At 44.8% G+C, this 47,515-nt stretch carries 42 protein-coding genes, 1 pseudogene and 1 riboswitch; of the genes and pseudogenes, 33 read left to right on the top strand and 10 right to left on the bottom strand.

Annotated elements, in window-relative coordinates; genetic code table 11:
• A pseudogene (locus E4T80_RS10285) lies at positions 1 to 190 on the top strand (IS481 family transposase); the annotation flags it as partial.
• Here E4T80_RS10285 and E4T80_RS10280 read toward each other — a convergent pair.
• Complete coding sequence (locus E4T80_RS10280; protein WP_135058107.1) at positions 182 to 1,792, bottom strand: factor H binding protein domain-containing protein; 1,611 nt, start codon at positions 1,790 to 1,792, stop codon at positions 182 to 184. The pseudogene E4T80_RS10285 and the gene E4T80_RS10280 sit on opposite strands and share 9 nt — an antisense overlap.
• A 137-nt stretch (positions 1,793 to 1,929) precedes the next feature.
• Here E4T80_RS10280 and E4T80_RS10275 point away from each other — a divergent pair, with 137 nt between their 5' ends.
• The 3 genes from E4T80_RS10275 (at position 1,930) to purT (ending at position 5,117) form a co-directional block, all read left to right on the top strand.
• Positions 1,930 to 2,343 carry a helix-turn-helix domain-containing protein gene (locus E4T80_RS10275; RefSeq protein WP_135058109.1) on the top strand — a complete coding sequence of 138 codons (414 nt, stop codon included), beginning with the start codon at positions 1,930 to 1,932 and terminating at the stop codon, positions 2,341 to 2,343.
• A 113-nt stretch (positions 2,344 to 2,456) separates the two neighbouring features.
• Positions 2,457 to 3,764, top strand: coding sequence for a glutamyl-tRNA reductase (gene hemA / locus E4T80_RS10270; RefSeq protein WP_135058105.1), 1,308 nt, complete (start codon positions 2,457 to 2,459; stop codon positions 3,762 to 3,764).
• A 171-nt stretch (positions 3,765 to 3,935) separates the two neighbouring features.
• The gene (gene purT, locus E4T80_RS10265; RefSeq protein ID WP_135058103.1) at positions 3,936 to 5,117 is read left to right on the top strand and encodes a formate-dependent phosphoribosylglycinamide formyltransferase; all 1,182 of its coding nucleotides are present in this window, start codon (positions 3,936 to 3,938) and stop codon (positions 5,115 to 5,117) included.
• A gap of 36 nt (positions 5,118 to 5,153) precedes the next feature.
• Here purT and hrpA read toward each other — a convergent pair whose 3' ends face one another.
• Both hrpA and trmJ read right to left on the bottom strand, forming a co-directional pair.
• On the bottom strand, positions 5,154 to 9,092 hold the full coding sequence (hrpA, locus tag E4T80_RS10260; RefSeq protein WP_135058101.1) for an ATP-dependent RNA helicase HrpA: 3,939 nt from the start codon (positions 9,090 to 9,092) through the stop codon (positions 5,154 to 5,156).
• 52 nt (positions 9,093 to 9,144) lie between these two features.
• Positions 9,145 to 9,876 (bottom strand): tRNA (cytosine(32)/uridine(32)-2'-O)-methyltransferase TrmJ, encoded by a 732-nt coding sequence (trmJ, locus tag E4T80_RS10255; RefSeq protein WP_135058099.1) that lies wholly within the window; start codon positions 9,874 to 9,876, stop codon positions 9,145 to 9,147.
• Positions 9,877 to 9,997: 121 nt separating this feature from the next.
• Here trmJ and E4T80_RS10250 point away from each other — a divergent pair, with 121 nt between their 5' ends.
• From E4T80_RS10250 to E4T80_RS12825, 12 genes are all read left to right on the top strand, one after another.
• The gene (locus E4T80_RS10250) at positions 9,998 to 11,035 is read left to right on the top strand and encodes an ABC transporter substrate-binding protein (protein ID WP_135058097.1); all 1,038 of its coding nucleotides are present in this window, start codon (positions 9,998 to 10,000) and stop codon (positions 11,033 to 11,035) included.
• Between the two features lie 177 nt (positions 11,036 to 11,212).
• A complete protein-coding gene (gene agaR / locus E4T80_RS10245) occupies positions 11,213 to 11,974 on the top strand; it encodes a transcriptional repressor AgaR (protein ID WP_047976631.1) in 762 nt (253 codons plus the stop codon).
• Positions 11,975 to 12,022: 48 nt separating this feature from the next.
• Entirely contained in the window at positions 12,023 to 13,159 is a 1,137-nt protein-coding gene (locus tag E4T80_RS10240; protein WP_135058095.1) for an SIS domain-containing protein, read from the top strand.
• Between the two features lie 11 nt (positions 13,160 to 13,170).
• Positions 13,171 to 13,644, top strand: a complete 474-nt coding sequence (locus E4T80_RS10235) for a PTS system mannose/fructose/N-acetylgalactosamine-transporter subunit IIB (RefSeq protein ID WP_135058093.1) — start codon at positions 13,171 to 13,173, stop codon at positions 13,642 to 13,644.
• 13 nt (positions 13,645 to 13,657) lie between these two features.
• On the top strand, positions 13,658 to 14,548 hold the full coding sequence (locus E4T80_RS10230; RefSeq protein ID WP_135058091.1) for a PTS mannose/fructose/sorbose/N-acetylgalactosamine transporter subunit IIC: 891 nt from the start codon (positions 13,658 to 13,660) through the stop codon (positions 14,546 to 14,548).
• Positions 14,535 to 15,371, top strand: a complete 837-nt coding sequence (locus tag E4T80_RS10225; RefSeq protein ID WP_047976627.1) for a PTS system mannose/fructose/sorbose family transporter subunit IID — start codon at positions 14,535 to 14,537, stop codon at positions 15,369 to 15,371. The genes E4T80_RS10230 and E4T80_RS10225 overlap by 14 nt, the downstream gene beginning before the upstream one ends.
• Before the next feature lie 68 nt (positions 15,372 to 15,439).
• Entirely contained in the window at positions 15,440 to 16,033 is a 594-nt protein-coding gene (locus E4T80_RS10220) for an HAD family hydrolase (RefSeq protein WP_167740721.1), read from the top strand.
• Between the two features lie 13 nt (positions 16,034 to 16,046).
• Positions 16,047 to 17,843 carry a glycoside hydrolase family 35 protein gene (locus E4T80_RS10215; protein ID WP_135058087.1) on the top strand — a complete coding sequence of 599 codons (1,797 nt, stop codon included), beginning with the start codon at positions 16,047 to 16,049 and terminating at the stop codon, positions 17,841 to 17,843.
• A gap of 10 nt (positions 17,844 to 17,853) precedes the next feature.
• Complete coding sequence (locus tag E4T80_RS10210; protein WP_135058085.1) at positions 17,854 to 18,234, top strand: PTS sugar transporter subunit IIA; 381 nt, start codon at positions 17,854 to 17,856, stop codon at positions 18,232 to 18,234.
• A 10-nt stretch (positions 18,235 to 18,244) separates the two neighbouring features.
• Positions 18,245 to 19,183: a tagatose 1,6-diphosphate aldolase gene (locus E4T80_RS10205; RefSeq protein WP_135058083.1), complete on the top strand. Its 939-nt coding sequence runs from the start codon at positions 18,245 to 18,247 to the stop codon at positions 19,181 to 19,183.
• Positions 19,184 to 19,264: 81 nt separating this feature from the next.
• Positions 19,265 to 19,552 carry a hypothetical protein gene (locus E4T80_RS10200; RefSeq protein ID WP_135058081.1) on the top strand — a complete coding sequence of 96 codons (288 nt, stop codon included), beginning with the start codon at positions 19,265 to 19,267 and terminating at the stop codon, positions 19,550 to 19,552.
• 14 nt (positions 19,553 to 19,566) lie between these two features.
• The gene (locus tag E4T80_RS12825) at positions 19,567 to 19,713 is read left to right on the top strand and encodes a hypothetical protein (RefSeq protein WP_167740720.1); all 147 of its coding nucleotides are present in this window, start codon (positions 19,567 to 19,569) and stop codon (positions 19,711 to 19,713) included.
• Here E4T80_RS12825 and E4T80_RS10195 read toward each other — a convergent pair.
• Positions 19,710 to 20,093 (bottom strand): hypothetical protein, encoded by a 384-nt coding sequence (locus E4T80_RS10195; protein ID WP_135058079.1) that lies wholly within the window; start codon positions 20,091 to 20,093, stop codon positions 19,710 to 19,712. The two genes, E4T80_RS12825 and E4T80_RS10195, sit on opposite strands and share 4 nt — an antisense overlap.
• 336 nt (positions 20,094 to 20,429) lie before the next feature.
• Positions 20,430 to 21,302: a glyoxalase III HchA gene (hchA, locus tag E4T80_RS10190; protein WP_135058077.1), complete on the bottom strand. Its 873-nt coding sequence runs from the start codon at positions 21,300 to 21,302 to the stop codon at positions 20,430 to 20,432.
• 117 nt (positions 21,303 to 21,419) lie between these two features.
• Here hchA and E4T80_RS10185 point away from each other — a divergent pair, with 117 nt between their 5' ends.
• Positions 21,420 to 22,325, top strand: a complete 906-nt coding sequence (locus tag E4T80_RS10185; protein WP_135058075.1) for a LysR family transcriptional regulator — start codon at positions 21,420 to 21,422, stop codon at positions 22,323 to 22,325.
• Between the two features lie 218 nt (positions 22,326 to 22,543).
• Here the strand turns inward: E4T80_RS10185 and E4T80_RS10180 are convergent, their stop codons facing one another.
• Complete coding sequence (locus E4T80_RS10180; RefSeq protein ID WP_135058073.1) at positions 22,544 to 24,070, bottom strand: Na+/H+ antiporter NhaC family protein; 1,527 nt, start codon at positions 24,068 to 24,070, stop codon at positions 22,544 to 22,546.
• 129 nt (positions 24,071 to 24,199) lie between these two features.
• Positions 24,200 to 24,369: riboswitch (Lysine riboswitch) on the bottom strand.
• A gap of 211 nt (positions 24,370 to 24,580) precedes the next feature.
• Here E4T80_RS10180 and E4T80_RS10175 point away from each other — a divergent pair.
• From E4T80_RS10175 to E4T80_RS10135, 9 genes are all read left to right on the top strand, one after another.
• Positions 24,581 to 24,985, top strand: a complete 405-nt coding sequence (locus tag E4T80_RS10175; RefSeq protein WP_135058071.1) for an H-NS family histone-like protein — start codon at positions 24,581 to 24,583, stop codon at positions 24,983 to 24,985.
• 217 nt (positions 24,986 to 25,202) lie between these two features.
• On the top strand, positions 25,203 to 26,039 hold the full coding sequence (purU, locus tag E4T80_RS10170; RefSeq protein ID WP_135058070.1) for a formyltetrahydrofolate deformylase: 837 nt from the start codon (positions 25,203 to 25,205) through the stop codon (positions 26,037 to 26,039).
• Positions 26,040 to 26,046: 7 nt separating this feature from the next.
• Positions 26,047 to 26,511, top strand: coding sequence for a ribonuclease HI (gene rnhA, locus E4T80_RS10165; protein WP_135058068.1), 465 nt, complete (start codon positions 26,047 to 26,049; stop codon positions 26,509 to 26,511).
• 214 nt (positions 26,512 to 26,725) lie between these two features.
• A complete protein-coding gene (locus E4T80_RS10160) occupies positions 26,726 to 28,312 on the top strand; it encodes an ABC transporter substrate-binding protein (protein WP_135058066.1) in 1,587 nt (528 codons plus the stop codon).
• Between the two features lie 164 nt (positions 28,313 to 28,476).
• The gene (locus E4T80_RS10155; protein ID WP_135058064.1) at positions 28,477 to 29,430 is read left to right on the top strand and encodes an ABC transporter permease; all 954 of its coding nucleotides are present in this window, start codon (positions 28,477 to 28,479) and stop codon (positions 29,428 to 29,430) included.
• On the top strand, positions 29,430 to 31,385 hold the full coding sequence (locus E4T80_RS10150; protein ID WP_135058062.1) for a dipeptide/oligopeptide/nickel ABC transporter permease/ATP-binding protein: 1,956 nt from the start codon (positions 29,430 to 29,432) through the stop codon (positions 31,383 to 31,385). Before E4T80_RS10155 ends, E4T80_RS10150 begins: the two co-directional genes overlap by 1 nt.
• A 3-nt stretch (positions 31,386 to 31,388) precedes the next feature.
• The gene (locus E4T80_RS10145) at positions 31,389 to 32,195 is read left to right on the top strand and encodes an ABC transporter ATP-binding protein (RefSeq protein WP_047977137.1); all 807 of its coding nucleotides are present in this window, start codon (positions 31,389 to 31,391) and stop codon (positions 32,193 to 32,195) included.
• Between the two features lie 321 nt (positions 32,196 to 32,516).
• Entirely contained in the window at positions 32,517 to 33,155 is a 639-nt protein-coding gene (locus E4T80_RS10140) for a hypothetical protein (protein ID WP_135058060.1), read from the top strand.
• Positions 33,156 to 33,555: 400 nt separating this feature from the next.
• Positions 33,556 to 33,993 carry a hypothetical protein gene (locus E4T80_RS10135; RefSeq protein WP_135058058.1) on the top strand — a complete coding sequence of 146 codons (438 nt, stop codon included), beginning with the start codon at positions 33,556 to 33,558 and terminating at the stop codon, positions 33,991 to 33,993.
• A 224-nt stretch (positions 33,994 to 34,217) separates the two neighbouring features.
• Here E4T80_RS10135 and E4T80_RS10130 read toward each other — a convergent pair whose 3' ends face one another.
• Positions 34,218 to 34,784 carry a UbiX family flavin prenyltransferase gene (locus E4T80_RS10130; RefSeq protein WP_135058056.1) on the bottom strand — a complete coding sequence of 189 codons (567 nt, stop codon included), beginning with the start codon at positions 34,782 to 34,784 and terminating at the stop codon, positions 34,218 to 34,220.
• A gap of 91 nt (positions 34,785 to 34,875) precedes the next feature.
• On the opposite strand from E4T80_RS10130, the gene ttcA reads away from it, so the two are divergent.
• From ttcA to E4T80_RS10110, 5 genes are all read left to right on the top strand, one after another.
• On the top strand, positions 34,876 to 35,823 hold the full coding sequence (ttcA, locus tag E4T80_RS10125) for a tRNA 2-thiocytidine(32) synthetase TtcA (RefSeq protein ID WP_135058054.1): 948 nt from the start codon (positions 34,876 to 34,878) through the stop codon (positions 35,821 to 35,823).
• A gap of 29 nt (positions 35,824 to 35,852) precedes the next feature.
• Positions 35,853 to 37,235 (top strand): Na+/H+ antiporter family protein, encoded by a 1,383-nt coding sequence (locus E4T80_RS10120; RefSeq protein ID WP_135058052.1) that lies wholly within the window; start codon positions 35,853 to 35,855, stop codon positions 37,233 to 37,235.
• Between the two features lie 67 nt (positions 37,236 to 37,302).
• A complete protein-coding gene (gene xthA, locus E4T80_RS10115) occupies positions 37,303 to 38,106 on the top strand; it encodes an exodeoxyribonuclease III (protein WP_135058050.1) in 804 nt (267 codons plus the stop codon).
• Between the two features lie 307 nt (positions 38,107 to 38,413).
• Entirely contained in the window at positions 38,414 to 38,584 is a 171-nt protein-coding gene (locus E4T80_RS12820) for a hypothetical protein (protein ID WP_167740719.1), read from the top strand.
• Positions 38,584 to 38,868, top strand: coding sequence for a type II toxin-antitoxin system RelE/ParE family toxin (locus tag E4T80_RS10110; protein ID WP_135058048.1), 285 nt, complete (start codon positions 38,584 to 38,586; stop codon positions 38,866 to 38,868). Before E4T80_RS12820 ends, E4T80_RS10110 begins: the two co-directional genes overlap by 1 nt.
• Before the next feature lie 278 nt (positions 38,869 to 39,146).
• On the opposite strand, the gene E4T80_RS10105 is transcribed toward E4T80_RS10110, so the two are convergent.
• A complete protein-coding gene (locus tag E4T80_RS10105) occupies positions 39,147 to 40,805 on the bottom strand; it encodes a putative transporter (protein ID WP_135058046.1) in 1,659 nt (552 codons plus the stop codon).
• A gap of 190 nt (positions 40,806 to 40,995) precedes the next feature.
• Here E4T80_RS10105 and gltS point away from each other — a divergent pair, with 190 nt between their 5' ends.
• Positions 40,996 to 42,210, top strand: coding sequence for a sodium/glutamate symporter (gene gltS / locus E4T80_RS10100; protein WP_135058044.1), 1,215 nt, complete (start codon positions 40,996 to 40,998; stop codon positions 42,208 to 42,210).
• A 31-nt stretch (positions 42,211 to 42,241) separates the two neighbouring features.
• Here the strand turns inward: gltS and E4T80_RS10095 are convergent, their stop codons facing one another.
• Positions 42,242 to 42,622, bottom strand: a complete 381-nt coding sequence (locus E4T80_RS10095) for a YacL family protein (protein ID WP_135058042.1) — start codon at positions 42,620 to 42,622, stop codon at positions 42,242 to 42,244.
• Between the two features lie 190 nt (positions 42,623 to 42,812).
• Between E4T80_RS10095 and xseA the strand changes: the two genes are divergently transcribed.
• Positions 42,813 to 44,147 carry an exodeoxyribonuclease VII large subunit gene (gene xseA / locus E4T80_RS10090; RefSeq protein WP_135058040.1) on the top strand — a complete coding sequence of 445 codons (1,335 nt, stop codon included), beginning with the start codon at positions 42,813 to 42,815 and terminating at the stop codon, positions 44,145 to 44,147.
• Positions 44,148 to 44,292: 145 nt separating this feature from the next.
• Here xseA and gyrA read toward each other — a convergent pair whose 3' ends face one another.
• Entirely contained in the window at positions 44,293 to 46,953 is a 2,661-nt protein-coding gene (gyrA, locus tag E4T80_RS10085) for a DNA topoisomerase (ATP-hydrolyzing) subunit A (RefSeq protein ID WP_135058038.1), read from the bottom strand.
• Positions 46,954 to 47,515: the final 562 nt, after the last annotated feature.

Raw genomic sequence — 47,515 nt, 5'->3', positions numbered from 1 at the left:
TTACCAAGTGGCATTTAGGAAGAAAATTTATATGGATTTGAGTACATTACAAGCTGATTTGGATGAATGGTTGCTGTATTATAACCATCACCGAACCCATCGAGGAAAAATGTGCTGTGGAAGAACGGCAATGGAAACATTAGTTGATGGAAAACGAATTTGGGCAGAAAAAAATTTAAGCTCAAATTAATCTGACAGACACACATCGTTTTAAACGGGGACTGTCAGATTGAGTTTGATCTTCTACAAATAATTGGTATTGTCCCGTCACATTTTGATCTTTCCATTCTTCAGCAGTCATACTTGAATTAATACCTAATCCCCACTCATCATAATTGAATGGTCTTACAATATTTCCTTTATCGAGATGTAGAGTTCCTAAGTCTTTTAAACCCGTGATTTCACCTTCACCTTCTTTTTTAGCAAAATCAACGGTATAAGTTAAATCACCTTGACGTTCAGCAGTAAATCCGAGCCCTTTATATGTTGCATTGCCCTCAGTTGGTAGTACTTTTGTTTCGAAACCACCAAATTGTCCACTTGGTTGTATGGATAATAAATAATCTTTTCTTGCAGATTCAGGATCTTGGAATATCTCATTAGCCTCGTATTTTGCGGCGATGATTGAGTATTTCTGATTATAAATGTCTTTATAAGTTCTCTCTTTACCAATTTCTTGTGCTTTGTGATTGTATATTGATTTAGTTTTATCATCGTATTTGGATGTGAATCCTTGGGGTATATTTTCCCCAATTCTCCCTTTTATTTCATCTGCTTTTGCAACCGCTCTGTCTATGATAAATTGTTCTAGATTGTTTAATACCGTGACTTGATCATTTTCAGCATTGCTATTAGCAAAATTTTGGGCCTCCCAATCTTCTAGTCCCTTTTCTTTAGCAAGGTCGATTAATTCATTGATTTTAGTTTCACGTTCAGCTTTTTCGGTAACATAATTATTGAGATCTTCTACCGCACTTTCTTTATCCGTATGATTTCTAGCGTAGGCAAAATTACGGGCTTCCCACTCTGGTAAACCTTTCTCTTTTGCTAATGCAAAAATTTCATTCATCAGTAGTTGTCTTTTTTGTTGAATTTCATCACGACGGCTTTCTAACAAGGTCTCAGCTTCATAAAGTGTGCTATTTTTATTTTCTCGGGCAAATTGACGTGCGTCTTGATTATTCAAACCATAATTACGCGCAAGTTGGCGTAATGTGATGGTTTTATGTGCATTTAATACTTCATCAGCTACTTCTGCTTTGGATTTGTTTTGTAAATCATCGGCGAGTTCGTTTGCCCAACCTTGTGGTAAACCGCTTTGCAGGGCAAATTTCAGCACTTTATCACGGTTTAAAATTTTGTCATTTACTAATTTGGTCTCTAGTTCTTTCACAGCTTTTTCTCTTGCTGCCATTTCTTTGGCTAAATCCGCTTTTGCTTTTTTAGCAGCTTGCTGTGTTTTGGCTTGTTCATCTTGTAAGGCTTTTTGTGATTCATTTAAGCGTTGTTCTGCGGAAGCTAAGGCTTGTTTTGCTTTATTCAAATCCTGCACAGAAAGTTGTTCTGCTTGTTTTAGTTTATTTTCTGCCGCTTGTTTATCATTTTGCGCTTGAGAAAGCCGATCTTTTAACGCTTGAAGTTCCACTTTTTGTTTTTTTAGTTGGGCTTGTGTCGTTTGATCGTTATTGATTGCTGTGTTGGAATTGGGGTTACTATTACCGCCACCACTACTTCCACATCCAGTTAATGCTAATAAAAGTGCGGTTGCAACGGAGAGATTTTTTAGTTTCATTTTGGTATCCTCAAATAATTGTGTGATTAAAAAATCAAAAGAATTATAATGTTGCGTCAATTTGTGTACAATCAACCGACAGTTACGCTGAGTTACCGTATTAAGGTACATTTGCCCTGACCTTGTGAGACTAAATGATGAAAATTAATGAAAAAATCCGCCAATTACGAGAACAACGCCAATTATCTCAAGAAAATATGGCGGATAAATTGGGAATGTCAGTAACGGGGTATGCCAAAATTGAGCGAGGAGAAGTGCGTTCGACCCTACCGCGCTTAGAACAAATTTCAGATGTATTTGAGATGGATATTTGTGAATTGCTTGCCTTTGGCGAAACTGAGAAAGTTTATTTTAATAATTCCTCAAGCGGTTCGACAAATTCAAATAATTCTAATCATTTCCTGTTTGCAGTGGGTAATGAAAATTTAGAGCAAGCCCTTCAGCAATTGCAATTAATGCTTACGCTTAAAGATGAATTGCTGTTGCAAAAAGACAAAATTATTCACGGTTTAGAACGTGAGCTTGAGCTACTTAGGAAACTACAAAACTAAGAATTTGAAATAAATGGTTATCAATGAGGCCTATCAAGACAATTATTTGCACCCATTTCGTAGATTGATTAAAATGTTGCCCTTTTATCAGACCTGTTCATCTGTGGGGAAGAATGACCATTTTAGCACTTGGCATCAATCATAAAACGGCATCGGTCGGTTTGCGTGAAAAAGTCGCATTTGTCGAGGCGAAACGTCGGCAAGCCTTTGAGCAAATCACGCAACGTCAATTAGCCGAGAGTGTGGTCATTTTATCCACCTGTAACCGTACCGAGCTTTATTTTCACCAGCCCGATGTGCCGCCGCAGGAAGATCACCCCGATAATTTAGCCTGGCGGGAACAGTGCTTTCAATGGTTTGCCGAGATCCATCAGCTCGATCAAACCGAACTGCGTCAATGCCTCTATTTCAAACAAAATATGGCTGCGGCGCAGCATTTAATGCGGGTGGCTTGCGGGCTGGATTCTTTGATTTTGGGCGAGCCGCAAATTTTGGGGCAGGTAAAGCAAGCCTATCAAGACAGCGAGCAGTTTTATCACGCCCACGGCAAAAGCATTTCGACTAACCTTTCCCGTCTATTTCAAAAAACTTTCTCAACAGCAAAACGGGTACGCTCGGAAACGGAAATCGGCAGCAGTGCGGTATCCGTTGCTTATGCTGCCTGCGGTTTGGCTCGCCAAATTTTCGACAATTTCCATAATTTACGCTTTTTGTTGGTCGGGGCGGGTGAAACGATTGAATTGGTGGCACGCTATTTAATTCAACACGGTGCAAAAAATATAATGGTTGCCAACCGCACGCACATTCGGGCGGAAATGTTGGCGGAGCAGCTCGGCGTGCCTATGCAGATTTTGTCTCTTAGTGCTTTGCAGTTAGGCTTAAACCAAGCGGACGTAGTAATCAGCTCAACGGGCAGCCCCGATCTGTTAATCAGCAAAGAGATGGTTGAAATCGCTCAAAAGCAACGCCGATTCGACCCAATGTTGCTGATTGATATTGCCGTTCCCCGTGATATCGACGAAAAAGCCGGTGAGTTAGACAGTGTATATGCTTACAGTGTGGACGATCTGCAAAATATCATTCAGCAAAATCTTGCCCAACGCCAGCAAGCCGCCGAGAATGCGGAAAAAATCGTGTTGGAAGAGTGTCAGGACTTCTTTACTTGGCTGAAGCAGCAGCAATCAAGCAATCTGATTAAACATTATCGCCATACCGCCGAAAGCATTCGGCTTGAGCTGCTTGAAAAAGCGTTACACGCGCTACAACAAGGGCAAGAGGGCGAAAAAGTGCTGAACGAGCTGAGTTATAAATTAACCAACCAGCTATTGCACGCCCCAACCCAAGCGTTACAAGCAATGGCAAAAGCAGGTAATGTAAAAGGGCTGCAAAGTTTCTCCCACGCATTAAAATTAGAAGAGTAGCACTGCAAGCGGTCGGTTTAATCCAAAAATTTGCAATAAGGTAAACGGCACTATTACGATAACATTGCACATTTCAAGCCTGTTATCGACAATATGAACCAAATTTCCTTTGGTGCAATGCTATAATGCGAAAGTTCTCAATATTTTATTCACTGTGAAAAAGGATACCAAATGACGACATTAGGCACAGCCCTCACCCCGAAAGCGACTAAAGTGATGATGCTCGGTTCGGGCGAATTAGGTAAAGAAGTGGTGATTGAATTACAACGCTTAGGCGTAGAAGTAATCGCCGTGGATCGTTATGAAAATGCGCCGGCACAGCAAGTGGCACACCGAGCCTATACGATTTCAATGCTGGACGGCAACGCCTTGCGAGCGTTGGTCGAGCAGGAAAAGCCAGATTTTATCGTGCCGGAAGTTGAAGCAATCGCCACCGATACATTGGTTGAGCTTGAGCAAGAAGGCTATCAGGTTATTCCGACCGCTAAAGCGACTAAATTGACGATGAACCGTGAAGGGATTCGCCGCCTTGCTGCTGAAGAATTAGGCTTAAAAACCTCGCCGTATCGTTTTGTTGATAATGTTGCCGAGTTTGAACAGGCGGTAGCGGAAATCGGTATGCCTTGCGTGGTGAAGCCGATAATGTCCTCCTCCGGACACGGTCAGAGCGTGATCAAATCCGCTGCCGATATTCAAAAAGCGTGGGAATATGCCCAAGAGGGCGGTCGGGCTGGCGGTGGTCGGGTGATTGTCGAAGGGTTTGTCAAATTTGATTATGAAATTTCACTGCTCACAGTACGCCATATCCACGGCACATCATTTCTTGCACCGATCGGGCATACCCAAATTGACGGCGATTATCGGGAGTCGTGGCAGCCGCAGGCAATGTCGGAAACAGCCTTGAAAAACGCACAAGCGGTGGCGGAAAAGATCACTTCTGCATTGGGCGGACGGGGCATTTTCGGGGTAGAACTGTTTATTTGCGGTGATGAGGTGATTTTTAATGAGGTCTCGCCACGCCCGCACGATACCGGAATGGTAACGCTAATTTCGCAGGAATTATCCGAATTTGCCTTGCACGCACGGGCGATTTTGGGCTTGCCGATTCCGTCTGTCAATCTGATTAGCCCATCTGCTTCCAAAGCTATTGTCGTTGAGGGAAAATCGACCCAAGTCAGCTTTGGTAATCTTACCGAAGTCTTGGCAGAACCGCACACTAATATCCGTTTATTTGGTAAAGGTGAAGTGAACGGGCACCGCCGTTTAGGCGTGATATTAGCTCGGGACGAAAATGTGGAAAATGCCCTTGAAAAAGCCAGACGGGCTTATGCAAAACTTGAGGTGGATTTATAATGTTTAAGGGACGCTTAGTGCGTCCCTTTTTCTTTTCTAATTAATCTCCCCAATCGCATTCATAATCCGTTTATCGGAAATCGGGTATTTTGTGCCGAGTTGTTGGGCGAAGAGGCTGACCCGCAATTCTTCGATCATATAACGGATTTCAAGGGCTTCGTTTGGGATCGGCTTGGCTTTCGGTAATTTTGCTAACAAGGTCTGATAGGCATTTTGTACCTGTTCCACCCGCAACATTTTGGCACGATCACTGTTGCTATCGATCACTAATTTATCCAGTCGCTTGTCGATAGCGGTCAGATAGCGGTGTAAATCTGCAAGGCGGGCGTAGCCGGTTTTGGTGACGAAATCGGGGTAAATTAAGCCGTTGAGCTGGGCTTTAATATCCGATAATGCAAATGCCATTGTGAAGTCTAATTTGCCTTTCAGCCGTTTGTTGAGTTCGTAAGCTAAGGTCAGATTTTTTTCAACTTGTTTGGCGATTTCAACCGTTGTGTCGTTCAGATTTGCCCGTACGAACGCTTGCAATTGTTGAAATGCCTCTTCCGTCCAGACAAAACCGCCAAATTCCTGGATTAACTTATCCACTGCACAGGCGATGCAGTCGTCAATCAATTCCAGCACCTTGCCGAAGGGGGCGAAGTACAGCCCTAATTTCGCTTTATTCGGCAGTTTTTCGTGCAGATATTTGATAGGCGACGGTATGTTCAGCAGTAAGAGGCGGCGTAGCCCCGCTTGCATTGCGTTGGCTTGTTCAAATTCGGTTTCAAACAGGCGGATACCGACCGATTGTTGTTCATCCACAATCGCCGGATAGGCTTTGACACTAAAATGACGTTTTTTCTGTTCGTAACATTGCGGCAGGTCGGCGAAATTCCATAGATGCACACCGCTTTGTTCAATACCATCATCGGCGATATTGGATAGGCTGTTTTGTACCTCATCTTTCAGATTGAATTTCAGTTCATCTAAGTTTTCGCTTTCGGCGAGGGGTTTATTATTGTCATCAAGTACCCGAAAGCGTAGGCGTAAGTGGGGTGGCAGTTGGTTGAGATCCCATTGTTCAGGCTCAACCAATACGCCGGTCATTCTACGCAGTTCGTGGCTTAAACTGGTGAGCAACGGTTGTTTGAACGGTTCGACACGCGCCAAAAATGCCTCGGCATAATTGGGTGCCGGCACAAAATTGCGTCTAAGCGATTTCGGCAATGATTTAATCAGGGCAATCACTAATTCTTGGCGTAGCCCCGGTATTTGCCAATCAAACCCGTCCGGTTCAACTTGGTTGAGCAGCGGCAGCGGAATATTCACAGTAACGCCGTCAGCTTGCGAACCGATATCAAATTGATAACTGAGTTTGAATTTAAGTGTGCCTTTATGCCAGAAATTCGGGAAATCCAGCTCGCTGACTTTACCGGCGTTATCCTTGATTAAGAAGGATTTTTCAAAATTGAGCAGATCGGGATCGTGTTTCGCTGCTTTTTTCCACCAGCTGTCAAAATGCTTAGCAGACACCACATCAGTGCCGATGCGTTGATCGTAAAACTCGAACAGCACCTGCTCATCAACCAAAATATCACGGCGGCGGGATTTATGTTCAAGGTTCTCCACTTCCTTGATCAAGCGGTGGTTTTCCTTGAAAAATTTGTAATGATTATGCCATTCGCCCTCGACTAATGCCGAGCGGATAAAAATCTCGCGGCTCACCACCGGATCGATTGCACCGTAGTTTTTCGGACGGTTTTGCACAATCGGAATGCCATAGAGGGAGACTTTTTCGTATGCCATTACTGCGCCTTTGGATTTCGCCCAATGGGGTTCGCTGTAACTGCTTTTGGTGAGATGCGTTGCCAGCGGCTCAACCCATTCCGGCTCAATGCGTGCGACCATTCGTCCCCACAGTTTTGTGGTTTCGACCAGCTCGGCGGCTATCACCCATTTCGGCTGCTTTTTGAACAGAATAGAGTTAGGGAACAGATAAAAATGGGCGTTTCTTGCGCCTAAATAGTGGGCTTTTTCGTTATCTTTCAAGCCGATATGGGAGAGCAGCCCGCTTAATAATGCGGTATGAATTTGCAGATAGGTTGCCGGTTCGCTGTTGATCGGCAAGCCCATTTCCCGTACCGCAAGGCGAAGTTGGTGATAAATATCCTGCCACTCCCGTACCCGTAGATAGTTGAGATAATCTTTTTGGCACAAGCGGCGGAACTGGTTTTTGCTCAACGCTTTTTGCTGGGTTTGAATAAACTGCCACAAGTTCACAAACGCAAGGAAATCCGATTCTTTATCGGCAAAACGGCGGTGTTTATCGTCCGCCGATTGCTGTTTTTCCTGTGGGCGCTCTCGCGGATCTTGAATGGAGAGCGCCGAGACAATCATCATTATTTCGTGCAAACTGCCGTTTTGGCTGGCTGCCACCACCATTCGGGCAAGGCGGGGATCAATCGGCAGCCGTGAAAGCTGGCGACCAATCTCGGTGAGTTTATAGCGACCCCGCTCGCCTGCGGTGCTGTGTGCGGATTTAGCCGTGGCATAGGTGATCGCTTGCAGCTCTTCAAGTAATTTGATCCCGTCTTGAATATGGCGGTGATCGGGCGCATCGACAAACGGGAAAGAGGCTATGTCGGTTAAACCGAGAGCGGTCATCTGCAAAATCACGGAGGCTAAATTGGTGCGTAAAATCTCCGGATCGGTAAATTCAGGGCGACCGTTAAAATCTTCCTCGCTGTAAAGGCGGATACAGATCCCCGCCGATGTCCGCCCGCACCGCCCCTTACGCTGGTTGGCGGAGGCTTGCGAAATCGGTTCAATCGGCAAGCGTTGCACTTTGGTGCGGTAACTATAACGGGAGATACGAGCCGTGCCGGTGTCGATCACATATTTGATATTTGGAATGGTGAGGGAGGTTTCCGCCACGTTGGTGGCTAAAATAATCCGATTTAGCCCACCGCTTGGCTGAAAAATTCGTTGTTGCTCGGCAGCAGATAAACGGGCGTACAGCGGCAGAATATCCGTGGCATGCAGATCGTGTTTTTGCAGTGCGTCAGCGGTATCTCGGATTTCCCGCTCACCGCTCATAAAAATCAGAATATCGCCACGTCCTTCCGCTTGCAATTCGTCCACCGCATTTAAAATGCCTTGTAGCTGATCTTGATCCGCTTCTTCGATAATCGGGCGGTAACGCACCTCGACCGGAAAGGTTCTGCCGGACACTTCAATGATCGGCGCATTGCCGAAATGACGGGAAAAGCGTTCCACGTCAATGGTGGCGGAGGTAATGATAACCTTTAAATCAGGGCGTTTCGGCAAAATTTGTTTGAGGTAGCCGAGAATGAAATCGTTGTTCAAACTGCGCTCGTGGGCTTCGTCAATAATGAGCGTATCATATTGATTTAAAAAGCGATCGTGCTGAATTTCGGCGAGTAAAATCCCGTCTGTCATCAATTTCACCAAGCTGTGTTCACCCACTTGATCGTTAAAGCGCACTTTATAGCCGACGGTTTCCCCCAGTTCCGACCCCAATTCTTCGGCAAGGCGGGTGGCGACCGAGCGAGCGGCAAGCCGGCGTGGTTGGGTATGCCCGATCAAGCCTTTTACGCCACGCCCCAATTCCAAGCACATTTTGGGTAGCTGGGTGGTTTTGCCCGAACCGGTTTCGCCGGCGATAACCACTACCTGATGGGCTTCAATCAGTTTGAGGATCTCGTCTCGGCGTTCGGATACCGGTAAATCGGGGTAGTCGATGTCAAGTTGGGCGAGGTGTTGGCGGCGGCGTTCGTAACGGGCTTGGCAAGTACTGAGATCCGTTTCAATTTCTGCAAACACCGCTTGGCGTGAGGACGGATTTTTGATTTGGCTTAAGCCTTTAATCCGCCCGAATAAACGGCGGGCGTCAGCAATAGTGGTCTGTTTCAGTTGCTCAATCAAGGCTTTTTGATCCGCTGCAAGCGGTGAGTTAGACGGTTTTCTTTGCATAGTTAATATAAATCTGATCGCTTAATTTTAGGTTGACATCGATGAATGTCGGTTAATGACGGGATTTTTCAAGCTGTTTTTCGACGGCGGTGAGCATTCCCCGTAATAAATTGAGTTCGTTGGTTTCTAGCTTCGCCCGTTGATAGAGGCGGCGAAGTTTTGGCATTACCGCATCGTTACGGATAAAGCCGAGTGCGGTATAGAGCCGTTCGGTATGGTTGAAAAAATGCGCCAATGCCTCTTGGTTAGGGTAGTCTGCAAGCGGTGGGTTTTGCGGCATTTCTTGCAGTGCCAGCCACGCCATTCTCACTTCATAGCAGACGATTTGTACAGCCATTGCCAAATTGAGCGAGCCATAATCGGCATTGGTCGGAATGTGAAGGTGGTACTGACATTTCAGTAATTCGGCATTGGTTAGCCCGACCCGCTCCCGCCCAAACACAAGGGCGACTTTGCCCTGTGAAGCGTGCTGCACTGCCGTTTCGCCGCATTGACGGGGTTCTAGCAGGCTATTTTGCAGATGACGCAGCCGTGCGCTCGTGCCGATAACGAGCTGACAATCGGCAATAGCTTGCTCAAAGCCGGAGAAGCGTTCGGCACTCTCCAGCACCGATGTTGCGCCGGCAGCAAGGGCAACGGCTTGCTCATTGAGTAAATCCGTGCGTTCGCTGACGAGGCGTAAATTCGTTAATCCCATTGTTTTCATTGCACGGGCAGCCGATCCGACATTGCCGCTGTGGGAGGGTTCGACCAAAATAATTTGAATTTGATGAAGAGGAGACATACCGATTAAATCAATTAACACATTTTGCGTTATTTTAGCACGAAATGACCGCTTGTCTGCTTTGCAAACGTTTGCTTGAATGCTAGACTTTGACCTCATTTTATTTTCAGGAAGTTAAACAATGAAGCAGATCACTTTTAAATCCTTATGGGCAAGTTTATGCCTCGCCTCGCCGCTTTTTTTCGCCCAATCCGCCCAAGCGGCAGGCAAATTAACCGTGTATTGCACCGTACAAAATAATGTCTGTGAGGCGATGACGAAAAAATTTGCCCAACAATACAACGTGGAGACCCAATTTATCCACGGCGGCACAGGCACGATTTTAGGCAGAATTAAAGCGGAAAAAGACAATCCGCAGGCGGATATTTGGTATGGCGGTACGATCGAACCCCATTTCCAAGCAGGGCAGTTAGGGTTGTTGGAAGCTTACCGCTCGCCGAAACAGGCGGAAATCTTACCGCAGTTTAAGGCATTGATGGAGAGTGAAAAAGGGCAGTTTACCTCGATTGTCTATATGTTGGTGCTGGGATTTGGTGTGAACAGTGAAAAATTGCAAAAACTCGGTATTGATGCGCCGAAAAAATGGGCGGATTTGCTCGATCCCCGTTTGAAAGGCGAAGTGCAGTTGCCCGATCCCCGCAGCTCCGGTACAACCTATACGATTATGGCGACCTTAATTCAACTTTGGGGTGAAGATAAAGCCTTTGAATACCTAAAACAGCTAGATAAAAATGTGTCGCAATATGTGAAAAGTACGCTGGTAACCGCCAATCTCTCTCGTGGCGAAAGCACGGCAACGGTCGGGTTTGTGCACGGTTATGCGACCGAAAAAGAAAAAGGCGCACCGGTTGAAGCCGTTTTACCGCAAGATGGCGTAGGCTACGCGTTGGGCGGTGTGAGCTTAATTAAAGGCGGACGCAATTTAGATAACGCCAAGTTGTTTATGGATTGGGTGTTGTCGAAAGAGGCGCAGGAAATTCCGTGGCGTGAGTATGGCGTTTACCAAATTCCGACGAATGTGAATGCCGAAGTTGCGCCGCAATCGGTGAAATTGGATGGGGTAAAATTGGTCGAATTAGATTATGACCGTTTTAGCTCAAGCCAAGAAGGGAAACGGCTAGTGGATAAATGGCTATCGGAAGTGAAATTAGCCAAATAATATCCACAATATAACTCAGAGAGAAATCGGCTTAACCGCCGATTTTTCTTTTTTTAGTAAAATTATGTGATGTAGTTCTCATTTTTGAATGCTTTCGATTGTGTTTATTTTTAATCTATTTAAACTTGTTTCGAAAGCAATCGTAGTTTGTAGTGATTGTTTGAATGAGGAGAGAAAATGAGAAGCAGTGTCGAAAGACGTTCGGACATTTTAGCATTATTACAGCAAAAAGGGAGTTGTCGGGTTGAGGCGTTAGCCCAGCATTTTAACGTATCAAGCGTTACTATTAGAAACGATCTCAATAGCCTTGAACAACAAGGCTATATCACCCGCTCACACGGTTTTGCCGTATTAAATAACCGCTTAATTGCTGAACTTTCGATAGCAGATAAACGGACTCATTACCCGGAAGTAAAACAGCGGATCGGGAAGCGTGCCGCCGCACTGCTCAACGCAAATGAAAGCGTGATTTTCGATTCCGGCACAACAACGAAAGCAATCGTAAGCTATTTAGGTGATCTGCCCTTAACGGTGCTGACTAACGGCTTAGATATTGCAATGGCGTTGGTGGCTTGCCCGAATGTGGAAATCCGAATGACCGGTGGCGTGTTACGCAAAAATGCGATGTCGTTTTCGGGGATAATGGCAGACAACAATTTGCGTCATTACCGTTTTGATAAAGTGTTTCTTGGGGTGGACGGCTTTGATCTTCACAAAGGCATTACCACCTTTAATGAGCAAGAGGCACATCTTAATCGGTTAATGTGCGAGGCGGCGGAACAGGTGATTGTGGTGGCGGACGCCAGCAAGTTTGGGCAATATAGCCGATTTATCATCTGCCAAGCCGACCAAATTGATGTCCTTATCAGTGATGATAGATTGCCAATGCACTACCGCACCCAGTTGGAAAATGCCGGCGTAACGGTGCTACTCGCTTAGATTGATTTTCTTTCCTTATCATCTGAAACGATTTATAAGGAAAGTACGATGATTTTAACCCTTCCTGAACAGACTTTAACCAAACAAAATGCCTATTGGACGGCAAAGGAAATTGCACAGCAGCCAGCAACGTGGCGGGAAACGGCAGCACAAGTTGCCCAATCCGATTTAGTTGAACGTCTTGCACCGCTGGTAGCGCGAGCAAAACGTGGCGAGTTGCGGATTATTCTCACCGGCGCAGGCACTTCGGCATTTATTGGCGAGGTGGTTGCCCCGATTTTAAGCCAAACCCTCGGCTGCGTGGTGGAAGCTATTGCCAGTACCGATTTAGTCTCCAATCCTTACCAATATTTATTTGCCGATAAACCGACATTGCTCGTCTCTTTTGCCCGTTCCGGCAACAGCCCGGAAAGCATTGGCGCGGTTGAACGAGTTGATGAGATCGTCAAAGAGGCTTATCACCTTGCGATCACCAATAACCAACAGGGCGCATTATTTGCAAAATGTCGGCAGAATCCGACCGCTTACGCCTTCGCATTAGCCGAATCCACCCACGATAAAGGATTTGCGATGACCTCCAGTGCCAGCAATATGATGTTGGCGGCGTTATTGCTACTCGCACCGCAACGTTTTGATCAGGCGTGGGCGGAACAATGTTGTCAAGTTACCGAAACCTTGCTCACACAGGATTTGGAAACCGTTCGTCAATGGGCGCATCAGCCGGCACAACGGGTGGTGTATTTGGGAAGCGGGCATTTTCAAGGTTTAGCACGGGAGTGTGCTTTGAAATTGTTGGAGCTGACCGCCGGCGAGCGTTTAGGCTTTTTTGAATCGACAATGGGCTTTCGCCACGGGCCGAAATCCTTGGTGCAACAGGATACCGTGATTTTTATCTTCTCGTCCCAACACCCTTATACCCGCCAATACGACCGTGATCTTTACCACGAATTGGTGCGGGATAACAAAGCCAAACAGATCGTACTATTAGGCGAGACAAGCGGTGCGTTACAGACTGAATTTTGCAAACTGGACGATACCGGCTGCCTGTTCCCTTATCTTGTGATCGGGCAGCTATATGCCTTTTACACTTCATTACACCTTGGCTATACCACCGATAACCCTTGCTCGAGCGGTGAGGTAAACCGTGTGGTACAAGGGGTAACCCTCTATTCTTACCAACCATAAAGGAGGTCTCTATGGCAATTTTAAATGTGCGGATTGATGCTCGCTTAATCCACGGGCAAGTGGCAAATCTGTGGACATCCTATCTCGACATCACCCGCATTATGGTGGTGGACGAGATCGCCGCCAATAATGATATTGATAAGGCGGGACTGCGTTTAGCCTGCCCTGCCGGCGTGAAATTGAGCGTGCTGACGCCCGAAAAAGCTGCCACCAATATCAACGAGGGACGGTATGACTCCCAGCGGGTACTGCTGGTTACCCGTAACACGCAAACGATTTGGCAACTGCTGACACTCGGCGTGGATCTGCCCGAAGTAAATGCGGGCAATATGCCGAAAACCGAGCAAACCCGCCAGTTGCGCAAAACCGTACACGCAACGGACGAGGATATTACCGTCTTCAAACAAATTGCGGCAAAAGGGGTACGCCTGACCGCTCAACTTGTGCCGAATGAAGAAAAAATTGACCTAACCACACTGTTATAGAGGAGAACATAAGATGATTGAATGGTGGCAAATTCTGTTGATCACGCTTTATGCGTTCTATCAGATCTTAGATGAAATAACCATTGTATCCAGTGCCGGTTCGCCCGTGTTCGCCGGCTTTATCACCGGATTGATTATGGGCGATCTGACCACCGGCTTACTGATCGGCGGTTCGATGCAATTAACCGTACTCGGTGTAGGTACGTTCGGCGGAGCGTCCCGTATTGATGCCAACTCCGGTACGGTCATTGCCACGGCATTTTCGGTGGCGGTCGGAATGGATCCGCAACTGGCTTTAACCTCGCTTGCCGTGCCGATTGCGGCGCTAATGGTTTATACGGATATTTTAGCCAGAATGTCGAACGTCTTTTTCGCACACCGCATTGACAAGAATATCCAAAATCACGCTTATCGTGCGATCACAGTGAATTATTTATTGGGAGCGGTGGCGTGGGGGCTTTCCCGTGCCTTGCCGATTTTCCTTGCCCTTGTGTTTGGCGGGCCTTTCGTACAGAGCCTTGCCGATGCAATGCAAACGGGCTTCCTAAAAGTGATTGCAGACGGTTTAACCTTGGCAGGCGGCGTGCTACCGGCACTCGGTTTTGCGATCTTGTTACGTTATTTACCGACCAAACGCCACATCGCCTATTTGATCTTGAGTTTCTCGCTCACGGCGATTTTCATCACACTCTTCGGTAATGTTGCGGCAATCGGTAATGCGTTAGATGGATTGTTACCAAACTCCCTCGGTCGTGCCTATAACGGCGTACCGATGCTGGCAATGGCGGCGATTGGCGTGGCTTTTGCCTATATGGTTTATCAACGCAGTGTCGAAGGCGGCAATGCCCCTGTAACCTCAACAACCCAGTCTGCGAAAGGAGAAATTGAAGATGACGAACTCTAATCAACGTGTCGGCAACCCGAAAAATTACCAATTAACCGAAGCTGACTTCCGCCAAATCAATATCCGTAACTTATTTTTCAACCAACTCGGCTGGAACTACGAACGTATGCAAGGCTCAGGCTATCTTTGGATTATTTTACCGCAGCTACGCAAAATGTACGGCGACAATAGCCCGGAATTGCAAAAAATGATGGTAATGCACAGCCAGTTTTTCAATACTAGCCCGTTTTTCAACACCATTGTCAAAGGGATTGACCTCGCTCTTGAAGAAAAGCAAGGGGAAAAATCCATTGAAGCGGTGGCGGGGATCAAATCAGGGCTGATGGGGCCGTTTGCAGCTATTGGTGATGCGATCTTCGGCTCGCTTGTGCCTGCCATTATGGGAGCAATCGCCGCCACAATGGCAATGAACGGCAATCCGCTTGGAGTAGGGCTATGGGTGATGGTTGCAATTGCTACAATGATATTTCGTTGGGTGCAACTCAAAATAGCCTATCGTGAAGGGGTAAATTTGGTTACGCACTTAGGGCATAAACTCAATGCGCTCACCAATGCGGCAACCGTGCTGGGCGTGTTTGTGGTCGGGGTAATGTGCGCAATGATGGTGAATGTTACCGTGCCGTTTACGGCGACCATCGGCGAAAAAGTGGTCTCGGCACAGGCAAATCTTGACTTGATTTTGCCGAGATTAGTGCCTGCGTTGGTGGTGGCTTTCATTTATTGGCTGATTGGCAGACCGAAAATGAACTCCAATAAAGCCATAATGATCATCATCGCCTTGTGTATCTTGCTCTCGTGGGCAGGCTTATTGGCGAAAGGCTAATTATCTCAAGCGGTCGGATTTGTTTGTTTTCTTGCAAAACCGACCGCTTGCATAGTGGGAGTATGTTGATGAAAACACTTTATATTTTTGATTTTGACGGCACTTTAGCAGAAACGCTGCCCCTTGCGTTTATGTGCTTTCGAGAAACATTTCTGAAGTTTAATAATGAATTGCTATCCAATGCACAGATTGAAACACTTTTTGGCGGTTCGGAGCAGAGCATTATTCACCAACAAGTGAAAGGTGATCAGCAGACGAAGCAGCAGGCAATTCGATTTTTCTATCAACTTTATCAAGCCAATCACGCCCTTTATGCGCACTGCCCGATACATATCAGACAGTTATTGGCACGCCTCAAGCAACAGGGCAAAACCTTAGCGATTTTTACTGGCAAAGGCAGAGAAAGCCTTAACTATTCTTTAGCGGCATTTGAGCTACATTCTTATTTTGATTTTACCGTATGCGATGATGATATCGCTCATTCTAAACCCGCACCGGACGGGCTTTTGCATATATTGCAAAAAAGCGATTGCGATGCGACTCAAGCCATTTATTTTGGCGATAGCCCTGCCGATGTGATAGCCGGTGAACGAGCCAATATCGACACCGTACAGGTAAATTGGATAACGCAACCGGAACAGGTTTTAACCTATATTAAGTGATAGTGGGGGATTTATGCCGTTTCAAATCGGACAGTCGGATTTTTTGCTGCACGGCAAACCGTTCAAAATAATGTCAGGGGCGGTGCATTATTTTCGCATTGTGCCGGAATATTGGTATCGCACCTTATTTAACCTGAAAGCGATGGGGTGTAACACGGTGGAAACCTATGTGCCGTGGAATTTACACCAGCCGCAGCCTGACCGATTTTATTTCGACAAGCGGGCGGATCTGGTCAAATTTTTACAAACCGCCCAAGATCTCGGCTTATATGTGATTTTGCGCCCTAGCCCTTACATTTGTGCCGAATGGGAATTTGGCGGCTTGCCCGCGTGGTTGCTCAATATCCCGAATATCCGATTACGTCAATCCTGCCCGATCTTTCTTGAACAAGTCTCGCACTATTTTGCCCGCCTGTTGCCGCTTGTTGCCCCTTACCAAATCACCCGTGGCGGTCATATTTTGATGATGCAGATCGAAAACGAATACGGCTCGTTCTGTAATGATAAAGACTATTTGCGGGCGATCGCTGCTTTAATGCGGCAAAACAGGATTGATGTGCCGCTCTTTACGTCGGACGGTGCGTGGCAAGATGCTCTAGAGGCAGGGGCATTGATTGAAGATAACATTCTGCCGACCGGCAATTTTGGCTCTCGTTCCGCTGAAAATCTAGCGGAATTACAGCGTTATTTCGCACGGCACGGCAAATCGTTTCCGCTAATGTGTATGGAATTTTGGGACGGTTGGTTTAACCGTTGGCTCGAACCGATGATTAGCCGTGATCCGCAGGAGCTGGCAACCTGTGTTGAGGCTCTGCTCAAACGGGCGAGTGTCAATTTTTATATGTTTCAAGGTGGCACGAATTTTGGTTTTATGAACGGCTGCTCGGTGCGGGGCGATACCGATTTACCGCAAGTTACCTCTTATGACTATGACGCACCGATACGGGAATGGGGCGAGCCAAGCGAAAAATATTTTTTATTACAACAGATCATAGCAAACTACCCCGATGCCAGCCCGATCCGACCACCGATTTTGCCTAGCCTGACTGCCTACCCCAACGTGCCGTTAGCCAATGAAGTGTCGCTGTTTAACTGCTTAGATCAAGTTGCCGAACGGCAGGATTTTCCCTATCCGCAAACAATGGAACAACTCGGTACGCCTTACGGCTACCTGCTTTACCGTGCAACGCCTAGCAGTGCAAGCGGAGAGATCAAGCTTAGAATTTACCAAGGGCGTGATCGGATTCAGATTTTCAATCAGCAGCAAAAAGTCGCCACCCAGTATCAGCACGAAATCGGCAGTGAAGTGATGCTCAAGACGCCAAACGATCATTTTCAGTTGGATCTATTGGTTGAAAATCAAGGGCGGGTCAATTACGGCGGCAAACTGCAAGCCCCAACGCAACGAAAAGGCATTACCGGCGGGGTAATGCTCGATCTGCATTTTCACACCCAATGGCAGCATTATCCCCTTGATTTTGAACGGCTTGAACGGCTGGATTTTAGCGGCAAAGCCGACCCGACCACCCCTTCGTTTTACCAATTTTGGTTAGAGATTGGCGGAGAACCGCAGGACACCTTTATTGATACGCAAAATTTGGGTAAAGGCGTGATTGTGGTGAATGGCGAAAACCTTGGGCGCTATTGGTCGGTTGGGCCGACTTGCTATTTGTATCTGCCTGCGCCGCTGCTCAAATCGGGGCGTAACCAAATTATTGTGTTTGAAACCGAAGGCGTTCGCCCAAGCTGTTTACGCTTTAGCGATCGCCCGATTTACCAACCCTTAACCACAGAAAAGATCTCAAACTAAAGGAGCGACTATGAATTTAATGCTTATCAGCCACGGTGAGTTTGCCGAGGGGCTGCTTGATACTGCCGAAATGATTTTAGGCAAAATCGACAAGGTGCAAACAGTGTGCCTTTATCCCCACGAAGGCACGGAGGATTTCCGGCAAAAATTTGAGCAGGCACTTGCGCGTACAGACGGTGAAACAGTGGTACTGTGCGACATTATCGGCGGTACGCCTTGCAATGTGGCAATGCGTTATCTCGATCGTATCTCATTATTTAGCGGAATGAATTTGCCAATGGTGATCAGTGTGGTAAGCGAAGGCACTGCGGATCTACTCGAAAATGCACGCTCGCAAATTTACGATGTGGCGGCACAACTCAAACAAATTCAAACGGACGAAGATGAATAGGATGCATAAAATGACTAAACAAGATTATCTCAAACGGCTCTGTACCCCTGAAGGCATTATTGCGGCATTAGCGATTGATCAGCGAGGTGCGTTAAAGCGAATGATGGGCGAGACGATTTCCGCTGCCGAGATCAGCGAATTTAAAAGCCTTATCTCACACTCATTAACCCCCTATGCCTCGTCCATTTTGCTTGATCCGGAATTTGGCTGGCAGGCGGCAGCACAACGTGCGCAGCAGTGCGGCTTAATAATGGCGTACGAAAAAACCGGCTATGATAAAAGCGTGGCGGGGCGTTATCCGGATTTGATTGACGATGTGTCCGTTTACCGTCTGAAAGAGCAGGGGGCTGAGGCGGTTAAATTATTGATTTATTTTGATATTGATGCACCGAAAGCCGTGAATGATCGCAAAGCCGCTTTTGTAGAACGGGTTGCCAGTGAGTGCAATGCCGAGCAGATACCACTTTTCCTTGAAATTTTGACCTATGACGGTGAGGTGGAAGATAAACGCCAACTGGCCCAAAGCAAGCCCAGCAAAGTGATTGAGGCTATGACATTTTTTGCCGATAAACGTTTTGGCGTTGATGTATTGAAAGTAGAAGTACCGGTGGTAATGCAATATGTCGAAGGGTTTGGTGACGATGTATTATACAGCCAAAGCGAAGCGCAAGCCTATTTTAAAGCACAAAGTGAAGCCACCACGCTCCCTTTCATTTTCTTAAGCGCCGGTGTATCGGCAGAATTGTTCCAACAAACGCTAGAATTTGCCCACGCCGCCGGCAGCCGATTTAACGGCGTATTATGCGGGCGGGCGACTTGGGCAGACGGCGCAATCTGTTACAAAATGCAGGGTGTGAGTGCCGCACAACAATGGCTGGCGACACAGGGCGTGCAAAATATCCGTGAGTTGCTTGCCGTCCTCAAACGCACAGCGACACCGTTAAAATAGCCTTGTACAAGCGGTCGGTTTGGCGCGATTTTTTGCAAAATAGCGATTAAAACCGACCGCTTGTGTAATATGGGGGAGAGAATGAAAATCATCGTTTTTATATTAACCGCAATCTTTATCTCTATGTGTGGATTTATATTGCACGTTGCGATGGTGGAGTGGCTTGATCCCTATCTTCAAGGTCAGCTAAGCGATATTCAAACCGTACCGTCTTGGGAGGTGAAATATTTAGCCGCTTTGACCAGTATTGAAACCGGCATAGGAATGACATTCTTATATCTGTTATTGAGGCAGACTTTAGCAGGGCGAAGTGTGCTAGTAAGAGGCACGATAATGGCAGTGATTGAATTAGCCATAATGGGCGGTTAATTCGCCAGCCGTTAATGGATTATGCCATTGGCAATCCGCTCTATATTGCGATATTACAAAATATGAGTAGTTGGATAGTGTGGTGGGTAATCGGCATTGCGACTACATTAGTGTATGATTTTTTATTCGTAAAATGTATTGCCAATAAAATGATCGACTAATTCCGACTTGAATGTTGGTGAATGTGGAATAAAATGATTTGGTTAATATTGTGTAGCCTTTTTTTATTTGCTAAACGGGCTATTTTTAGTTGGAAAAACGGCTCGGCAATAATAAAGTGATATTCATCACACATCAATTCAATATAGGCGTGGTAGGCATCATTTAAGTGTTGCGGTGAAAATAACTCGGACATTAGTGAGGGAAATTCGTATATGCCCTGTAAAATATCGGATTTTATTTTGTGCTTGGGGATATCCGATTTATGCAAAAGATAGTCGGCTTTATACATCAATAATGAACGTTTAAAGCTTTCCATTTGCCGATTTCCTTTAGGCAGTTTGTTGACTAATGCAATATAGGCATCAATTAAAGAGAGCATATCTGTTCCGTATTATATTTGGTAGTTTAAATATGTCGGCAAGTGGGTATAGTAAAGGAGGTTGGTGTAGCCGTCTTACAATTTATCACATAGATATTTATACCTTGATAATATAATAGCGCAAAATTTCGGTATTATGGGGAAAAAGTATCAATGGCTATTAGGAGTGTATTATGGGGATTACACGCAGGTGTCCGTTAAAATCTACATTTTATTAAAATGCTATAAAGGGACGGACACCGGCGTCGCATTCTATTGCGGAGAACAAAGTTCAATTTAGCATAACAGAAAATAATTATGCAAAATATGGATTAAAATCAACCGCTTGTATTCGTATTATTCTATGCCAACGGCTTTCAATAATTCTGCGGCTGCTAAAATGCCGAGTGCGTTGGCTGCTAACGGGCTATCGCCAGTCAGTAATTTACGGTCTTGGTGAACTTGCCCAGTGATGTCTTTGTTTAATACTTTCATACCTAACTGTTCAAGGCGAGCGGCAAGTAACCACGGTAATTTGCCCGGCATATAGCCGATGTCAATATTTGCTCCCTCGTCTAATGCATCGGGAAAGACGCATAAGGCGTAATCTTTGAACGGAAAATCCTCATCAATGCGATCAATGGCTGCTGCAACCAATGCTGCAGGGCCGTGGCATAGAGTGATAATAAATTTGTCGTTTTTCAATGCCCAATCCAGTATTTGTTGAACCTCACGGCTTTCCGGTATTTTGTTGAACGCACCGTGTCCGCCCGGAATGAAAACCGCGAGATAGGGAGAGTTTTCTTGAGTAACTTCATCAAGAATATCTGCCAATTTGTGAGGTTTGCTTAATTTAGGCAGATAGGTATTGTAAATAGTTGCTACTGCTTGATCCTCTTTCGGCATCGCCCACATTTCGAATTTAGCGTGATTGCCCGATAAAGTTGCTACTTCAATTTCAAAGCCAGCTTGGTGAATGTGTAACGTAGGAAGCAATGTTTCGACAGGGTGGTTGCCGGTGGAAAACCATTTGCCATTTTGCATTTGTAAATAGCGTTCGTCTGTGGCAATCATCAATACTTTATATTTACCGCCTGTATAGCTCTGTTTGAATTTGACCCCATCAAAGTTGGTATGTGGTGAGGTATATTGGCTAAGAGAATAATCAGAGGGGAAGAAAGCGTTATGTTCTGCGAAATCCGGTACAGGTTGTGTGTTCAGTGCTGTCATAGAAAAAATCTCCAAGTAATAAAATGACATATGAGAAATAGGTTTGCGATTATAGTAGATGTCTATCATAATAAAATAGATAAATATGGCATAAACTATCTCTAAAAAAGGAATAATATGGATAAATTGAGTGCTTTACGCTATTTTTGTGTTGCTTGTGAAACTTTGAATTTTCGGGAAACTGCCCATCGATTAGCGGTATCACCACAAGTGGTGAGTCGCACAATTGCCCAATTGGAAAAACAATTGGGGGAACAACTATTTAAGCGTAATACCCGCAATATTGTGTTGACGGAGTTTGGTAGCCAATTTTTACTGAAAGCCGAACGCTTACTCGCCGAAAGCGAAGCACTGTTTGCAACTAAACTGAACGAAAATGAAATGAGCGGAGTGGTGAGGATTACTTTGCCACCGTTACCCCGGCAGGCAGCGATTTTAACGGCATTATTGGAAAAACTGGCACCTTACCCGGATGTAGTAATTGATTGGCAAGTCGATTTGGATAAGCTTCATAGTGTCTGTCATCAAATTGATATTGGGCTACGCCTTTGTCTTGAGCCGGAGGCTGATTGGGTGGCACATCATATTTGTAATGTGCGGGAGAAAATTGTTGCTTCTCCACTTCTGATCAAGCGGTTAGGTAAACCGAAAAATTTGCAAGAGTTACAACAAAGGTATCCGTTAAGTGGCTTATTTAACCCAAAAACGGGAAGAGTATGGAATTGGTATATCGATCAACAGCAGCAAATAGGGGTGATTCATCCTGCATTTATTGCCAATAATATGGAGAGCGAATTGATCGCCGCTCGCACCGGTAGAACGGTTGCACAGCTATTGGAATGGGTATGCGAAGCAGATTTGATACAGGGGCAACTGATTGAACTCTTTCCAACACTGAACGTACCAATGTGGAAACTGTATCTGTATCGTCCTTATCAAGGGATAACGCCTACTCGTGTTGCCTATGTATTTGCCTGTTTAAAAGAGATTTTGGTGAAATTTTATCAGACTAAAAATGAATAAATTTAAGTGAGGAGTGTTACTTATAGAATTATATACTAACGGCACGGAGAGACTGTTTGAATTTAAGTCGGGACGGGATACTAAGTTGGCGTTCATTATAAAATCAAATCAATATTGTTATTAATAAACGAACGCCAGCGTAGCTCTTTGTAAAATTAGGCTTAAATTGGCACCCCCCTACATAAACCGAATTTATTCACTGAAACCAACCGCTTGTATTAGGCGGTTTTTTTCGCTTTAAATAAAGAGAGCAGTACAAATAAGATCACACCAGTTACTCCAAAAGCAAGTAGGGCGGATTGGCTGAAGCCTAGCACTAAATAGCCGATCAGCGAGGCTAGAGCAACGGTCATTGCGTAAGGTAGCTGGGAAGTAACGTGATCCATATGGTTACATTGTGCGCCGGTTGAGGACAAAATTGTGGTGTCCGAAATCGGTGAGCAGTGGTCGCCACAGACCGCTCCCGCCATTACCGCAGATAAACACGGCAGTAGAAGGCTTGGTTCTGCGTTGGCTGCCATTGCGGCGGCAATCGGTAACATAATGCCGAATGTGCCCCAACTTGTGCCGGTGGAGAATGCCATCACTGTGCCGAGTACAAATAAAATCGCAGGCAGGAATGCGGTATTGATATTGCCCGCAACGAGCGTTGAGAGATATTTGCCGGTTTGCATATTGCCCACGATACCGTTGATCGTCCAAGCAAAACATAAGATGAGGATTGCACCGGACATTGCTTTTGTGCCGATGAGGTAAGATTTGAAATAGTCTTCAATGCTAATTTGACGACTTGCTACGATAAGCAATGTGGCAACCGCTATGGCACTTAATCCGCCAACCACTAATGAGATACCGACAGTGGTGTTTTCAAACGCACCGAGAATATCAAAGGCTTTGCCCTCTGCTGCCAGTGCTTGATAACCGGTGTACATCATCATAGCCACGGTAGCAACAATCAGGGTAATGATCGGCAAAATCAGGCTACTTACGCGACCTTGTGAGAGTGTGTTTTCCGCATTGCTATGTGCATTAAGGGCTTGTTGTTCAAAGCGGGTCATTGAGCCGAGATTGATCGAGAAGTAAGCCACGGCGAAGACCGTTACCATTGAAAAAATGGCGTAGAAGTTCATCGCACTCATTGTCATAAAAGCGCCTAATGGGGAATAACCGGTGATGCCGTAAGTTGTGAGTAAACCGGCGACTAAGGTGATGATATAAGCTCCCCAGCTTGAGATTGGCATTAACACGCACATTGGGGCGGCAGTCGAATCTAAAATGTAGGCAAGTTTAGCCCGTGAAACCTTGAATTTATCCGTAACCGGACGCGCAATCGCACCAACCGCAAGGCTGTGGAAATAGTCATCAATAAAGGTAAAAAAGACCAAGCCGGCAGCCATCAGTTTTGCACCACGTTTGCCTTTAATATGTTGCTGCGCCCAGTTGGCAAAGGCTTGATTACTGCCGGAAATACTTAATAGTGCAGTTAAAATCCCTAATAAAATCAAAAATAAGACGATATTAACATTGTTGGCATTCAGCCCTTCTTCTGTATAAACTAAGGAAACAACGCTGTTTTTTAGATGTACAACGGCATCGACAAAATGCCCGTTGGCTAACATCAATGCACCGACAATAATGCCGATACTGAGCGAAATAATCACTTTACGGGTGAGAATTGCCAAAATAAGCGCTAATAATGCCGGTACAACCGACCATAAGGATTGAGAATAATCGACCAAATTCATAAAACCTCTAAGATTGTTTTGTTAAATGATTGCCAAATACAAAGAAAGAGATCTACTGAGTAAATTTACACTATTGAGTATAAAAATAATATTAAGGAAGGGAAATTAAAATAATGATGAAAAACCCAGCCTAACAGTAGCACTCCATAGTTTTCACTATGACAGTGTCGTCCCTTTCGGTAACGACCCCAACCAATTAAGATGACGCTTAATTGATTTCGGCAAATCCGCCTTTCTTCTTTCTTCACCGTTTTCCACTCGAAAAGAATACTTATCGGATTTGCACCTCTACAATTTGTAGGACACTGTTAGATTACCACTAAATCAGTGTCATTTCCAACAGGAAAAATGAAAAATTATTTAAACTAATGCCGAATTATTATTCAGCTGTTATTGAGTTTGTTTAAAAAATACTATTATTTTGTTTACCTAAAAAATAAATTAAGCTAATATAAGATAGATTTCATAATTAAGACAATAAAACAAGTTTTATTTATATAGGAGATAAAAATGTCTGAATTATTAAGAACACTGTCTAATATTCGTAGTTTACGTGTTGTTGCTCGTGAAACCACGTTGGAACAAATGGAAGCTATTTTAGAAAAAGTTACTTTTGTGGTGGAAGAAAAGCGTGAAGCAGAAAAAATGCGCGAGCTTGAGAATGCAAAACGTCTTCAAGGGTTAAAAAAATATCAGGAAATGCTTGAAGCCGATGGAATTTCTGCCGAGGAACTTGCTTTATTATTAGCAGGCACAACGGAGAAAGTGAGAACTTCACGCCCGCCACGTCCTGCGAAATATAAATTTACCGATGATAAAGGCAATGAAAGAACCTGGACGGGGCAAGGTCGCACCCCGCGTGAAATTCAACGTGCATTAGATGCCGGTAAGTCATTAAGTGATTTTGAAATTTAATTGACACTGTTTTTCTAAATAATCATAAAAAGAGAACCCCAGCCGGTTCTCTTTTTATCATTTTATTGAATAAAAAAGTGATTATTTAAATAAGCTGAAATAACAAGCGGTGAGATAACACCGATTTTTTGTAAAAGTAATGTGTTATTTGTAATAAGAATAGAATGGTTTATTCACTCTTGTGCTAAATAATTGATCATATTTAATGGGATAAATAATGATTGAACATAAAATTTTATTAACGGAATGTCCGGATGCGACCGGGCTAGTCGCTAAAATCACCAATATTTGTTACAAACATCAACTGAATATTGTGAAAAATAGTGAGTTTGTGGATGCCGAAACCGGACGTTTCTTTATGCGGACGGAATTACAGGGCATTTTTAACGATCAAACCTTGTTGGCGGATTTGGATTTGACGCTGCCACAAGCGGCAAATTATCGGTTAGTACCTAAAAAACAGAAACGGATTGTCATTTTAGTCACCAAGGAAGCGCACTGTTTAGGCGATATTTTAATGAAAACCTATTACGGCGGTCTGGAGGTTGAGATTGCTGCGGTGATTGGTAATCACGATACATTACGCAGCTTAGCGGAGCGTTTTGATGTGCCGTTCCATTTAGTGAGCCACGAAGGCTTAACCCGTGTGGAACACGACCAGCAATTAGCCGAGAAAATCGATCAATATACGCCGGATTATATTGTGTTGGCGAAATATATGCGGGTATTAAATCCGGAATTTGTCGCGCGTTACCCTAACCGTGTAGTCAATATTCATCATTCCTTTTTACCGGCATTTATCGGTGCAAGACCTTATCAGCAAGCCTATGAACGAGGCGTGAAAATTATCGGCGCAACGGCACATTTTATCAATAATGAACTGGATCAAGGGCCGATTATTATGCAAAATGTCATCAATATTGATCATACCTATACTGCCGATGCAATGATGCGTGCCGGGCGTGATGTCGAGAAAACGGTGCTAAGCCGTGCATTAGAGTTGGTATTGGCTGATCACGTGTTCGTTCATCAAAATAAAACGATTGTGATGTAACTCACCAATGAAACAGGTTGAAATTTTTACGGACGGCTCTTGCTTGGGAAATCCCGGTAAAGGCGGCATTGGTATTTTGTTGCGTTATAAAGGGCAAGAGCAAACCGTCAGCAAAGGCTATTTCCAAACCACAAATAACCGAATGGAGCTTCGGGCCGTGATCGAGGCACTTAATCTGCTGAAAGAACCCTGCCAAGTGCTGCTTTATAGCGACAGTCAATATATGCAAAACGGTATTCAAAAATGGATTTTTAATTGGCGGAAGAATCACTGGAAGACCAGCCAGAATAAGCCGGTTAAAAATCAGGATTTATGGATAGCGTTGGATCAGGCAATTCACCGTCATCAACTGCATTGGAAATGGGTAAAAGGGCATTCCGGACACCATGAAAATGAGATTTGCGATCAGTTGGCGAAGGCGGGTGCCAATCATCCGACTCTTGAAGATGTCGGCTACCAGCCGGTGGAATAGCGGCAATTTCGTGAACTAGATCACAAATGTCAAGATTGGTTTTGACAAAATGTTGACATAGCTTTTGTTACTGTTATGATGTTTTTAATTCATTTTTAACTTTATTTTTGATTGAATTACTCCAAATAATGTTAAAAGCGTTTAACGATTATTCAGATTCAGTTGTACTGAAGTTAATCACCCTCTTAGACACAACACCTTAAAGGAGTCTTTTATGGCTAAACATTTTGAACATAACGAATCTCGCCGTGGCTTTATGAAATTGGTTGCCGGCGTAGGAGCAGGTATTGCGTTTAGCGGCACATTGGGTTCGCTCTCCTCAAATGCGTATGCCGCACCGGCAGCAGGCTCAACGATTGAAGCCGGTATTGCTTACCCTATCTCCACCGGTTTTGACCCGCTGACTTCAAGCGGTGCATCATCATTAGCCGCTAACTTACATATCTTTGAAGGGTTGGTTGATTTACATCCGGCAACACGTCAGCCGTATTTAGCCCTTGCGGCGAAAGAGCCGGAGCAAGTTGATGACACCACTTGGCGTGTTACTTTGCGTGACGGTGCAGTATTCCATAATGGTAATCCGGTTACTGTCGAAGATGTAGTTTACTCGTTTGAACGTGTGCTTGATCCGGCAAAAGCCTCTTTATTTGCTCAATTTATTCCGTTTATTGAGACGGTGAAAGCGGTCGATGATAAAGTGGTGGAATTTAAACTGAAATATCCGTTTGCGTTGTTTAAAGAGCGTTTAACCATTGTTAAAATTGTCCCGAAAGCCTTGGTTGAAGCTGGACAATCGGCATTTGACGCCAATCCGGTCGGTACGGGGCCTTATAAATTTGTGTCTGCCGTCAAAGACGATCGTATCGTATTTGAAGCCAACTCGGCTTATAACGGTATCTATCCGGCACAAGTGGAAAAAATGACGTGGTTCTTACTCTCTGACGATGCCGCTCGTGTAACAGCCCAAGAGTCCGGTCGTGTACAAGCGATTGAAAGTGTGCCGTACTTAGATGCGGATCGTTTAAAACGTAAAGGCACGGTTGAAGCGGTGCAATCTTTCGGCTTACTGTTCTTAATGTTTAACTGTAAAAAAGCGCCGTTTGATAACCCGAAAGTACGTCAAGCCTTACATCACGGCATTGATACGCAGAAATTGATTGATGTGGCATTCTTCGGTAATGCACAAAAAGCGACATCCTATGTGCAAGCGACTCACCCTGATTATGTGAAAGCCGACACTCAATATGAATACAGCAAAGAGAAAGCGGCGGCATTACTCAAAGAGGCGGGTGTTGAAAAATTAGAATTTGAACTGCTTTCAACCGATCACTCTTGGGTGAAAGAGTGTGCGCCGTTAATTCTCGAATCTTGGAATGCCATTCCGGGCGTAAAAGTGAGCTTGAAACATCTACAATCCGGCGCACTATACGGCGGGCACGTGGATAAAGGCTTATATGAAGTGGTGGTTGCACCGGGTGATCCGTCTGTTTTCGGTAATGACCTTGATCTATTACTTAGCTGGTGGTTCCGTGGTGATGTTTGGCCGAAAAAACGTTTTGGCTGGTCAGACACACCGGAGTATGCGGAAGTCCAAACATATTTAGACGAAGCGGTTAAAGCGAAAACAGCCGAAGAAGCGAGAGGTTTCTGGACAAAAGCCATCAATGTTATTGCGAAAGAAGTACCGCTCTATCCAATCGTGCATCGTAAATTACCAACGGCGTGGAACGATAAGCAATTATCCGGCTTCCAACCGTTACCGACAACCGGTCTTTCTTTTGTCGGCGTTGGTCGCAAATAATTATTAAGTTGTATCCGCCTACGGCGAGTAGGCGGCATTAAGAGGCCTTACCTAAGGAATACCCTTTTACAAGCGGTCTTTATGTGTGAATTTTTTACAAAAACCGACCGCTTGCTTACCCTCTCATAGCTATCTATCCACTCACCGTTTAATCGGAGAATAAAATGGAAATTGTACTTCGTTTGTTATTACGTCGCCTAATGGCTTTGCCGATTATGATGCTTGGCGTAACAGCATTAGTGTTTATTGTTTTGCAATTCACGCCGGGCGACCCTGCCACTGTGGCATTAGGGGAGAGTGCCAGTGAAGCGGCAAAAGAACTATACCGTGAACAGCACGGACTGAATGACCCCATTATCGTCCAATATTTTCGCTTTATTGTGAATTTATTGCAGTTTGACTTCGGAATGACTACACCACCGGAGCAGCCGATTATTGATATGATCGGCAAATCATTTCCGCTCACATTACAACTGACATTCATCGGCGTATTTTTAGCAGCGATTATCTCTTTCAGCCTTGGCGTGTTAGCCGCCTTGCACCGAGATCGTTTGATTGACCAAATTATCCGCTTTATTTCGGTTGCCGCAGTCGCGACACCGTCATTTTGGTTAGGGATTTTATTGATCCAATGGTTCTCCCTTGAATTAGATTGGTTACCGTCAGGCGGATTTGTCCCCCTCAGCGAAAGTGTCGGCGGATATATTGCGTCAATGGCACTGCCGTCTTTAGCATTAGCCATTCCGGTTTGTGCCTCGCTTATCCGTGTGGTACGTACTTCAATGGTGGAAGAGATGGATAAAGATTATGTCCGTACGGCGATCGGTAACGGCGTACCCTATGCTACGGTGATCCGTCATAATGTTTTACGCAATGCGCTAATCACGCCGGTTACCGTACTGGGTTTGCGTGTCGGTTATTTGCTTGGCGGCGCAGTGGTTATCGAACAGATTTTCGATTTGCCGGGAATGGGTAAATTGATTTTTAACGGTATTGTTAATCACGATTTGCATTTAGTTCAGGGCGTTGTCTTGACGATTGCGTTTACTTTCGTGGTAGTGAATATTATTGTGGATATTCTTTACCTGCTGATTAACCCAAAAATTCGGAGTCTATAATGTTTCGCCAAGGATTAGCTCAACGACTTGCGTCGGGCGGTGCAAGATTTAGAGCGTTACCAACCAGTTCAAAAATCGCCCTCGGCTTTATTGTTTTCGTTGCACTTATTGCGGTGTTTGCCCCTTGGGTCGCCACTTACGATCCGCTTCAAACGATCAGACCGGTACAATCACCAAGTGCAGATTATCTGTTTGGCACGGATCGCCTCGGGCGTGATGTTTTCTCCCGTATTGTGTATGGGGCGAGAACCTCCCTCTTTATCGGTTTAGGAGCAGTAGGCTGTGCGATTATTTTCGGGAGTATTCTCGGTGCAACGGCGGCAACCGCACAAAAATTCGGCAATGAAGTGATTATGCGCTTGATGGATATTCTGATGGCGTTTCCGGGGATTGCACTCGCTGCCGTCTTGATTGCCACATTCGGTAATTCTTCTCCGGTCATCATCATCACGATTGCGATTGTTTATACTCCGCAGTTAGCCCGTGTGGTACGTGCAAATGTGGTGGCGCAATGGGAAGAAGATTATGTGCGTGCCGAGCGGGTCATCGGCGGTAGCCGCACCTATATTTTGCTTAAACACGTGGTACGCAATACTGCCGCACCGGTTTTGGTTTTTGCGACCGTAATGGTTGCCGATGCGATTGTACTGGAAGCCTCCCTATCATTTTTAGGGGCAGGCGTGCAGCCGCCATACCCGTCTTGGGGGAATATTTTAGCGGAAGGGCGTAATCTTGTCTTAAGCGGTTTCTGGTGGGCAACAACCTTTGCCGGAATGATGATTTTATTGACCGTACTGGCACTGAATATTCTCGCGGAAGGTTTAACCGATGCATTGGTGAACCCAAAACTCAAACGCAGTCCGACCACGAAAAAAGAAGATGTATCTAAACCGCTTTCGACCGATGTGCAAGAAGCAATGGCAGAGAGGCTTGCCCTTAAACGTTACTTATTGAAATTAAATGAGAAAGAGAAAAGTCGTACCGATCGTATGCAGTTAGATCCGAATGCAAAACCGATCTTACAAGTTAAAAATCTCTCTATCCGTTTCCCGAACCGCTATGGCGATATTCCATTGGTGGATAATATCAGCTTCACCGTTAATGAAGGGGAAACAATGGGCTTGGTGGGTGAGTCCGGTTGCGGTAAATCAATTTCTGCTTTCTCAATTATGGGACTATTGCCAAGTACGGCGAAAATTAGCGGAGAAATTCTATTTACGGATCGCAGCGGTAAACAACATAATTTATTAACCTCGCCGGATCTCAACAGCCTGCGTGGACACGAAATTTCAATGATCTACCAAGATGCACTCAGTGCGTTAAATCCGTCAATGCGGATCAAAGACCAAATGGCACAGTTGATCAGCCGTGGCGGTAAACAAAGCGCAGAAACCTTGTTACAGTGGGTGAAACTCGATCCGGAAAAAACGCTCAACCGTTATCCGCACGAACTATCCGGCGGGCAACGTCAGCGTGTGCTGATTGCAATGGCGTTAGCCAGAGAGCCGAAATTACTGATTGCGGACGAGCCGACAACTGCCCTTGATGTAACGGTACAAGCGGAAGTGATTAAGTTGTTGAATGAACTGCGGGAAAAACTAGGGTTTGCGATGGTGTTTGTGAGCCACGATTTAGCTTTGGTTGCTCAAATTGCACACCATATTACCGTAATGTACGCTGGGCAGGTGGTAGAAGCTGCGCCGACGACACCGTTGCTAGAAAACCCAACCCACGAATATACCCGTGGCTTATTAGGGTCGGTACTTTCTACGGAATGTCGGGCGGAACGTTTATATCAAATTCCGGGCAGTGTACCGTCGCCGTTTGATTTTGCAAAAGGCGACCGTTTTGCCAGCCGCTCGCTCAGACCGGATGCAAATCCGAATCAACGTTTAAAACTTGTGCCGACGGGCGATCATCCTAAGCACCTTTGGGCTTCTCATTTGGAGGGATAAATAATGAGTATGAAACCATTAAAAGCACAACCGATCATTGAATTAGATAACATCGTCGTGCAATTTCCTTCCCGGGACGGTTCACTATTTAACCCGAAAAAATTCACGGCGGTTGGCGGTGTGAGTTTGACAATTAACGCTGGTGAAACGGTTGGGATTGTCGGACAATCAGGCTGCGGAAAATCTACCCTCGCCAGTGTGATTATCGGATTACAAAAACCGACACAAGGCTCGGTCAAATTTAACGGCTTACAAATGAAGTATGGCAGTACAGAAGCGCGTAAACAGTTTGGGCGGCAAGTGTCTGTCATCTTCCAAGATCCGGCAACCGCGCTTAACCCGAGAATGCGGGTGTTGGATATTCTCAAAGATCCGATGGATATTCATAATATTCTACAACCGCACGAGCGGGAAAAACGGGTATATGATTTACTTTCACGGGTAGGCTTGCCCCGTTCGGCGGCACTGGTTGAACCAACCCGCTTATCCGGCGGGCAAAAACAGCGGGTGGCTATTGCCCGTGCCTTAGCGCTTAATCCGAAACTGATTGTCGCTGATGAACCAACCTCCGCACTCGATGTTTCCGTACGGGCACAGGTATTGAATTTGTTAGCGGATCTGAAAAAGGAACTGAATTTGGCGATGGTATTCATCTCCCACGATTTGCAAACGGTGCGCCAAGTATCCGATCGCATAGTGGTAATGAACGGCGGCTTGATTGTCGAACAAGGCAAAGCCAATGATGTTTTCGATCATCCGGAGAAAGAGTATACCCGTATCTTACTTGATGCAGCGCCGTCGTTGCTTTAGTTAATACAAGCGGTAATATCCTAGTAGATTTTTACAAAATGCCCGATGTTGATATCGGGCATTTGTATTTACTTTGAAAGATTGTATTTGTTATTTCGGTTTTATTGGTGATATTTATCTATGTGTTTTCTAAAACGATCTTGTATCCATTCTTTTATCTTTATTATGTGTATAAAACTCGCAGCCTAGAGAGATATAAATCACCTCACAAATTTTGAACATTTATCTATTTTTTATACTAAACAGATGTTATTCTGCGCAAATAAACACCTATTGTGCTGAAAAAACATCACTGCCAATGATGATAAAAGGAAAGCCCGAATGAAAAAGTTAAACCGATTCTACCTCATCTTCATTTTAAGCATAGGTATCCTCATCGCTTATGCACTATACAAAAAAGACAAAGCCGAACAATGTGCTAAGGCAGGCGTAGAAAACACCATATACAGCTTTATTGATGCTATGAAAGAGGATCGGGATGATAGCAAAAAACGATACGATTCCTGTAACTATGACGAGCGATGTGAAATCTGGATAATACCGAAAACAACCATTGAAGAATTCGCTGATAAAGCCACTGATTATCTCAATCACAGCAAGCCTTCCTTTATCATAGATGCCGACGGAGATCCCGCACAAATAATGGAATTTGACACTACCCTATTTATAAAAAGTATCAAAGGCAAGCGGCTACAGACATTTTCAATCAATGAGTTTAAGTACAAATCTGTTGTCTATGAGTTCGGCTCCGAATTGCAGCTCTACAATCAAGAAGATTTTGTGATTAAAGATCATAAATTATTTATGAAAATGAAATATTTAGGTGGTATATATAATGGTCCTAGTTATCGGTTTTGGGATAAAATTACGCAAGGACATAACATCACTCGAATATACCCTTTAGATGAATGCAAAAATATAATTGGACTTTATACGTTTGACCTATTAGTTAAGGAGTAAATATGACCATTATTAGAATGAACCAAGAGTACGATAAGCTTACACTTGATGCTTAGCTATAAAAGAAAAAATACTCATATTTCTTATTTTTCAAATATCCTCTCTTAGCCGTTTAAGCCGTTTTCTCACCGCTATTCATCACTCAACATTCCTGCTTCCTATTTTGTTTAAAAAATGTGAAGCACCTCACAAATTTTGAATATTTATCTATTTTTGTACTAAACAGGTGCTATTCTTCAACAAGAATCGTAAAATACACAGAGGAAATAAGATGGTCAGTATAAAAAGTATGAAAAAATATATAAATCCAAGGAACATTATTTTACTACTTACATTAATATGTATATACCCTTTTGGGGATTATTTGGCCGCCCGTATAGTTACCCCTATCCGCTGTAAAATGTGGGAAGGTAAAGAAGTCGAAATCTTTCTTACCCCTGAAGAATGGCGAAAACTATCAGGTGTTAAGGAATCCTTAAAAGATACAGAATGGATATACTATCCTACTATTGAAGGAGAGCCTGAACAAGAACCTTTTTTTATCAAAAATCAAGGGTTATATAAACCTGTAATGTACTTCAATGGTAATGAGCATAGTTTATCCAGTGTGAACAGTAGATATCCTAACGTAAACATATATACATATGTGTATCCAGAAACTATTTTTGGACATAATACCTTTATTCTTTACGACCATAAACTTGAAAAAGTTATCGTGCAATATAATGATATTGCAGGTTATATGATATCCCCATTATCTGGATTAGCTGACAGCTATCGCTGTAATAATAGTCATATTTCAGATGGGATTGAGCTAATAGAAAAATATTTAAACTAAGGAGATTAAAATGTCTAATAACAACTTTGCTTTATTCGTTACAAGAGATTTAAGGTGAGCTAATAAATAGAGCAAATTAAATAAAAACATTAAATTTCTATAAATGTTTTTTCTTAATTTAAAATTTACTCACCTTTTAGAACGAGATCTATCCTTAATCTCTCTCCATTTGTTTAATTGTAAAAAATGGTGTGGAACTGACCGCTTGTAGTTACTTTTTGTAGTTATTTTCCTGTCCAACGTGGCATTTCAATGTTCAAATCAAACAGATCTAATGCTCTGGCGGCAGAGTGGGTAATGATTTCATCGGCGGTTTGTGGTTGGTGATAAAGTGCCGGTACGGGCGGGAAGATAATGCCGCCCATTTCCGTTACTTTCCGCATATTATCAATATGGGCGAGGTTAAGTGGGGTTTCTCTCACCATTAGTACGAGCTTTCGGCGTTCTTTGAGGACGACATCGGCAGCACGGCTCAATAGATTGTCGCTAAAGCCGTGTGCAATGCCAGCGAGGGTGCGCATTGAGCAGGGTGCAACTAGCATTCCTAAGGTTTTAAACGAGCCGCTCGCAATACTTGCACCTAAATTATGGATAGGGTGGATAACATCAGTAAGAGCCAAGACTTGTTGCTCGCTGATAGATGTTTCGTATTGTCGGGTTAATTCAGCCCCTTTTGAGAGCACAAGATGCGTTTCAATATCCTCTAATTGATTGAGTAGTTGCAACGCTTTGTAGCCATACTGAAAACCGCTTGCGCCGCTAATGCCGAGAATAATTCGTTTGGTTGCCATTTTTATCCTAAAAACTTGAAAAAAATAGGGAAGTGTTTACTATGTGCCATTTTATTAAAGTTTAAATATAACGACACGCATTTTGAGCATTATGACCCAAGATTCCTTTCAAAACACGCAAAAAGAGAAAAAAAACGTTTATAACCTGAATAAGTTGCAAAAACGCTTACGCCGTAATGTCGGCAATGCGATTGCCGATTTTAATATGATTGAAGACGGCGATCGGGTAATGGTTTGTTTATCGGGCGGCAAAGACAGCTATACGTTGTTGGATATTTTGTTGAACCTTAAAATCAATGCGCCGATTAATTTTGAATTGGTGGCGGTGAACCTCGACCAAAAACAGCCGGGCTTTCCCGAACATATCTTGCCGGAGTATCTCACGCAAATCGGGGTGGAGTATAAAATTGTCGAAGAAAATACCTACGGTATTGTGAAAGAGAAAATCCCCGAAGGTAAAACCACCTGTTCGCTATGCTCACGTCTTCGCCGTGGTATTCTTTACCGCACGGCAACCGAGTTGGGCGCAACGAAAATTGCATTAGGGCATCACCGAGACGATATGTTGGAGACCCTCTTTTTGAATATGTTCTACGGCGGCAAATTAAAAAGTATGCCGCCGAAGTTGATTAGTGATGACGGCAAGCAAATCGTGATTCGCCCGTTAGCCTATTGTAAAGAAAAAGATATTGAGAAATACGCCGAAGCAAAACAATTCCCGATCATTCCGTGTAACTTGTGCGGCTCGCAGCCTAATTTACAGCGCCAAGTCGTAAAAGAAATGCTGCAAACTTGGGATCGTCAATATCCGGGGAGAATTGAAACAATGTTCAGTGCGCTGCAAAATGTGACACCGTCCCATTTATGCGATCCGGCGTTATTTGATTTTAAAGCGATCCGCCACGGGCAGCACTTAGACGGCATTGAGGGCGATATTGCCTTTGATAAAGCCGACATTCCGTCTATGCCGATTGTGCAAGAGGACGAGGATATGCTAGATTATACGGAAAATGGCGTCATTAGCGTTAAACCGATTTAATTTTATTATTCAAAGAGAGGTCAAACACAATGTTATTTACTAATGAGGTTGTCATCTCAATTATCGTGTTACTCGCACTGAGTTTGTTGCGAATTAACGTGGTACTTGCGTTGATTATTGCCGCCTTAACCTGCGGTATTTTGGGGCACTACGGTGTCAATGAAGCAGGCCTCAGCGAAGCACTGAATCTGACGATTAAAAACTTCACCGGCGGTTTAGGTGGTGGGGCGGAAACGGCGATGAACTATGCTGTATTAGGGGCGTTTGCGGTTGCCTTATCCAAATCGGGCGTAACCGATTTACTTGCCTACAAAGTGATCCGTGCCTTTGGGCAACGTCCGTCTGGTCGCTCGGTATTTTGGTTTAAATATCTAGTCTTATTTACCCTTGTACTGTTTTCAATGTCATCTCAAAACGTCATTCCGGTGCATATTGCTTTCATTCCGATTGTCGTCCCGCCGCTATTAAGCGTGATGAATCAGTTGAAAATCGACCGCCGTGCCGTAGCCTGTGCCTTAACTTTCGGTTTAACTGCCACCTATATGCTGATTCCGGCGGGCTTTGGGCAAATTTTTATCGAAAGTATTTTAGTGAAAAATATCAACACCGCTGGCGAAAAATTTAACCTCATCACCAATACCGCACAGGTTACGCAGGCGATGTTAATTCCGGTATTAGGTATGATTTTGGGACTATTATTTGCACTATTTGTCTCTTACCGTAAGCCTCGTGTTTATGCAGAAGTAGCGGAAGCGCAAGCCGATGATATTGAGCAGCGTGTCGCACAGGTCAAACCGTTCCACATCGGCGTTAGCATTGCCGCGATTGTGGTAACCTGTTTTGTGCAACTTAGCACCAATTCTACCGTAGTTGGCGGTTTAGCCGGTTTAGTGATTTTTGCATTAGGCGGGATTTTTAAACTGAAGCAAAGCAATGATATTTTCCAAGACGGCTTACGTTTAATGGCGATGATCGGCTTTGTGATGATTGCAGCCTCTGGCTTTGCCAATGTCGTGAATGCAACGGGCGGTGTACCGGCTCTAGTAGAAGGGGTAAACGGTGTGATCGGTGCTGGTAATAAAGGCATCGCTGCGCTCTTGATGTTAGTTGTCGGGCTATTTATTACAATGGGGATCGGTTCATCGTTCTCGACTGTGCCGATTATCACCTCAATTTATGTGCCGCTGTGTATTTCCTTTGGCTTTTCGCCGCTGGCAACGGTGGCTATCGTGGGGGTTGCCGCAGCGTTAGGTGATGCGGGTTCACCGGCTTCGGATTCCACCTTAGGCCCGACTTCCGGTTTAAATGCGGACGGCAAACACGATCACATTTGGGATTCTGTCGTGCCGACCTTTATTCACTATAACATTCCGTTGCTTGTATTCGGCTGGATTGCCGCAATGGTATTATAATTTTGCAAAAAAATGCTGATAACAGACCGCCTGTCGCGGTCTGTTTTGCGTATCAACAAGGACAAAAATGAAATTTATCTCTTTTAATATCAATGGCTTGAGAGCAAGACCGCATCAATTGGAAGCCCTGATTGAAAAACACCAACCGGACGTATTGGGATTACAGGAAATCAAAGTTGCCGATGAAGACTTTCCCTATGATTTGGTAAATCACTTAGGCTACCACGTTTTTCACCACGGTCAGAAAGGGCATTATGGCGTGGCATTGCTGACCAAAGCCAAACCGTTAGCCGTGCGAAAAGGCTTTCCGACTGATGAAACAGATGCACAGAAACGAATGATTATGGCGGATCTTGAGACGCCTTTTGGCGTACTCACAGTGCTGAACGGCTATTTTCCGCAGGGCGAAAACCGCAGCCACGAAACCAAATTTCCGGCAAAACAGAAATTTTATGCGGATTTACAGCACTATTTGGAGAGCGAGCTTAACCCGCAAAATCCTATTGTAATTATGGGAGATATGAATATCAGCCCGACTGATCTGGATATCGGCATTGGCGAGCCGAACCGCAAACGTTGGTTGCGGGACGGCAAATGCTCTTTCCTGCCGGAAGAGCGGGAGTGGCTGGCTCGTTTGCACGGTTACGGCTTGGTCGATACGTTCCGTCAGCTCAATCCAAACGCTGATGATAAATTCTCGTGGTTTGATTACCGCTCGAAAGGCTTTGACGATAATCGTGGATTGCGGATTGACTTGGTGTTGGCATCAAAACCGTTAGCCGATCGTTGTATCGAAACGGGGATTGACTTAGAGATACGGGCAATGGAAAAACCATCCGATCACGCACCGGTTTGGGCAGTGTTTAAATAAATGCAAGCGGTTGGATTGAAGCATTTTTTTGCAAAGTCTTAAACCGTCAAAACAGCGATATGATATCGGGACGCTTGTGTAGCGTCCCGATTTTTATTGCATACAAATTTAGTACTACGTAGCTGTAGATCAATCTCACATTTTGTGAGGAATAGTAATGCACACATAGTGATTTCACTATTGACTCAATTTAATTTTTCTTTAGAGTAGTAGGAAAAGTAAGTTAGATAAGGTTAATTGACTTTTATATTCTTGGTTTGTATAGTTGGTTGACAAATAGTTCAAAATGAGCATTAAGAGGAAAGATATGGAAGCAACGTTATCTCATGATTTAGGTCTTGAAAAGAAACAACCGAGTTTCTATACAGATGATGAATTAGCTTTGCTTTATAAGCTAGAAAATGGTTTGGTTGAAGCTAAGTCTCATGATCAAGTAATGGAAAATTTACGTAAAACATTGGGTTTAGACGAGAAATAATGAAATTTGATTATGAGATTATTTGGTATGGCTTAGCTGAAATTAAGTTATTAGATCAAGCGAGTTATATCTTAAAACAATCAAAAAATGTCGTTATTGCCGAACAATTTTATGATGCAATTAAGAGCGAGGTAGATAAACTCGCTTATACTGCTGATGTATATCGTATCAGAAAGAAAAAAGAAATTTCTATTTTGAACGGTAAATATCAAGTGAAATTTATTATTGGTAAAGATTGCGTTTATATTGTGGATTTTAAGTCTGCGAGGCAAAATACATATTAAAATTATATATAGCTCTTTTAAAAGTTTTTCTGCCTTAAAATAGTATAGAAAAAGTGGCAAAGAACTTAGAGGTCAATCTAATTTGGATTTAGCCTATAAGAATGGATAAGTGTTAGTTAAAATCAATGAAAGGCTGTAAAGCCGGAATGAAGATAATCAAGATTGCTGTAATAGTCGTAGAATAAGTCTATTTTGTTTAGCCACAGTCGGCAAAAGGGAAGCGGTGCTTCCCTTTATTTTTGCAAAGAATATTACCGAACCAACCGCTTGCGTTTAGACTAGCCCGTTGTCCAGAGTAAAATTGCCAGCAGTTGCGGTAGGATAATGCGGCAGAACATAACGAGCGGGTAGACGGTTGCGTAGGAGAGAGCTGCTGCGCCGTTGCCTTCTTTGATCGCATTGGCAAAGGCGAGTGCCGGTGGATCGGTCATTGAGCCGGCGAGTAATCCGCAGATCGAGAGATAGTTCATTTTGCCGTAGAGGCGGGCGACAATGCCGGTGATAATCAACGGAATAAAAGTAATGGTTGCGCCGTAAGCAATCCACGCTAAGCCGTCATTACTGAGCAGGGTATTGAGGAAATTCCCGCCGGCTTTCCAGCCGACTACCGCCAAAAAGAGGACGATACCGATTTCCCGCAGCGCTAAGTTAGCACTCGGCGGCATAAACCAGTAGAGCTTACGGAAGCTGCCGATGCGGGCTAAAATGAGTGCAACCACCAATGGCCCGCCGGCTAAACCGAGTTTGAGAGCAACGGGGAAACCGGGCAGGTAAATCGGGATAGAGCCGAGCAGCACGCCTAAGCCGATACCGATAAAAATCGGCAACATTTGAACTTGCTGTAATTTCTGTTGGGCATTGCCGATAATCGCCATTACCGATTCAATATCTTCTTCCCGTCCGACTAAATTCAGTACGTCCCCAAATTGTAATGTCATCTCGCCGGTCGGCACTAATTCGACACCGGCACGGTTAAGGCGGGAGATCACCACATCATATTTACCTTTTAGCATCAGTTGGCGGATTTTTTTACCGAACACTTTTTCGTTCGTTACCACCGCCCGTTCGCTGCGAAACAATGTGCCTTTCGTTGAAAGGGAAATATTGGCGATTTCGCCGATGATAAGCTGCATTTTGTGCAGAGCATTTTTTTCGCCGACAAGGTGCAGTACATCGCCGATTTGAATAGTAGTATCGACTTTCGGCACATACAATTCTTCTCCTCGTTTGAGGCGGGAATAGACGACTTCGTGCTGCTCAAAGTCGGGCAGTTCCTTGAGCATTAAGCCGTTTAAATTTGGGTTGGTTACTCTGACATTGAGGGTACTTAGCCCCTCTTTTTTCGTATTTGAGCTACGCTCAAAGTTCTCGGCTTCCTGATCGACATTGATTTTCAGCACAATACGTACCAACCACATCGTCAATAAAATGCCGATAATGCCGAACGGGTAGGCAATGGCGTAGCCCATACCCATTACATCCGTGCTGGCTTCGCCGCCCAATTCAGCCAGTACTTGCTGCCCTGCGCCGAGTGAAGGCGTATTAGTTACCGCACCGGAGAAAATGCCTAAAATCACCGGTAACGGAATATCCCACACTTTGTGTAAAATAACGACCAATAGACCGCTTGTGCCGACAATCATCAGCGCAAAGGCGTTCAGTTTTAAGCCGGAGTGGCGGAGCGAGGAGAAAAAACCAGGGCCGACCTGAATGCCGATGGTATAAACGAATAAAATTAAGCCGAACTCTTGGATAAAATGTAGCGTGTGGGCATCAAGGGAGATACCCAACTGGGTCATAAAATGGGAGACGATGATCCCGCCGAACAGCACGCCGCCGATCCCGAGGCTGACCCCTCGGATTTTAATATGCCCAAGCCACAGTCCCACCACGGCAACAAGCGCCAGCAGGCTGACCGTTAATGCAATTTCGCTCATAAGCGCCTCATCTAATCAAATATTACTGACGATATTCTAGCAAAGCCGATAGATAAAAAATGCGATCTATTTCAAAATTGTCAGATAAAGTCCGTAAAAGACGTGAGGAAAATGCCCTGATTTTGACAAAATCAGCGGATTTGGGTAGCATTGTCGGTTTCTTATTTATCGTGTTTATATAGGAGGCATTGTGGAGCCGGTTGTACTGAATGGCTATCATACATTAATTGCGGCGACCCTCGTGTTATTGATTGGTCGTGTTTTTGTGAATAACATCAAATTTCTACAAGATTTTAACATTCCCGAAGCCGTTGCAGGCGGTCTGTTTGCAGCAGGCATTATCTTCTGTTTGTACCAATTTGCAGGCATTACCTTTGAGTTTGAATCATCATTGCAAACGGCGTTTATGTTGGTCTTTTTCTCCTCGATTGGTTTAGCAGCGGATTTCTCACGTTTAAAACAAGGCGGTATGCCGCTTGTGATTTTTTTAGTGGTGGTGAGCGTTTTCATTATCATTCAAAACAGCGTCGGGGTCGCTTTGGCTTCAATGTTGGGGTTAGATCCGTTAATGGGGTTATTAACCGGCTCAATCACCCTAACCGGCGGGCACGGCACAGGGGCAACTTGGGGTAAGATTTTTGCAGAAAAATACAATATTACCGGTGCGGTAGAAATGGCAATGGCATCGGCAACCTTCGGGTTGGTCGCCGGCGGCTTAATCGGTGGGCCGGTGGCTCGCCGTTTGGTGAACGGAATGAAAATCAGCCCGTCAAAACAATCTGCCAAAGTGGATTCATCGGACAAATATGCGGGCGATACCTTTGAAGATGCGGATAATGTACGTTTAATCACCGCCACATCAGCGATTGAGACAATGGCACTATTTGCCGCGTGTTTGGCCTTTTCGTCCGTAATGTCGAAACTGTTTCCGGATCTCGGTTTACCGCAATTCGTTTGGGCATTGGGCTGTGGCGTGTTGTTGCGTAATATTCTGACCCTCGTATTTAGATTCGATATGTTCGATCGGGCGATTGACGTATTCGGCAACGCATCATTGAGTTTATTCTTAGCGATTGCGCTGATGAGCATTAAATTATGGCAATTAGCGGGGCTTGCTGGCTCAATGCTGATTATTTTGTTGGCGCAAATGCTGGTAATGATTGTGTATGCCTATTTTATTACCTATCGGGTAATGGGGAAAAATTACGACGCAGCGATTTTATCAGCGGGGCATTGCGGCTTCGGATTAGGAGCAACGCCGACTGCGGTGGCAAACATGCAATCGGTTACCGAAACTTTCGGGCCTTCGCATAAAGCGTTCCTGATCGTACCTCTTGTCGGGGCATTTTTTGTGGATTTCATCAACTTAGGGGTGATTTCCGCCTTTATCAATGTCTTAAAATAACCGAAACGAAAGGGCGATTTTTCGCCCTTTTTTAGTGGTAGGTTGTTAAAAAGCGTTGATAGGCTTGTAGAAAGGCTTCAAAATCTTCCAGCCCGCAAAAAGCGATACTTTCTTCATTATAGAAATGAAACCCTTCTTCCATTTCCGCTAAATCGTCAAAGGCAATATCAATATTGTTGGCTTTTGCCATCACTTCTTCGGCACTCAAATATAAACTATACTCCCGCCCTTCAAAAATCGCTTCATAATAGGGCGAATTGGCGGTGCGGCATTGCTCAATTTCGTTGAAAATATTCGCCAAATCTTGCGGTTGATGCGCGATTTCCGTATTCAGCCAACGGGCAAAGGCTTCGTGATCCATTGAACATTTTGCCACGACCCCGTGCATTGTGTGGGTAAACTGGTATTCCATTTCTGTATCCTTCTTTTCGAAAAGTGTCGCCAGTGTACCATTTTTTACGCAGGACGGCTAATGCCGTGCGTTGTGCAAGCGGTCGGATCATCGCCAAAATATACAATGGACAAAGATCGCAGCGGTGGCTAGATCCGCACTATAATCTGGGATAAACTGCACAGGCTACAAATTTAACCACAGTGAGAATATGTCGAATACAATTTTTACCGTTACGCAACTCAATTACTCGGTCAAGCATCTGCTTGAAATGGAATTTGGCAGTGTGTGGCTGATGGGGGAAATTTCCAACTTTAGCCAGCCGGTATCGGGTCATTGGTATTTAACCTTAAAAGATGAAGCGGCGCAGGTGCGTTGCGCAATGTTCCGAATGAAAAATATGCGGGTCAATTTTCGCCCGCAAAACGGAATGCAAGTCTTGGTGCGGGCGAGTGTCAGCCTCTACGAGCCGAGGGGCGATTATCAAATTATTATTGAGTCAATGCAGCCGGCGGGCGATGGTTTATTACAGCAGCAATTTGAACAGCTAAAGATGAAGCTTGCGGCGGAAGGCTTATTTGCTCAAGAACGCAAAAAAGTATTACCGGCATTTGTGAAAACGGTGGGCATTATCACCTCGTCAAGCGGGGCAGCATTGCAGGATATATTAAACATCTTAAAACGGCGTGATCCGAGTTTGACAGTGGTGATTTACCCGACCCTTGTGCAAGGCAAAGAAGCGGCTAAAGAGATTGTGCAAATGATTGCGTTGGCAAACCGGCGTAGAGAGTGTGAAGTGCTGATTGTCGGGCGTGGCGGCGGTTCATTGGAGGATTTGTGGTGCTTTAACGAGGAAAGTGTCGCACGGGCGATTGCGGCTTCGGATTTGCCGATCATCAGTGCCGTCGGGCACGAAACCGATGTAACGATCGCCGACTTTGTTGCAGATGTGCGTGCGCCGACCCCCTCTGCCGCCGCCGAGCTTGTCAGCCGTAACCAACCGGAATTAGTACGGCAGTTACGCCATCAACAAGATAAAGCAAGTTTGGCGTTTGATCGTTTATGGGCGGATAAAATCGGGCGTTTCGAGCAGCTAAAATTACGATTAAATGCACAGCACCCAAGCCGTCAATTACAGCGCCAAAGTGAGCAACTCACTCGTCTGGAAAAAAATCTGGCTCAACAGCTTCAGCAACTGTTGTTGCGTAAACAGCAAAGGTGGCAAAGGCTGGCTCAGCGTGTTGAACAAAACCCATTACCGCACTATGTTAAACAGCATCAGCAACGCTGGGCAAGCCTATCGCAACGGCTGCATTATACAATGGAAAAACGCCTCTCGTACGACAGCCAAATCTTTGGGCAACTCTGTGCAAAATTAGAGAGTCTAAGCCCGCTGAGTGTCTTAGCGAGGGGCTATTCCGTTACGCAGAATGAACAAGGCGTTGCGTTACTTAGCAGTCAATCCGTTCAGATCGGAGAAAAGATCATTACTCGCTTAGAAAACGGGCGGATTATCAGCCAAGTGGTCGGTACGACAAGCGGTTAGTTAGGAAGAAATTTTTGCAAAAGCCCGATTTTATATTACAAACAGACTTTCAATATCATTGAGCTTTGTAATGGCTATATAGTGTAATCAATAAAAAGGGGATACTAAGGTATCCCCTTTAATATAGCTTGTTACTTACAGTGTATTAGGCGTTCTCGTTGGTCGCCTCGGTATCGTTTTCTTCGTCCTCGATCTCACAGATACGTTCGAGGCTGACCACTTGTTCATCTTCAGCGGTACGGATAATGCGTACCCCTTGAGTGTTACGTCCCACCAAACTCACTTCATTCACACGGGTGCGGACGAGGGTGCCGGCATCAGTAATCAGCATAATCTGATCGCTCTCTTCGACCTGTACCGCTGCCACGACTTTACCGTTGCGTTCGTTCACCTTAATCGATACCACCCCTTTGGTCGCACGGGATTTAATCGGGTATTCCGACAGGGCGGTACGCTTGCCGTAGCCGTTTTGGGTAACGGTCAGGATTTCACCTTGATTATGCGGAATCACGAGAGAAACCACTTTATCGGTATTCAGATTGACGGAAGAGTCGTCTTCTTCATTCTCGATCGGCTCAATATCGGCGTCTTCTACTTCGTCCGACAGTTCGGCGGTCGCTAGTTTAATCCCACGCACACCGGTTGCCACACGTCCCATTCCGCGCACGGCGGTTTCGGCAAAACGTACCACCCGCCCTTGTGCGGAGAACAGCATAATTTCGCTATTGCCGTCGGTAATATCCACGCCGATCAATTCATCGCCTTCGCGAAGTTTAAGGGCGATCAGACCGCTTGCACGCACATTGCTGAACGCATCAAGGGATACTTTTTTCACTGTACCGCTGGCGGTCGCCATAAAAATAAATTTATCGTCACTAAATTCACCGTTCGGTACGGTTAGAATGGCGGTGATCCGCTCATTTTCTTCTTTGACTAACGGTAGAATATTGACAATCGGTGTGCCCCGTGCACCACGGCTGGCTTGCGGTAATTGATAGACTTTCAGTTGATATAAACGTCCTCGGCTGGAGAAGCAGAGAATAGTGTCGTGGGTATTGGCAACCAGTAATTTCTCAATGAAATCGTCTTCTTTCATTTTGGTTGCCGATTTGCCTTTACCGCCACGGCGTTGCGCTTCGTAGTCGGATAACGGCTGATATTTCACATAGCCGGCGTGGGAGAGTGTAACCACCACATCTTCCTGTGCGATTAAATCTTCAAGGTTAATATCGCCGGAAGCCGAGGTAATTTCGGTGCGGCGTTCATCGCCAAATTCCGCTTTCACTTTTTCAAGCTCTTCGCGGATCACTTCCATTAAGCGTTCGGCGCTGTTGAGAATGTGGAGCAACTCGCCGATTTCAACCAAAATAGTTTGGTATTCGTCTAAGATTTTTTCGTGTTCCAAGCCGGTTAAGCGGTGTAGGCGTAATTCTAAAATTGCTTTGGCTTGGGCTTCGGATAAATAATATTCACCGTTGCGGACACCGTACTCCTCCGGCAATTCGTCCGGACGGGCGGCATCTACGCCTGTGGCTTCTAGCATTGGTGCAACATTCCCCAACGCCCAAGGACGAGATAACAAACCTTCACGAGCTTCGTCCGCCGTTTTGGATTGGCGGATAAGCTCAATCACCGGATCGATATTGGCTAACGCAATCGCTAACCCTTCTAAAATATGCGCACGTTCGCGGGCTTTGCGTAATTCAAAAATGGTTCGGCGGGTAACGACTTCACGGCGGTGCATCACAAAGGCTTCAATAATCTGTTTTAAATTCAACAGTTTCGGCTGACCGTGATCGAGAGCAACCATATTGATACCGAAGGTTACCTGCATTTGTGTGAGCGCATAGAGATTGTTCAGTACCACTTCGCCCACGGCATCACGCTTGATTTCAATCACGATGCGTAGCCCGTCTTTGTCGGATTCATCACGCAACTCGCTAATGCCTTCGACTTTTTTCTCTTTCACCAATTCGGCAATTTTTTCGATTAGGCGGGCTTTGTTCACTTGATACGGAATTTCGGTAACGATAATCTGCTCACGCCCCTTGGCAGTTGTTTCAACACTGGCTTTTGCACGCACATAGACTTTGCCCCGTCCGGTACGGTAGGCGTCCTCAATCCCTTTGCGTCCATTGATGATCGCCGCCGTCGGAAAATCCGGGCCCGGAATGTAGCGCATCAATTCCTCAATGCTGATCTGATCATTTTCGATATAGGCTAAGCAGCCGTCCAGCACTTCATTGAGATTGTGCGGCGGAATATTGGTTGCCATACCAACCGCAATCCCCGAAGAACCGTTTACCAACAATGCGGGAATTTTAGTCGGCAAAACATCGGGGATCATCTCTTTGCCGTCATAGTTCGGTGAGAAATCAACGGTTTCTTTGTCGAGATCGGTCAGCAATTCTTGGGTGATTTTCTGCATACGTACTTCGGTATAACGCATTGCTGCCGGTGCATCGCCATCAATCGAACCGAAGTTACCTTGACCGTCCACTAACATATAACGTAAAGAAAACGGCTGTGCCATCCGCACAATCGTATCATACACCGCAGAATCGCCGTGAGGGTGGTACTTACCGATAACATCACCGACCACACGTGCCGATTTGACATAAGGTTTGCCGGCAGTATTGCCGCTTTGATCCATTGAAAAGAGTACACGGCGGTGAACGGGCTTCAACCCGTCCCGCACATCAGGCAATGCCCGCCCGACAATCACTGACATCGCATAGTCAAGGTACGAGCTTTTCAGCTCCTCTTCAATACTGATCGGTGTAATATCTTTGGCTAATTCGCTCATTGAAACGTCCTAATCCTTTTTAATATGCCCTGCCAACAGGGAAAATTGTTGCGAATTATAGCATAAAAGTTATAAAAACGGGGGATTTTCGCTAATACTTGCTAACTCAGAGACTGGCTTGTAGGGCTTTGAATTGATAGGTAAATATCAGAAAACTTATACCCTTGTGTAAGGAGTTGGCTTCACTAAGAATAAAAAGCTATTCTTAATTGATTCTTTGAATTTTAAGATAGCATTGGGCGAGGTATTGAGTCCAGCGGTTTAGTCGATAAACTAGCGGTTGAATTAGGAAATAAATCTAATATAACGTCTAAGATTGTTTAAATCTGGTTCAGTAGAATCTATGGTTTTGTGTAATTCAGTATTTAATGCTGGATCAATATCCTGTAAATTGGCAAGGATATAATTGTTGCCGGTGGTATTTGAAAGATTTCATAAAAGCGAGCGAGATAAGTTTTGCGAAAAAAGTGAGATAATTTACTTCTCGACTTGTTTCACATACTGCAACAGTCTTACATTTTTATCCCCAGCCCACAATATCGCCTATCCGCTTTATCTTCTA

This window comes from Muribacter muris (genome assembly GCF_004569585.1).
Classification (GTDB): domain Bacteria; phylum Pseudomonadota; class Gammaproteobacteria; order Enterobacterales; family Pasteurellaceae; genus Muribacter; species Muribacter muris.
The sequence above is the reverse complement of the archived record's forward strand: the minus strand, read 5'-3'. Positions and strand labels throughout refer to the sequence as shown.

Bases quoted from the DNA above. Each gene is read 5' to 3' on its own strand.
- E4T80_RS10130 (WP_135058056.1), bottom strand. From the start codon at position 34,784: ATGGCAACCAAACGAATTATTCTCGGCATTAGCGGCGCAAGCGGTTTT.
- E4T80_RS10195 (WP_135058079.1), bottom strand. From the start codon at position 20,093: ATGCTCTCTTTAATTGATGCCTATATTGCATTAGTCAACAAACTGCCT.
- purT (WP_135058103.1), top strand. From the start codon at position 3,936: ATGACGACATTAGGCACAGCCCTCACCCCGAAAGCGACTAAAGTGATG.
- E4T80_RS10180 (WP_135058073.1), bottom strand. From the start codon at position 24,070: ATGAATTTGGTCGATTATTCTCAATCCTTATGGTCGGTTGTACCGGCA.
- E4T80_RS10120 (WP_135058052.1), top strand. From the start codon at position 35,853: ATGTTATTTACTAATGAGGTTGTCATCTCAATTATCGTGTTACTCGCA.
- E4T80_RS10235 (WP_135058093.1), top strand. From the start codon at position 13,171: ATGGCAATTTTAAATGTGCGGATTGATGCTCGCTTAATCCACGGGCAA.
- E4T80_RS10095 (WP_135058042.1), bottom strand. From the start codon at position 42,622: ATGGAATACCAGTTTACCCACACAATGCACGGGGTCGTGGCAAAATGT.
- agaR (WP_047976631.1), top strand. From the start codon at position 11,213: ATGAGAAGCAGTGTCGAAAGACGTTCGGACATTTTAGCATTATTACAG.
- rnhA (WP_135058068.1), top strand. From the start codon at position 26,047: ATGAAACAGGTTGAAATTTTTACGGACGGCTCTTGCTTGGGAAATCCC.
- E4T80_RS10250 (WP_135058097.1), top strand. From the start codon at position 9,998: ATGAAGCAGATCACTTTTAAATCCTTATGGGCAAGTTTATGCCTCGCC.
- E4T80_RS10155 (WP_135058064.1), top strand. From the start codon at position 28,477: ATGGAAATTGTACTTCGTTTGTTATTACGTCGCCTAATGGCTTTGCCG.
- E4T80_RS10140 (WP_135058060.1), top strand. From the start codon at position 32,517: ATGAAAAAGTTAAACCGATTCTACCTCATCTTCATTTTAAGCATAGGT.
- E4T80_RS10205 (WP_135058083.1), top strand. From the start codon at position 18,245: ATGACTAAACAAGATTATCTCAAACGGCTCTGTACCCCTGAAGGCATT.
- E4T80_RS10230 (WP_135058091.1), top strand. From the start codon at position 13,658: ATGATTGAATGGTGGCAAATTCTGTTGATCACGCTTTATGCGTTCTAT.
- E4T80_RS10215 (WP_135058087.1), top strand. From the start codon at position 16,047: ATGCCGTTTCAAATCGGACAGTCGGATTTTTTGCTGCACGGCAAACCG.
- xseA (WP_135058040.1), top strand. From the start codon at position 42,813: ATGTCGAATACAATTTTTACCGTTACGCAACTCAATTACTCGGTCAAG.
- E4T80_RS12825 (WP_167740720.1), top strand. From the start codon at position 19,567: ATGGATTATGCCATTGGCAATCCGCTCTATATTGCGATATTACAAAAT.
- hemA (WP_135058105.1), top strand. From the start codon at position 2,457: ATGACCATTTTAGCACTTGGCATCAATCATAAAACGGCATCGGTCGGT.
- E4T80_RS10225 (WP_047976627.1), top strand. From the start codon at position 14,535: ATGACGAACTCTAATCAACGTGTCGGCAACCCGAAAAATTACCAATTA.
- E4T80_RS10275 (WP_135058109.1), top strand. From the start codon at position 1,930: ATGAAAATTAATGAAAAAATCCGCCAATTACGAGAACAACGCCAATTA.
- E4T80_RS12820 (WP_167740719.1), top strand. From the start codon at position 38,414: ATGGAAGCAACGTTATCTCATGATTTAGGTCTTGAAAAGAAACAACCG.
- E4T80_RS10280 (WP_135058107.1), bottom strand. From the start codon at position 1,792: ATGAAACTAAAAAATCTCTCCGTTGCAACCGCACTTTTATTAGCATTA.
- E4T80_RS10185 (WP_135058075.1), top strand. From the start codon at position 21,420: ATGGATAAATTGAGTGCTTTACGCTATTTTTGTGTTGCTTGTGAAACT.
- purU (WP_135058070.1), top strand. From the start codon at position 25,203: ATGATTGAACATAAAATTTTATTAACGGAATGTCCGGATGCGACCGGG.
- gyrA (WP_135058038.1), bottom strand. From the start codon at position 46,953: ATGAGCGAATTAGCCAAAGATATTACACCGATCAGTATTGAAGAGGAG.
- E4T80_RS10160 (WP_135058066.1), top strand. From the start codon at position 26,726: ATGGCTAAACATTTTGAACATAACGAATCTCGCCGTGGCTTTATGAAA.
- trmJ (WP_135058099.1), bottom strand. From the start codon at position 9,876: ATGTCTCCTCTTCATCAAATTCAAATTATTTTGGTCGAACCCTCCCAC.
- ttcA (WP_135058054.1), top strand. From the start codon at position 34,876: ATGACCCAAGATTCCTTTCAAAACACGCAAAAAGAGAAAAAAAACGTT.
- E4T80_RS10240 (WP_135058095.1), top strand. From the start codon at position 12,023: ATGATTTTAACCCTTCCTGAACAGACTTTAACCAAACAAAATGCCTAT.
- E4T80_RS10200 (WP_135058081.1), top strand. From the start codon at position 19,265: ATGAAAATCATCGTTTTTATATTAACCGCAATCTTTATCTCTATGTGT.
- hchA (WP_135058077.1), bottom strand. From the start codon at position 21,302: ATGACAGCACTGAACACACAACCTGTACCGGATTTCGCAGAACATAAC.
- E4T80_RS10220 (WP_167740721.1), top strand. From the start codon at position 15,440: ATGAAAACACTTTATATTTTTGATTTTGACGGCACTTTAGCAGAAACG.
- E4T80_RS10110 (WP_135058048.1), top strand. From the start codon at position 38,584: ATGAAATTTGATTATGAGATTATTTGGTATGGCTTAGCTGAAATTAAG.
- E4T80_RS10135 (WP_135058058.1), top strand. From the start codon at position 33,556: ATGTGGGAAGGTAAAGAAGTCGAAATCTTTCTTACCCCTGAAGAATGG.
- E4T80_RS10175 (WP_135058071.1), top strand. From the start codon at position 24,581: ATGTCTGAATTATTAAGAACACTGTCTAATATTCGTAGTTTACGTGTT.
- E4T80_RS10105 (WP_135058046.1), bottom strand. From the start codon at position 40,805: ATGAGCGAAATTGCATTAACGGTCAGCCTGCTGGCGCTTGTTGCCGTG.
- xthA (WP_135058050.1), top strand. From the start codon at position 37,303: ATGAAATTTATCTCTTTTAATATCAATGGCTTGAGAGCAAGACCGCAT.
- E4T80_RS10150 (WP_135058062.1), top strand. From the start codon at position 29,430: ATGTTTCGCCAAGGATTAGCTCAACGACTTGCGTCGGGCGGTGCAAGA.
- hrpA (WP_135058101.1), bottom strand. From the start codon at position 9,092: ATGCAAAGAAAACCGTCTAACTCACCGCTTGCAGCGGATCAAAAAGCC.
- E4T80_RS10145 (WP_047977137.1), top strand. From the start codon at position 31,389: ATGAGTATGAAACCATTAAAAGCACAACCGATCATTGAATTAGATAAC.
- E4T80_RS10210 (WP_135058085.1), top strand. From the start codon at position 17,854: ATGAATTTAATGCTTATCAGCCACGGTGAGTTTGCCGAGGGGCTGCTT.